The sequence below is a fragment of the Streptomyces sp. NPDC085946 genome, from assembly GCF_044540485.1.
GTDB lineage: Bacteria > Actinomycetota > Actinomycetes > Streptomycetales > Streptomycetaceae > Streptomyces.
Genome location: NZ_JBITSF010000024.1, coordinates 40,684 through 90,960, shown reverse-complemented (window position 1 = coordinate 90,960; position 50,277 = coordinate 40,684). Strand labels below are relative to the sequence as shown.

General features: G+C 76.3%; 41 protein-coding genes and 1 pseudogene. 12 read left to right on the top strand and 30 right to left on the bottom strand.

Annotated elements, in window-relative coordinates; genetic code table 11:
* Together ACIF8T_RS33485 and ACIF8T_RS33480 are read right to left on the bottom strand one after the other, a co-directional pair.
* Positions 1 to 230, bottom strand: a pseudogene (locus tag ACIF8T_RS33485) ((2Fe-2S)-binding protein); the annotation flags it as partial.
* 80 nt (positions 231 to 310) lie between these two features.
* A complete protein-coding gene (locus ACIF8T_RS33480) occupies positions 311 to 763 on the bottom strand; it encodes a DUF4383 domain-containing protein (protein ID WP_400040327.1) in 453 nt (150 codons plus the stop codon).
* Between the two features lie 198 nt (positions 764 to 961).
* On the opposite strand from ACIF8T_RS33480, the gene ACIF8T_RS33475 reads away from it, so the two are divergent.
* Positions 962 to 1,210 carry a hypothetical protein gene (locus tag ACIF8T_RS33475; RefSeq protein ID WP_400040325.1) on the top strand — a complete coding sequence of 83 codons (249 nt, stop codon included), beginning with the start codon at positions 962 to 964 and terminating at the stop codon, positions 1,208 to 1,210.
* Between the two features lie 22 nt (positions 1,211 to 1,232).
* On the opposite strand, the gene ACIF8T_RS33470 is transcribed toward ACIF8T_RS33475, so the two are convergent.
* From ACIF8T_RS33470 to ACIF8T_RS33440, 7 genes are all read right to left on the bottom strand, one after another.
* Positions 1,233 to 1,925: an ABC transporter ATP-binding protein gene (locus ACIF8T_RS33470; protein ID WP_400040324.1), complete on the bottom strand. Its 693-nt coding sequence runs from the start codon at positions 1,923 to 1,925 to the stop codon at positions 1,233 to 1,235.
* Positions 1,918 to 2,883, bottom strand: a complete 966-nt coding sequence (locus ACIF8T_RS33465) for an ABC transporter ATP-binding protein (protein ID WP_400040322.1) — start codon at positions 2,881 to 2,883, stop codon at positions 1,918 to 1,920. Before ACIF8T_RS33465 ends, ACIF8T_RS33470 begins: the two co-directional genes overlap by 8 nt.
* Positions 2,880 to 3,797 carry an ABC transporter permease gene (locus ACIF8T_RS33460; protein ID WP_400040320.1) on the bottom strand — a complete coding sequence of 306 codons (918 nt, stop codon included), beginning with the start codon at positions 3,795 to 3,797 and terminating at the stop codon, positions 2,880 to 2,882. The genes ACIF8T_RS33465 and ACIF8T_RS33460 overlap by 4 nt, the downstream gene beginning before the upstream one ends.
* A complete protein-coding gene (locus ACIF8T_RS33455) occupies positions 3,787 to 4,755 on the bottom strand; it encodes an ABC transporter permease (protein ID WP_400040333.1) in 969 nt (322 codons plus the stop codon). Before ACIF8T_RS33455 ends, ACIF8T_RS33460 begins: the two co-directional genes overlap by 11 nt.
* A 26-nt stretch (positions 4,756 to 4,781) precedes the next feature.
* Complete coding sequence (locus ACIF8T_RS33450) at positions 4,782 to 6,368, bottom strand: ABC transporter substrate-binding protein (RefSeq protein ID WP_400040318.1); 1,587 nt, start codon at positions 6,366 to 6,368, stop codon at positions 4,782 to 4,784.
* 92 nt (positions 6,369 to 6,460) lie between these two features.
* Positions 6,461 to 7,201 carry an alpha/beta fold hydrolase gene (locus ACIF8T_RS33445; RefSeq protein ID WP_400040316.1) on the bottom strand — a complete coding sequence of 247 codons (741 nt, stop codon included), beginning with the start codon at positions 7,199 to 7,201 and terminating at the stop codon, positions 6,461 to 6,463.
* A gap of 17 nt (positions 7,202 to 7,218) precedes the next feature.
* Positions 7,219 to 8,208: an alpha/beta hydrolase gene (locus tag ACIF8T_RS33440; protein WP_400040315.1), complete on the bottom strand. Its 990-nt coding sequence runs from the start codon at positions 8,206 to 8,208 to the stop codon at positions 7,219 to 7,221.
* A gap of 534 nt (positions 8,209 to 8,742) precedes the next feature.
* Here ACIF8T_RS33440 and ACIF8T_RS33435 point away from each other — a divergent pair.
* The gene (locus tag ACIF8T_RS33435) at positions 8,743 to 9,384 is read left to right on the top strand and encodes a hydrolase (protein ID WP_400040314.1); all 642 of its coding nucleotides are present in this window, start codon (positions 8,743 to 8,745) and stop codon (positions 9,382 to 9,384) included.
* A gap of 265 nt (positions 9,385 to 9,649) precedes the next feature.
* Positions 9,650 to 12,124 carry a glycoside hydrolase family 3 protein gene (locus ACIF8T_RS33430; RefSeq protein ID WP_400040312.1) on the top strand — a complete coding sequence of 825 codons (2,475 nt, stop codon included), beginning with the start codon at positions 9,650 to 9,652 and terminating at the stop codon, positions 12,122 to 12,124.
* A gap of 43 nt (positions 12,125 to 12,167) precedes the next feature.
* Here the strand turns inward: ACIF8T_RS33430 and ACIF8T_RS33425 are convergent, their stop codons facing one another.
* Entirely contained in the window at positions 12,168 to 13,028 is an 861-nt protein-coding gene (locus ACIF8T_RS33425) for an AraC family transcriptional regulator (protein ID WP_400040310.1), read from the bottom strand.
* Positions 13,025 to 13,999, bottom strand: coding sequence for a helix-turn-helix domain-containing protein (locus ACIF8T_RS33420; RefSeq protein ID WP_400040309.1), 975 nt, complete (start codon positions 13,997 to 13,999; stop codon positions 13,025 to 13,027). The genes ACIF8T_RS33425 and ACIF8T_RS33420 overlap by 4 nt, the downstream gene beginning before the upstream one ends.
* A 394-nt stretch (positions 14,000 to 14,393) precedes the next feature.
* Between ACIF8T_RS33420 and ACIF8T_RS33415 the strand changes: the two genes are divergently transcribed.
* Positions 14,394 to 17,174, top strand: a complete 2,781-nt coding sequence (locus ACIF8T_RS33415; protein ID WP_400040307.1) for an AAA family ATPase — start codon at positions 14,394 to 14,396, stop codon at positions 17,172 to 17,174.
* A 108-nt stretch (positions 17,175 to 17,282) separates the two neighbouring features.
* Here the strand turns inward: ACIF8T_RS33415 and ACIF8T_RS33410 are convergent, their stop codons facing one another.
* From ACIF8T_RS33410 to ACIF8T_RS33375, 8 genes are all read right to left on the bottom strand, one after another.
* Positions 17,283 to 18,560 (bottom strand): ABC transporter substrate-binding protein, encoded by a 1,278-nt coding sequence (locus ACIF8T_RS33410; RefSeq protein ID WP_400040305.1) that lies wholly within the window; start codon positions 18,558 to 18,560, stop codon positions 17,283 to 17,285.
* On the bottom strand, positions 18,557 to 19,687 hold the full coding sequence (locus ACIF8T_RS33405; RefSeq protein WP_400040303.1) for a branched-chain amino acid ABC transporter permease: 1,131 nt from the start codon (positions 19,685 to 19,687) through the stop codon (positions 18,557 to 18,559). The genes ACIF8T_RS33410 and ACIF8T_RS33405 overlap by 4 nt, the downstream gene beginning before the upstream one ends.
* The gene (locus ACIF8T_RS33400) at positions 19,680 to 20,576 is read right to left on the bottom strand and encodes a branched-chain amino acid ABC transporter permease (protein ID WP_400040301.1); all 897 of its coding nucleotides are present in this window, start codon (positions 20,574 to 20,576) and stop codon (positions 19,680 to 19,682) included. Before ACIF8T_RS33400 ends, ACIF8T_RS33405 begins: the two co-directional genes overlap by 8 nt.
* Positions 20,573 to 21,361, bottom strand: a complete 789-nt coding sequence (locus ACIF8T_RS33395) for an ABC transporter ATP-binding protein (protein ID WP_400040299.1) — start codon at positions 21,359 to 21,361, stop codon at positions 20,573 to 20,575. Before ACIF8T_RS33395 ends, ACIF8T_RS33400 begins: the two co-directional genes overlap by 4 nt.
* On the bottom strand, positions 21,358 to 22,185 hold the full coding sequence (locus ACIF8T_RS33390; protein WP_400040297.1) for an ABC transporter ATP-binding protein: 828 nt from the start codon (positions 22,183 to 22,185) through the stop codon (positions 21,358 to 21,360). Before ACIF8T_RS33390 ends, ACIF8T_RS33395 begins: the two co-directional genes overlap by 4 nt.
* Positions 22,186 to 22,806: 621 nt before the next feature.
* Complete coding sequence (locus ACIF8T_RS33385; protein ID WP_400040295.1) at positions 22,807 to 24,060, bottom strand: PucR family transcriptional regulator; 1,254 nt, start codon at positions 24,058 to 24,060, stop codon at positions 22,807 to 22,809.
* 235 nt (positions 24,061 to 24,295) lie between these two features.
* Positions 24,296 to 27,760 carry a LuxR C-terminal-related transcriptional regulator gene (locus ACIF8T_RS33380; RefSeq protein ID WP_400040294.1) on the bottom strand — a complete coding sequence of 1,155 codons (3,465 nt, stop codon included), beginning with the start codon at positions 27,758 to 27,760 and terminating at the stop codon, positions 24,296 to 24,298.
* A 295-nt stretch (positions 27,761 to 28,055) separates the two neighbouring features.
* Positions 28,056 to 29,009, bottom strand: coding sequence for an alpha/beta hydrolase (locus ACIF8T_RS33375; RefSeq protein WP_400040293.1), 954 nt, complete (start codon positions 29,007 to 29,009; stop codon positions 28,056 to 28,058).
* A 267-nt stretch (positions 29,010 to 29,276) separates the two neighbouring features.
* Here ACIF8T_RS33375 and ACIF8T_RS33370 point away from each other — a divergent pair, with 267 nt between their 5' ends.
* The 3 genes from ACIF8T_RS33370 to ACIF8T_RS33360 all read left to right on the top strand — a co-directional run bounded on the left by ACIF8T_RS33370 (position 29,277) and on the right by ACIF8T_RS33360 (position 30,945).
* Positions 29,277 to 29,567 (top strand): hypothetical protein, encoded by a 291-nt coding sequence (locus ACIF8T_RS33370; RefSeq protein WP_400040291.1) that lies wholly within the window; start codon positions 29,277 to 29,279, stop codon positions 29,565 to 29,567.
* 111 nt (positions 29,568 to 29,678) lie between these two features.
* A complete protein-coding gene (locus tag ACIF8T_RS33365; protein ID WP_400040331.1) occupies positions 29,679 to 30,566 on the top strand; it encodes a polysaccharide pyruvyl transferase family protein in 888 nt (295 codons plus the stop codon).
* Between the two features lie 58 nt (positions 30,567 to 30,624).
* Positions 30,625 to 30,945: a DUF3040 domain-containing protein gene (locus ACIF8T_RS33360; RefSeq protein ID WP_400040290.1), complete on the top strand. Its 321-nt coding sequence runs from the start codon at positions 30,625 to 30,627 to the stop codon at positions 30,943 to 30,945.
* Positions 30,946 to 30,964: 19 nt separating this feature from the next.
* Here ACIF8T_RS33360 and ACIF8T_RS33355 read toward each other — a convergent pair whose 3' ends face one another.
* The 5 genes from ACIF8T_RS33355 to ACIF8T_RS33335 all read right to left on the bottom strand — a co-directional run bounded on the left by ACIF8T_RS33355 (position 30,965) and on the right by ACIF8T_RS33335 (position 35,807).
* On the bottom strand, positions 30,965 to 31,861 hold the full coding sequence (locus ACIF8T_RS33355) for a glycosyltransferase family 2 protein (protein ID WP_400040289.1): 897 nt from the start codon (positions 31,859 to 31,861) through the stop codon (positions 30,965 to 30,967).
* Positions 31,858 to 32,766 carry a glycosyltransferase family 2 protein gene (locus ACIF8T_RS33350; protein WP_400040287.1) on the bottom strand — a complete coding sequence of 303 codons (909 nt, stop codon included), beginning with the start codon at positions 32,764 to 32,766 and terminating at the stop codon, positions 31,858 to 31,860. The genes ACIF8T_RS33355 and ACIF8T_RS33350 overlap by 4 nt, the downstream gene beginning before the upstream one ends.
* A 62-nt stretch (positions 32,767 to 32,828) precedes the next feature.
* Positions 32,829 to 33,818 (bottom strand): glycosyltransferase family 9 protein, encoded by a 990-nt coding sequence (locus tag ACIF8T_RS33345; RefSeq protein WP_400040329.1) that lies wholly within the window; start codon positions 33,816 to 33,818, stop codon positions 32,829 to 32,831.
* Positions 33,819 to 34,176: 358 nt separating this feature from the next.
* Positions 34,177 to 35,166: a glycosyltransferase family 9 protein gene (locus tag ACIF8T_RS33340; RefSeq protein WP_400040286.1), complete on the bottom strand. Its 990-nt coding sequence runs from the start codon at positions 35,164 to 35,166 to the stop codon at positions 34,177 to 34,179.
* Positions 35,163 to 35,807 carry a D-glycero-alpha-D-manno-heptose-1,7-bisphosphate 7-phosphatase gene (locus tag ACIF8T_RS33335; RefSeq protein WP_400040285.1) on the bottom strand — a complete coding sequence of 215 codons (645 nt, stop codon included), beginning with the start codon at positions 35,805 to 35,807 and terminating at the stop codon, positions 35,163 to 35,165. The genes ACIF8T_RS33340 and ACIF8T_RS33335 overlap by 4 nt, the downstream gene beginning before the upstream one ends.
* Positions 35,808 to 36,012: 205 nt before the next feature.
* Between ACIF8T_RS33335 and ACIF8T_RS33330 the strand changes: the two genes are divergently transcribed.
* Complete coding sequence (locus ACIF8T_RS33330) at positions 36,013 to 36,453, top strand: SRPBCC family protein (RefSeq protein ID WP_400040283.1); 441 nt, start codon at positions 36,013 to 36,015, stop codon at positions 36,451 to 36,453.
* A 48-nt stretch (positions 36,454 to 36,501) separates the two neighbouring features.
* Here ACIF8T_RS33330 and ACIF8T_RS33325 read toward each other — a convergent pair whose 3' ends face one another.
* From ACIF8T_RS33325 to ACIF8T_RS33305, 5 genes are all read right to left on the bottom strand, one after another.
* A complete protein-coding gene (locus ACIF8T_RS33325) occupies positions 36,502 to 37,653 on the bottom strand; it encodes an XdhC family protein (protein ID WP_400040281.1) in 1,152 nt (383 codons plus the stop codon).
* A 48-nt stretch (positions 37,654 to 37,701) separates the two neighbouring features.
* Positions 37,702 to 39,159 carry an NCS2 family permease gene (locus ACIF8T_RS33320; RefSeq protein WP_400040279.1) on the bottom strand — a complete coding sequence of 486 codons (1,458 nt, stop codon included), beginning with the start codon at positions 39,157 to 39,159 and terminating at the stop codon, positions 37,702 to 37,704.
* Between the two features lie 259 nt (positions 39,160 to 39,418).
* The gene (locus tag ACIF8T_RS33315) at positions 39,419 to 41,806 is read right to left on the bottom strand and encodes a xanthine dehydrogenase family protein molybdopterin-binding subunit (protein ID WP_400040278.1); all 2,388 of its coding nucleotides are present in this window, start codon (positions 41,804 to 41,806) and stop codon (positions 39,419 to 39,421) included.
* A gap of 2 nt (positions 41,807 to 41,808) precedes the next feature.
* Positions 41,809 to 42,390 carry a (2Fe-2S)-binding protein gene (locus ACIF8T_RS33310; protein ID WP_400040276.1) on the bottom strand — a complete coding sequence of 194 codons (582 nt, stop codon included), beginning with the start codon at positions 42,388 to 42,390 and terminating at the stop codon, positions 41,809 to 41,811.
* The gene (locus ACIF8T_RS33305) at positions 42,390 to 43,280 is read right to left on the bottom strand and encodes an FAD binding domain-containing protein (protein ID WP_400040275.1); all 891 of its coding nucleotides are present in this window, start codon (positions 43,278 to 43,280) and stop codon (positions 42,390 to 42,392) included. Before ACIF8T_RS33305 ends, ACIF8T_RS33310 begins: the two co-directional genes overlap by 1 nt.
* Positions 43,281 to 43,652: 372 nt before the next feature.
* Between ACIF8T_RS33305 and ACIF8T_RS33300 the strand changes: the two genes are divergently transcribed.
* Together ACIF8T_RS33300 and ACIF8T_RS33295 are read left to right on the top strand one after the other, a co-directional pair.
* Entirely contained in the window at positions 43,653 to 45,347 is a 1,695-nt protein-coding gene (locus ACIF8T_RS33300) for a PucR family transcriptional regulator (RefSeq protein ID WP_400040274.1), read from the top strand.
* A gap of 150 nt (positions 45,348 to 45,497) precedes the next feature.
* Complete coding sequence (locus ACIF8T_RS33295; protein ID WP_400040272.1) at positions 45,498 to 46,271, top strand: hypothetical protein; 774 nt, start codon at positions 45,498 to 45,500, stop codon at positions 46,269 to 46,271.
* A 664-nt stretch (positions 46,272 to 46,935) separates the two neighbouring features.
* On the opposite strand, the gene ACIF8T_RS33290 is transcribed toward ACIF8T_RS33295, so the two are convergent.
* On the bottom strand, positions 46,936 to 47,751 hold the full coding sequence (locus tag ACIF8T_RS33290; protein WP_400040270.1) for a GntR family transcriptional regulator: 816 nt from the start codon (positions 47,749 to 47,751) through the stop codon (positions 46,936 to 46,938).
* A 167-nt stretch (positions 47,752 to 47,918) separates the two neighbouring features.
* Between ACIF8T_RS33290 and ACIF8T_RS33285 the strand changes: the two genes are divergently transcribed.
* The gene (locus ACIF8T_RS33285) at positions 47,919 to 48,773 is read left to right on the top strand and encodes a (2Fe-2S)-binding protein (protein ID WP_400040269.1); all 855 of its coding nucleotides are present in this window, start codon (positions 47,919 to 47,921) and stop codon (positions 48,771 to 48,773) included.
* A gap of 313 nt (positions 48,774 to 49,086) precedes the next feature.
* Positions 49,087 to 50,133, top strand: a complete 1,047-nt coding sequence (locus tag ACIF8T_RS33280) for a DUF2637 domain-containing protein (protein WP_400040268.1) — start codon at positions 49,087 to 49,089, stop codon at positions 50,131 to 50,133.
* Positions 50,134 to 50,277 lie beyond the last annotated feature (144 nt).

Below are 50,277 nucleotides of genomic sequence, written 5' to 3'. Positions count from 1 at the left end.
GCCGCCGACATCCAGCTGCCGATCGGCACCTGGACCATCAGCGGATGCACCGGATGCCCCAGCCACCGGCCGTGCAGAAGATCCCTGCCGCGTCGTCCCAGCGGCAGCGACCGCACCCCCTTGCCGAGCGCGCCGATCAGCCGGTCCGCCCGCGGCTCCCGCTCCAGCAGGTCCAGCAGCCACAGGACCCGGTTCTGCCGCAGCCTGCGGCGGTGTGACGTGGCGTTCATGAACCGCCGGGTCCCCACCGGCGCACACGGCAAACGGTGTGCGCGCCGGCGGGTCCGGCGGTCGCGTCACGCGCGGGGCGTCACAGCCCGCGGGCGGCGGGACGGCGGGTGAGCAGCGCGCCGAGCGCGATCATGCCGATGCCGAGCACGAAGTGCAGCCAGTCGTCGGCCGTGTTCAGCGGGACGAAGTTGGCGTCGCTGGTGTGCCCGACGAGCAGGCCGTACAGCCACAGCACCAGGTAGATCGCGCCTCCGACCAGGAGGTACGACCGGGCGCCCGAGGCGGTGCGGGACAGGGCCACGCCCGCGACGCCGAACGCCAGGTGCACGAGGTTGTGCAGGACGGAGATCTGGAAGATGCCGAGGAGTTCGGCCCCGGACTCGTGGGAAGCGAACTTCATCGTGTCGTAGTCGGTGGTGATCCCCGGAATGAAGCCCAGGATCCCCACCAGCAGGAAGACCAGTCCCACCAGCAGGGCCGCCTGCTGGACCGGGGTGCGGGCACTTCTCGTCGCACGGGTATGCGTGGTCATGGCGATGGCCTTCTGACTCGGGGCGCCTCGGGTGAGCACCGGTGCGCGGCGAGTACCCGCGTTGCCGTTCACCCATGTGTACGAGGCGGGCATGTGCGGGACGGGTTCGCAGGACGCGGGCCGCCGGGGGTACCCGCCCGTCCCGGGCGTGGCGATCGGGCCGTGCCGTCGAGAGCGAACCGGAAGGGGCGTGTGCACATGATCACGGCCGAGCACATCAGGGACCTGCTGGAGTCGGACGCCGACGACCCGAGGCTGGTCGTGGTGTCCGGCGCCGCCGCGGTCGTCCCGGCGGCGGAACTGGAGACGGACCGCTACCGGGGGGCGATGGAGGTCGTCTCGCGGCGGGACCTCCTGGCGCGGCTCGGCACCGGGGAGGCGTCCCGCCCCGACCCGGCGGAGATCGCCGCCCGCCTGGACGCGACGGTGACACGGCTCGGCGCCTGAGCGCCCGCGCCGGGCGGGCCGCTCACCCGGCCGCGGTGCCCGGCTCCCCGGCGCGCACCGCGGCCGACAGGGTCTCCCAGTGCACGACGCGGTCGCACCAGCGGTGCAGCAGGGTGCGGTCGTGGCCGACGGCGAGCAGGCTCGCGCCGGTGGCCGCGCGATACTCCTCCACCACCGCGACGAGGGCGGCGGCGGTGGAGGCGTCGAGCATGGCGGTCATCTCGTCGCAGATCAGCAGGCGGGGACGGAGGGCGAGGGCGCGGGCCAGGCAGGCGCGCTGGAGCTGGCCGTCGCTGACCTCGTGGGGGCGGCGCCTCAGCAGGTCCGGGGTCAGGCCGGCCTGCGGGGCCAGTTCGGCGACCCGGCCGGCCGCCTCCGCGCGCCGGCCGCAGGCGCGCAGCGGCTCGGCGATCAGGTCGGCGAGCCTGAGCCGGGGGTCCGCGGACAGCCGGGGCTGCTGGAAGACGACGCCGAAGGCGGTGCGCAGCTCGCGCGGGGCGCGGTGACGCCAGCGCCGTACGGGGGTTCCGTCGAGGAGCAGGGTGCCGGAGTCGGGCCGGTGCAGAAGGGCCGCGACACGGGCCAGGGTGGACTTGCCGCAGCCGCTGGGGCCGAGCAGGCCGACGGCCTCGCCGGGCGGGACGGTCAGGGAGACGTCCCGGACCACCGGGGTGCGCCGGTCGTATCCGGCGGTGACGGCGCGCAGTTCAAGCACGGAGGTCCTCCGGGACGTACGGGTGGTGGCAGGCGGTGCCGCCGGTGACCGGGGGCGGCTTGGCGCAGGCGGCGGTGGCCCGGTCGCACCGGGGCGCGAAGGCGCAGCCGGCGGGGAGGTCGCCGAGTTCGGGCGGCAGGCCGGGGATCGGGGTGAAAGCCCGGTCGGGCAGGGCCTGCAGGAGGCCGCGGCTGTAGGGGTGGCGGGGGCCCGGGGCCCCGAAGAAGGCGGTGGCGTCGGCGAGTTCGACGATGCGGCCCGCGTACATGACGGCCACGCGGTCGGCGATGCGCTCGGCGGCGGCCAGGTCGTGGGTGATCATCAGCAGGGCCCGGCCGGTGCCGTCGATGTGGCGCCGCAGTTCGTCGACGGTGCGGTCCACGAGGTCGCGGTCGAGGCCGGTGGTCGGTTCGTCGGCGAGCAGCAGGGGCGCGTCGCCGACGAGGGCGAGCGCCAGGGCCGCGCGCTGGGCGAGGCCTCCGGAGAGTTCGTGCGGGTGGCGGTCGAGGTGGTCCGCGGGGAAGGCGGCGCGTGCGGCGGCCGCCTCGGCGGCGGCGCGCGGCGCGGCCCGGCCGCGGACCCCGGTCAGGGCGCGGACCGTCTCCTCCAGGTGGGAGCGGATGGTGCGGACGGGGGTGAGGTGCGCCGCCGGGCTCTGCGGGACGAGACCGACCAGGCGGCCGCGGACCTTCCCGGCGAGTGTGCGTTCGTCGGCGGCGAGCAGGTCGAAGCCGCCCAGGCGGGCTTCCCCGGCGGTCTGCGCGTTGGCGGGGAGCAGGCCGAGGAGGGCCGAGGCGAGGACGGACTTGCCGCAGCCGCTCTCGCCGATCAGGGCCAGGCACTCGCCCGCCGCGACGTCGAAGTGCGCGTCCGTGACGGCGGCGATCCGGCGGCCGCCGGGCATCAGGAAACGCGCCGACAGGCCGCGGACCGACAGCACGGGGGCGGGCTCGGTCACAGGGTCAGCTCCGATCGGCGGCGGGGGTTGATCCGTTCCCGCCAGGCCCCGGCGAGACCGGCGACGGCGAGGGTCGGGACGATGAGGAAGAGACCGGGGAAGAGCGTCGGCCACCACTGCCCGGCGAGCAGGGAGCCGCGCGCGCTCTGGACGAGGGTGCCGAGGCTCGCCGTGTGGGTGGGCAGGCCCAGTCCGAGGAAGGACAGGGCCGACTCGTGCCACATGGCGTGCGGCACCATGAGCACGGCGGCGAGCGCGGCCTGGGGCAGCACGCCGGGCAGCAGGTGGCGTACGGCCACCTGCCACCGGGACGCGCCGCCGGAGACCGCGGCGTCGATGTACGGGCGGGAGCGCAGGGACATCACCTCGGCGCGGACGATCCGGGCGGTGGAGAGCCAGTGGGTGAGCGCGACCGAGACCACCACCGGCCAGACGCCCGGGCGGAACATGGCCACGATGAAGATGCCCATCAGCAGGTGCGGCACGGACGAGAAGGTGTCGACGAGCCGCATCACGGCGCGGTCCGCCCAGCCGCCCAGGGCCCCGGCGACGGCGCCGACGGCGGTGCCGATCACGGTCGCGGTCAGGGCGGCCGCCACGCCCACGAGCAGGGAGACGCGCAGCCCGTAGACGCAGCGCAGCAGCAGGTCGCGGCCGACGTCGTCGGTGCCGAACGGGTGGGCCCAGTCCGGGGGTCGCAGCTCGGCCGCGAGGTCGACGGCCTGCTGGTCGAGCCGGACCAGCGGCGGTACCAGCAGGACGGCGAGGACGGTCACGGCGAGCAGGGCCGCCGAGGTGCGCGCCCGCAGGGTGTGGGTGGAGCGGCGGCTGCGGCCGCGGGACCGCCAGGCGGGCGCGGCGGGGGTGGCGCGGGCGGCTCCGGCCGCCGGGGAGGTCGGGGAGTCACATGTCATCGGGCTTCACCCTCGGGTCGAAGAGTCCGTAGAGCAGGTCCGCGAGCAGGTTGCCGACGAGGACGGCGAGGGTGGCGAGGGTGGTCAGGGCGGCGAGCAGGGGGAAGTCGACGGCGGTGGCCGCCTGCACGGTGGCCGCCGCGATGCCGGGCCAGCTGAAGACGCTCTCCACCAGCAGGGCACCGGTGATGAGCTCGGGGACCCGCGAGCCGATCAGGGTGAGGACCGGCAGCAGGCCGGAGCGCAGGGCGTGGCCGAGCAGGACCGTCCGCTCGCTCAGTCCCCGGGCGCGGGCGCCGCGCACCGGGTCCTCGGCGAGGGCGTCGGCGACGCCCTGGCGGACGTACAGGGTGAACCAGGGCAGCTGGGAGACCGCGAGGACGCCGGCGGGCAGTACGAGGTGGCGCGCGACCTGGCCTGCGGTGACCTGCTCGCTGGCGGTGTCCGTCAGTCCGCCGGCGGGCAGGGTGCCGGTCCGCAGGGCGAACAGCCAGATGGCGAGCAGGGCGATCCAGAAGACGGGCGCGGCCTCCACGGTGTAGGCGAGCGAGGTGACGGTCCGGTCGAGCCACGATCCGGGACGGCGGGCGGCGAGCACCCCGAGCAGCGTGCCGGCCAGGACGGCGGCGGTGAACGCGACCGCGCACAGCAGCGACGACCACACCAGTCTTTCGCCGATCACCTGGGTCACCGGTTGGCGCAGGACGCCGGAGTGGCCGAGGTCGCCGGTGAGCGCGGAGGTCAGCCACCGCCACCAGCGCACCGCGAAGGGCTCGTCGGCGCCGAGGTTGGCCCGCAGCCGGTCGAGGGTCTCCTGGTCGGCGCCGAGCGCGGCGGTGCCCGCGTACGCCTTGACGGGGTCGAAGGGGGAGGCGGCGGCGATCGCGAAGACGCCGAAGGTGACGGCGAGGAGGACGGGGACGGCGGACAGGGTCCGCCGTCCGGCCAGCCGGGCCATCGCTCCCCAGGGCAGGGGCGTCGCGGTCACTTCTTCGGCTGCCAGTCCTCGATGTTCCACCAGGGGCCGCTGGCGAAGCCGTGCTCGTGCGGCTCCACCTGCGTGACCGGCCCGTCCCAGCGGTCGGCGAGGACGTACAGGTGGTCGATGTGGGTGAGGAAGGTGTAGCCGGGGTTCTTCACCAGCGCGCGCTGGAGCCGGTCGTAGGCGGCCTCGCGCACGGCCCGGTCCTGGCTGCGGCGGCCGGTCTCCAGCGCCTCGTCGACGACCGGATCGGCGTAGCGGGCCATGTTGTTGAAGCCGTCGCCGGCCAGGGAGGAGTGCAGCATCGTGTAGAGGCCGTAGTCGGGGTCGCCGGTGCTGCCGAAGCCCGCGAGGACCGCGTCGTGCTTCATGCGCGGCTCGATGACCTCCCAGGTGGCGCTCTCGACCGTCACGTCGATGCCGGCCTTCCCGGCGTCGGAGGCGTAGGCGAGGGCGTGGTCCTGGCGGACCTTGTCGCCCGAGGGGTAGAGCAGGGTGAACGCCGCCCGCCGGCCGTTCTTGACGCGGACGCCGTCCTCGCCGGCCTTCCAGCCCGCGGCGTCGAGGATCCGGCGGGCCCGGGCGAGGTCCTGGGGGCGTTCGATGCCCCGCGCGAACCAGGGGTCGTCGGCGGGGACCGGCCCGTACGCGGGGCGGCCCGCCCCGTCGAGGATCCGCTCGACCATGGCCCGCCGGTCCACGGCGGCGTCGAGGGCCCGGCGGACCGCCCGGTCGCCCGTGACCTTGCCGGCCGTGGGGAGCGTGACGGTGCGGACGTCGTAGGACGTCGCCTCGTAGGTGCGCCGGCCGCCGTCCTCGGCGAAGGCGGCGGCCAGGTTGGGCGGGAGGACCGCGCCGTCGAGGTCGCCGGAGCGCAGCCGGGTGGCGCGCACGTCGTCGTCCCCGATGATCGTCATGGTGACCTTCTTCACCTTCGGCGCGCCGCCCCAGTAGTCGGGGTTGGCCTTGAAGGTGAGCTTCTCGCCCTTGCTCCAGCCGGTCAGGACGTAGGGTCCGGTGCCGACCGGCCGGGTGTTGAAGGAACCGGTGTTGGGGTCCTGCCCGCCGGCGGCGTGCTCGGGGACGATCGGCAGCACGGTACGCCCGGCGAGAGGCGCGTACGGGTACTTGAGGGTGAAGACGACCTTGTCGTCGCCCTGCGCCCGTACGTCCTCGACGGCGTCGAGTTCGCTGCGGTAGGCGTTGTTGGTCCTCGGGTCGAGGACGGTCCGGTAGGTGAACACCACGTCCGCCGGGGTCAGCGGCTCGCCGTCGCTGAACCTGACGCCCTCGCGCAGGGTGAAGGTGTACGTGCGGCCCCCGTCGCCGACCCGGGGCAGCGCGGTGGCCAGGGCGGGTCTCAGGCGCAGGTCGGCGTCCCGGGCGAGCAGACCGTCGAAGATCTTGGAGTTGCCGTCCTTGCCGTAGCCCAGCAGCGGGCTGAGCGTGTCGGGCTCCGAGGCGACCCCGATGACGACCGAGTCGGCGGCCGCGCCGCCGCCCCCGGGCCCGCCGGGTGCCGAGCACGCTGCGGCCCCGGTGGCGAGTGCCGCCGCGAGGGCGGCTCCTCGTATCCGTCGCGTCGTCATGAACCTCACACCCTTACTGCGTCCAACAGGTTGTTGCATAGTAATTGCAGCAAGGGTGTGAGGATGACGAGGGTGGGTCCGGGCGGTGGCGGTCAGGCCGCGCGGCCGGCCGGCCGGCCCGTGGCGCGGACGGCCTCGCGGATGAGGTCGGCCACCTCCCGGGGCCGGGACACGGCGACGGCGTGCGAGGCGCCCTCGATCTCGACGACGATCGCGCCGGCCCGCTCGGCGCCGAAGCGCTCGACCTCGGGGTTGATCGCCTCGTCCGCGGCGGCGACCAGCGCCCAGGACGGCTTGGTCCTCCAGGCGGCCGCGGTGGCCCGCTCCTCGAACGCGGCGGCGGCCAGCGGCCGTTGGGACGCGGCGAGGACCTCGGTGACGCCGGCGGGCACGTCGGCGGCGAACACCGCGGGGAAGGCGTCCTCGGCGATGGTGACCTCGACGGCCGGCTCGCCGCCCGGCACCGGGTACGTCCACCGCCTGAGGCTGCCGGCCAGCGGGGAGAGCGGGAAGCGGCCCTGGAGTTCGCCGAGGCTCTCGCCCTCCTCCAGGGCGTAGGCGGCGACGTACACCAGGCCGACGACGTTCTCCGCGGTGCCGGCCACGGTGATGAGGGCGCCGCCGTAGGAGTGGCCGACGAGGACGACGGGGCCGTCGATCCGGGCGGCGACGGAGGCGATGTAGGCCGCGTCGGAGGCGAGGCCGCGCAGCGGGTTGGCCGGGGCGGTCACGGGGACGCCGTGGCGCCGGAGTTCGGCGATGACGCCGGACCAGCTGCCGGCGTCGGCGAACGCGCCGTGCACCAGGACGACGGTGGGCGTGGAGGTGGTCATGTCGGTCTCCCCCCGGGTCAGGCGGTGTGCAGGGCGGTGCGCAGGGTGCCGGCGGCCAGCGTGATGGCGGCCTCGGCCGCGTGGGTGCCGCGCAGGGCGTCGAGCATCACGAAGTCGTGGATGACGCCCTGGAAGCGCACGGCGGTCACGGGGACGCCGGCCGCGCGGAGCTTGTTGGCGTACGCCTCGCCCTCGTCGCGCAGGACGTCGGCCTCGGCCGTGACGACCAGGGCCGGGGGCAGGCCGGCGAGCTGCTCGGTGGTGGCGCGCAGCGGGGACGCGGTGATCTGCGCGCGCTCGGCCTCGTCGGTCGTGTACTGGTCCCAGAACCACTGCATGCCGTCGCGGCGCAGGAAGTAGCCGGTGGCGAACTGGTGGTAGGAGCCGGTGTCGAAGGCGGCGTCGGTGACCGGGTAGAACAGCACCTGCTGCACCAGCGGTATGCCGCCGCGCTCCTTGGCCAGGAGGGTCAGCGCGGCGGTCATGTTGCCGCCGACGGAGTCGCCGGCCACGGCCAGCCGGGTGCCGTCCAGGTCCTGGGACGCGCCCTGCTCCACGATCCACCGGGCGACCGCGTAGTTCTGCTCGACGGCGACCGGGTAGCGGGCCTCGGGCGACAGGTCGTACTCGGGGAAGACGACGGCCGCGCCGGCGCCGACGGCGAGTTCGCGCACCAGCCGGTCGTGGGTGTGGGCGTTGCCGAACACCCAGCCCGCGCCGTGGATGTAGAGGACGACCGGCAGGACTCCCGCGGCGCCCGCCGGCCTCACGATGCGGGTGCGGACGCTGCCCGTCGGACCGCCGGGGACGGTGACCCACTCCTCGTCGACGGCGGGCTTGGCGATGTCGCCGGACTGCACCTCGTCGACGGCCTTGCGCCCCTCCGCCGGGGGCAGTTGGAACAGGAAGGGCGGTCGGGCGGTCGCCTCGGCGAAGGCCGCGGCCGCGGGTTCCAGCACGGGCTGCACGGGCTGCACCGGCTGCACGGGTTCGACGGCATCGGACATGTGCGTGTCTCCTGAAAGGTGGTGGGCGGACCGGTCCTCCCGGCCGTACGACCCGGCCCCGACGGGGTGTTCCGGTGCCGCTGCCCGTCACGCTAGGCCCGCGGGGGGACGCGGATTGCCCAGGAGCGCACCGCCGCTTTCCCGACAGCGCACACGCGCCGGGCGCCGCGGTGCGGATCCGGCCGCGGTGCCCCTCGCGCGCGGACCCGGCGGGCGCCGCCCGCGCGACCGCCGTGCGCCGCGGCGCGGTTGCGTCGGGCGCTGCTGCGCGATTCCACCGTGCGTTCCGCCGGGCGCTGCTGCGCGGTTGCGTCGGGCGCCGCGCCGCGCCGCGGTCCGGCCGGGGCGTGCGCGCCGGCGGATCGGTGCGCTGTGGGACCAGTCGCGGTGCGCTGTGCGCACAGGGGGCGCCCCGGCACTGCCTAGCGTGGCGACCGGGCGTTCGCGCGTGGCGCCCCGCCCCCGGGACCGCGGCCACGCCCGCCGGCCCCTGCCGCGCCGCTCCGCCGCCCCCCTCCGAGAAAGGCTCCCGTCATGGTCGACCTCGCCCGCGTGACCGCCTCGCCCAGCCCCGACCTGCTCACCCCGGACAACTGCGCGGTGCTGTTCGTGGACCACCGGCCGCAGATGTTCCTCGGCACCGGCAGCGGCGACCGCGCGGCGATCCTCAACGCCGCCGTGGGCCTGGCCAAGGCCGCCCGGGTCTTCGGCGTGCCGGTCGTGCTGAGCGCCGTGGCCGCCGCGCCGGCCTCCGGCCCGCTCGTCCCGCAGCTCGCGGAGGTCTTCCCCGGCCACCGGGTCATCGGCCGCACCACGATGAACGCCTGGGAGGACGTCGCCTTCGTCGAGGCGGTGAAGGCCACCGGGCGCGGGAAGCTCGTGATCGCCGGCCTGTGGACCGAGGTCTGCGTGGCCCTGCCCGCCCTGTCCGCCCTCGCCCAGGACTACGAGGTGTACGTCGTCACCGACGCCTGCGGCGGGGTCAGCCCGCAGGCCCACGAGCACGCCGTCCGGCGCATGCTCCGGGCCGGGGCGGTCCCGGTCACCTGGCTGCAGGTGCTGCTGGAGCTCCAGCGGGACTGGGCCCGCTCCGCGACGTACGCGGCGACCGCGGACGTCGTGGAGGAGCACGGCGGCGCCTACGGCCTCGGAACCCCCGGAACCCCCCTCGCCTGAAGCAGGGCATTACTCCTGTGGATGCCTTCCATCCATCGCCTCGATGAAAGGGCCGCACCTTCCGGAATTCAATTGAAATTTCATTTCGCATTTCAATTCGCCGAGTTTGTTTTCGCTGTTCAGAGGGCTTTTTTGATGAGGGGTCACCGAAGGGTTGACCCCTCTTCGAGCAGGCCGTAGCTTCCTCGCTCATTGGATGCATATTCCGCTTTCACGCCGTCGGGACACGGCCGTGAATTCCGCGCCCCTTCCGTCCGGAGCCGCTGTGAACAGACGAACCTTCCTCTCCGCCGCCACCTGCACCGCCCTGGCCGTCGGCATGGCCCCGGTCGTGGGCGGCCGGGCGGCCGCCGCGCCGGCCGCCGCGCAGGAGCGGGCCGACGCCCTGCTCGCCCGTATGACGGCCGCCGAGAAGGAGGCCCTCGTGCGCTGCGACTTCGCCGCCGTCGCCCACCTCGGCATCCCCGCCCTGACCATGGTCGACGCCTCGGCGGGGCTGCGGGGCGAGAAGGGCGTGACCGCCTTCCCCGTGCCCGTCGCCCAGGCGGCGGCCTTCGACGAGGACCTGGCCCGCCGCATCGGCGCCGCCATCGGCGCGGAGGGCCGCGCCAAGGGCTACAACAACCTGCTCGGCCCCACCGTGGACCTGACCCGGACCTGGCACTTCGGCCGGCAGTCCGAGGGCATGGGCGAGGACCCGCTGCTGGCCGGGCGGGTGGGGGCGGCCGTCACCGTCGGCCTGCAGAGCCGCGCCGTGGCGGCCACCGTCAAACACTTCGCCGCCTACACCCAGGAGACCGACCGCTTCTTCACCGACACCGAGGTCTCCGTCCGCGCCCTGCGCGAGATCTACCAGGCGCCCTTCCGCCACGTGGTCGCCGCCGCGCCGGCCACCTCGGTGATGATGGCCTACCCGAAGGTCAACGGCACCTTCGCGACGCAGCACCCGGCCCTGTTCGACGACCTGAAGAAGGGCCTCGGCCTGCGGGGCCACACCGTGCCGGACTTCTGGGCCGGGGACGACCAGGTCGCCGCCGCCCGGGCCGGCATGGACCTCGCCGGACTCGGCCCGGCCGGGGTGAGGATCCCCGCCGGATCGCTCACCGGCGGCGCGATCCCGGGCGCCCGGCTGGACGACGCGGCCCGCCGCGTCCTCGTCACGATGTTCGCGAACGGCCTCTTCGACCACCCCGTGCCCGCCCCGGCCGGGAACGTCAGCACGCGGGAGCACCAGGACCTCGCGCACGAAGCCGCGGTCGCCTCCACCGTCCTGCTCGCCGACTCCGGCACGGCGCTGCCGCTGCCCGCATCCCTGAAGTCGCTGGCGGTCATCGGCCCCGCCAGCACCGACGCCTTCACCGGCGTCGCCGGGTCCTCCTACGTCGACCCCGGCACCTGGACCACGCCCCTCCAGGCCATCCGCGACCGGGCCGGCACCTCCGTGAGGGTCACGCACGCGCAGGGCAGCAAGGGCGACCTGCCGCTGGCCCCGGTCCCGTCGTCGGTGCTGCGCGACGGCTCCGGCGCGGCCGGCCTGAACGCCGCCTACTATGCGGGCGCCGACGCCACCGGCACGCCGGTCGCGACCAGGACCGACCCGGCCGTCGACTTCACGAGCGCGCCGGTGGCGGGCCTGCCCGCCGTCTGGTCGGCGAAGTGGACCGGCACCCTCGTACCGGCCACCACCGGTCTGCACCGCTTCTCCCTGCTGCCCGCCGGCACCGCCACCCTGAAGATCGACGGGGCCACGGTCGTCTCCGGCACCCGGCACAGCCGCCGCTTCTTCCTGGGCCCGTTCGACTACCCGCTCCAGGGCACCGCCCGGCTGACCGCGGGCCGGGCGGTCACCGTCGAGCTGACCTACACCAACGCCACCGCCGACACCGGCTCCTGCGGCCTGACGCTCGGCTGGCAGCCCGAGTCCCTCATCCCGGCCGCCGTGGCGGCCGCCCGCGCGGCGGACGCCGCCGTCGTGTTCGTCAACCGGGTCGCGGGCGAGGGCATGGACCACGGGCAGCTCGGCCTGCCCGGCGACCAGGACCAGCTCGTCTCCGCCGTGGCCGCCGCCAACCCGCGCACCGTCGTCGTCCTCAACACGGACGGCCCGGTCGCCCTGCCGTGGCTGGACGACGTGGCGGCCGTGGTGCAGGCCTGGTACGGCGGGCGCGGCATGGGCACCGCCCTCGCGGCGGTCCTCTTCGGCGACAGCGACCCCTCCGGCCGCCTGCCCGTCACCTTCCCCGCCGACGCGACCCAGGGCCCGGGCACCACCGCCGCGACCTACCCCGGCACGAACGGCACCGTCTCCTACGCCGAGGGCATCGCCGTGGGCTACCGGTACTACGACGCCGAGGGGCAGCGGCCGCGCTTCCCGTTCGGCCACGGCCTGTCGTACACGACCTTCGCCCACGGCTCCCTGGCGGCGGCCTACGACCCGGCCGGGAAGACCGTCACCCTGTCCGTCACCGTCACCAACACCGGCCGCCGGCAGGGCACCGAGGTGGTCCAGGTGTACGCCGCCCTGCCCGGCGCGGCGGCCGCGGAGCCCCGCCGCCTGGTCGCCTTCCGGAAGGTCACGCTCGCCGCGGCCGGCTCGCGGCGGCTGACGTTCACCGTCGGCGCGCGGGACCTGAGCGTGTGGCAGCCGGGCGGCTGGACCCTCGTGCCCGGCTCGTACACGTTCGCCACCGCCCGCTCCTCGCGCGACCTCACCGCCCGGCGGACCGTGACGATCGGCTGACCTCCCCCGGTGTGCGCGACGCCCGTCGGCCGCGGGGCGGGCGTCACGCGGTCCGCCCGCCGGCCGCGGCCGCCCGCCACTGGCTGGGGGACATGCCGTAGGCCTCGCGGAAGCTGCGGCTGAAGTGCGAGGGGCTGGTGAACCCCCAGCGGTGCGCGACGGCGGCGACGGCGGTCCGCCGGCCGGGCCGGGCCAGCTCGCGCCGGCAGGCGTCGAGTCTGCGCTGCCGCACCCACCGGCCGACCGTGGTGCCGTCGTCGTGGAACAGCTGGTGCAGGTGGCGCACGGAGATGTGGTGGGCGCGGGCGATCGTCTCCGGGGACAGGTCCGGGTCCGGCAGGTGCTCCTCGACGAACGCCCGGATCCGGGCCGGCATCCCGCCGTCCGCGGGGCGGCGGGATGCCGGCCCGTCCGCCGGGAGGAGTTCGCCGACGAGGACGGCGAGCAGGTCCACGGCGCCGCGGGCGAGCCGTTCGCCGAGCGCCGACCGGTGGAACTCCGGCTCGGCGGCCAGCGCGGCCAGGAAACCGGACACCAGCGCGCCCAGGCCCTCGCCGCCCGGCACCCGCGTCCCGAGCACGCGCTCCAGTTCCGGTTCCGGGACGCCGAGGAAGCGGCGCGGCACACCGAAGAACACCATCCGGCAGCCGTCGCCGGGGCGCGGGAGGTGGCGCCGGTCCGGGGAGCAGAGGACCAGGTCGCCCGGCGCGGTGCGGGCCGCCGTCCCGGCACGGCCGGGGTCCGGCGGCCCGGGCACGTGCAGGCCCACGTACAGGGCTTCGCCCGGTCCGCCGTCCGGCAGGGCGGCGAGCATCCGGAGGCATCCGAGGTCGACCACCGCGGGCGGGCCCGCCGTGGCCGCGCCGCCGTCTCCCGCCACGCCCGGGGCCGCCGGCGCGGTCACGGCCACTCGCTCGGGGACGTCCCGTGCGCGGCCCGGAACACCCGGCTGTAGTGGGCGGCGCTGGTGAAGCCCCAGCGGTGGGCCACCGCGGCGATGGTCAGGCCCGTGGTCCGGCGGTGGGCCAGGTCCCGCAGGGAGGCCTCCAGGCGGCGGCCCAGGAGCCAGCGGCCGACCGTGGTGCCCTCGGCCTCGAACAGTGTGTGCAGGCGGCGCACCGAGATGTGGTGGGCCGCCGCGACGGCCGCCGGGGTCAGCCCGGGGTCGGCGAGGTGCCGGACGATGTACGCCCGGATCCGCAGCAGCAGCGCCGCGTCGCCGCTCGGCGTGTCCGCGGGGAGGCGGCCGAGCCGTTCGTCGGCCACCGCGGTCAGCAGGTCCGCGGCCCTGCGCGCGAGCAGTTCGCCGGAGGACGGACGGAGCGTGTCCGCGGTGTCCGCGAGCCGGGACAGGAACGTGGCCAGCAGGGCGCCCAGTGCCGTGTCCGGGCGGAGCGGGGTGGCCGTGATCCGCCGCAGGTCCGGCTCGCCGAGCGCCAGGGCGTGCCGGGGCAGGACGAGGGAGGTGGTCCGGAAGGGCTGCGGCAGGAGCAGCCGGACCGGGCGGGCCGTGTCGTAGACGAAGACCTCCCCCGGCCGCACGGCCGCGTCGCGGCCGTCCTGGGCGAGCCGGGCGGCGCCCCTGACGAGCAGCTTCACGACCACGCGCCTGTCCTCGCCCCGGGCGACGAGGCGCCGGGTGCGGCGGGTCCGCAGCGGCTCGCCGTCCACGGTGACGACCTGGAACCGGCCCAGCGGCGCCGTGCGGATCGTGCCGGAGCCCACCTCCTCGGGAACGGTCATGTCCACGGCGCCGAAGGTCCGGGACAGGGCGTCGCGCCAGTAGGCGCGCCGCCGGTGGCCGGGCACGCGGGCGGTGGTGAGCAGTCCGCGTGCCGGGCCGGCCTCAGCGCGTGCCGGTGCGCCCGGTGTCATCGTCTCCGCCTTTCCCAGGGGTCGTGGAGCGGTGGGGCGCCGCGGGCAGGACGCGTGTCCGCGGAGGTGGTCGCGAGCGGCCCCGTACGCGTACGGGGCCGCCGCGAGCCGCGTCGCGGTCCGCCGGGGGCCGTGCGGGGCCCCGGGTCCGTCCGGTCCCCCACCGGTCACGATGCTGCCGGTGGCGGGCACGGCCACGCTTCTGTCATGTGACCGGTCGGCCGCGGCCCAAGGGCTCGGGCCGTGCGCCCGCAGAGCCGGACCGGTGCGCGGCCGCGGGGCCTCCCCGTCCGTCCGCCCACGTGGCTGACCTGGCATGATGCGGACGGGAGCGGCGAGCGGGCGCTCGCGTTCCGCGTCGGCTCGCCGGGGGACGGCCGGACGGAGACGGAACATGGACCTCGGCGGGGAACGGGCGCCCGCGCCCCTGGTGCTGGGCCGGGACCGCGAGGTGTCCCGGATCGCGCGGCTGGTCGACGCGGCGCGGGGCCCCGGCCCGAAGGTGCTCGTCCTGGCCGGTGAGCCGGGGGCGGGCAAGAGCACCCTGGTGGACTGGGCCGCCGCGCGGGCCGGGGCGGACGGCCTGCGGGTGCTCAGGGTGCGCGGCAGCGAGGGCGAGGAGGACCTCGCGTTCGCCGGGGTGCACCAGTTGCTGCGTCCGGTCCTCGCGGGCGCCGAGCGCCTTCCCCCGCCCCAGCGGGACGCCCTGCGCGGCGCGTTCGGCACGGCCGAGGCGGACCCGGCCCGGCCGCCGGACCAGTTGCTCATCCGGCTGGGCGTGCTGACGCTGTTGTCGGAGGCGGCGGCCGGACAGCCCCTGCTGATCGCGGTCGACGACGCCCAGTGGCTGGACGTCGGCTCCCTGGACGTCCTGGCGTTCGTCGCCCGGCGCCTCGACGGCGAACCCGCCGTCCTGCTGCTCGCCGCGCGCGAGGACGCGGTGCCGGCGCGCTTCGACCGCGACTTCCCGCACCTGACCGCCGGGCCCCTGGAACGGGCCGCGGCCGGTCTCCTGCTGGACGCGCAGCCGTGTCCGCCGCGGGGCCGGGCCCGGGCGCAGATCCTGCGGCAGGCGAGCGGGAACCCCCTGGCCCTCATCGAGCTCAGCCGCGCCTTCGCCCGGGAGCCGGACGGCCACGACCCGGGGCCGGCCGACTCCCTGCCCCTCACCGCCCGGCTGGAGCACCTCTTCGCCGCCGGCCTGTCCGCCCTGCCGGAGGAGACCCGGCGCGTCCTGCTGCTGGCGGCGGCCGCCGGCACCGCGCGGCTGTCGGACGTGCTGCCCGCCGCGCCGGACGTGGACGGCGCGCACGTCTGGCGGCCCGCCGAACGGGCCGGGCTGGTGCGGGTCGAGGGCGGCCGGGTGCGGCTGCGCCACCCGCTGGTCCGCTCCGCGGTGTACCGGGCCGCGTCCTTCGCCGAGCGCCGCGCGGCCCACCTGGCGCTCGCCGCCACGCTCGGGCACGAGCCGGACCGGCGCGCCCGGCACCTCGCCGCGGCGGCCCTCGGCCCGGACGCGGAGGTCGCCGGCGCCCTCGCGGACAGCGCGCAGCGCTCCATGCGGCGCGGCGGTCACGCGGCCGCGGCCGCCGCCCTGGAACGCGCCGCCGAGCTCACCGCGGAGCCGGAGCTGCGGGCCCGCCGCCTGCTCGCGGCGGCCGAGTCGGCGATGTACGCGGGGCATCCGCAGTGGGTCGGGGAGATCACGTCCCGGGTCGACCCCCTCACGGACGACCCGCGGCTGCTCGCCGAGGCGTCCCTGCGGGCCGGCTGGGCGCTGGCCGTCACCCTGCGCCACGACGACTCCCTGGGCTTCCTGCTGCGCGTGGCCGAGACGATGGCCCCGCAGGCTCCCGCCCTGGCGCTGGACGCCCTGGGCACGGCCGCGACGCCGGCCTACAACTCCGGCGATCCCTTCTACCGGGCCGAACTGCGGCGGATCGACGCCCTCGTCGCCGCGCCGGACGAGGACGGCCCCGACCGGCTGTGGCTGACGGCGGTCCGCGACCCGTTCACCGCACGCGCCTGGCTGCTGCCCCGGCTCGCCCGCGCGGCCGGCGCCCTGCCGGAGGACTCCCTCGCCGCCTTCGTCGTGCTCGGCGCCACCGCCTGGATCCTCGACGAGACCGACCGGGCCGTACGCCTGTACGGCCGGGCCGTGGACCACCTGCGGCGGGCGGCGACGGCCGGCACCAACGCCACCCTCACGCAGGCCCTCGCCCTCGCCCAGTTCGAGAGCGGGGCGTGGGCCGCGGCCCGGACGACCGCCGAGGACGCCCTGTGGATGGCGACCGAGACGGGCGCGGACAACGTCACCGTGGGCGCCCGGCTGCTGCAGGCCACGCTGTGCGCCGCGCGCGGGGAGCACGCCGCCGCGCGGGCGCGGGCGTCGGACGCCGTCCGCGGCGTCGACCTGCGCGCGTCGCGCAGCCTGTACGTGCGCCACCGCCACGCGCTCGGCATGGCGGCCCTCGCGCGGGGCGACCACCGGGCGGCGTACGAGGAGTTGCGCCGGGCCTTCACCCGGGACTTCGAGCCCGTACCGGTGCACTACCACGCCTCGCCCTACTACCTGGCCGACCTGGCCGCGGCGGCCGTCCGGGCCGGGCAGGAGGCCGACGCCCGTGCGGTGCTGCACGCCGCCGGGCGCACGCTGGGCGACTCCCGTTCGGCCCGCCTGGACGCGGTCGTGCACCGGGCCGCGGCCCTGCTGAGCGACGAGGACGACGTCGCGGAGCGCCACTTCCGCGCGGCGACCGGGCCGGACGGCACGCCGTGGCCCTTCGAGTACGCCCTCGCCCACCTGGACTTCGGCGAGTGGCTGCGGCGTCGGCGGCGGACCGCCGAGGCCCGTCCCCTGCTCGGCACCGCCCTGGGGATCTTCGAACGGCTGGACGCCCGGCCCTGGCTGGAGCGGGCCGCCGCCGAACTCCGCGCGGCCGGGGTGGCCACCGCGCCCGCCCCGGCGCCCTGGGCGGTGGCTGGCCTGACGCCGCAGGAGATGCGGATCGCCCGGCTGGCGGCCCAGGGCCTGACCAACCGGGACATCGGCGCCCGGCTCTACCTGTCGCCCCGCACCGTCGGCTTCCACCTGCACAAGATCTTCCCCAAGCTCGGCATCACCGGCCGCGCCCAGCTGCGCGGCGCCCTGGGGGACGAGGCCGAGCCGCGCTGAGGGGGGTGTGGCGGCGGCCGGGCGGCGGCACGCGCCGCGCGGCGGACGCGGAGCCGGGTCGCCCCGGTCGCGGCCGCCGCGCGGTGCCATGCCGGCGGGGAGCCCCGGTCAGCCGCTGCGGGACGCCAGGTACTCCTCGACGCCCGGCGCCCGGTGGGCGTCCTCGGCGTTCACCACGTTGCCCACGGCCTTGGCGTCGGGGCGCAGCACGTAGGTCTCGACGCTGGCGGGGCGGGAGACGTCGGAGAAGTCCTGCGGGGTGCCGAGGCCGGTGTCGGCGTTCTTCTGGGAGCGGTGCGCCTTGACGACGTCCTCGCGGGCGAGGCTGCCCGCCTCGCAGGCCTTCTTCAGGTCCATGCCGAGGAGCTGGGCGGCGTTGTAGCCGGACAGGACCCCGGAGTCGACCGGCGAGCCCGGGTACTTCTTCTGGTACGACGCCACCATGGTCTTGACGCCCGGCAGGTCGGAGCTGACCGCGGGCGCGGCGCTGACCACGTGCAGCATGGCCGCCAGGGCCGGTGCGGCGGGCGTCTTCATCAGCTGGGGCGCGAAGCCGGGGGCGCTGCTGACGACGGGGACGCGCAGCCCGCGGGAGGCCGCGACACCGACCAGGGAGGCCGTCTGGGCGGGGCCCGCGCTGATCAGGACGGCCTTGACGCCCTCCTTGCGCAGCGCCGAGACCTGCGCGGACAGGTCGGTGTCCGTCGCCTTGATCTTCTGCCCGGCGATCTTGAGCCCGGCCTTCTCCGCCGCCCAGGTGGCGCCCTCCAGCGCGTTGGCGCCGTAGTCGCCCTCGAAGTAGACGTGGCCGATGGTGTCGCCCTTCTTCAGTCCCTTGGTGCGGGTGAGGAAGTCGACCGCGGCGATCATGTCGACGTCGTAGGTGGTGCCGAGGACCTGGATGGGGTCCTTGCCGAGCAGGGAGGCCGCCCAGGCCTGCGGGAAGGTCAGCGTCTTGTCGCGCTCGATGTCGTCGAGGAGGGCCGCGACGACCGGGGAGCCGATCACCTGGGGCAGCGCGACGACGTCCGGGGCGATGTCGGCGTAGGCGGTGACCGCCTTCTGCACGTCGTAGCCGTGGTCCTTGACGACGATCTCCACCTTGCGGTCGCAGATGCCGCCCTTGGCGTTGGTCTCGTCGGCCCACATCTGCTGCGCCTGCACGATGCTCTTGCCGAGCGTGGCGTAGGGGCCGGTCAGGTCGGTGAGGGCGCCGAGTCTGATGGTCTCGGCGTCCACGCCGGGGCCGGTGCGCAGGCCGCCGGCGGAGTCGCCGCCGCCGCCGTCGCCGTCCGCCTTGGAGCTGCATCCGGTGGCCGCGATCAGCAGGGCCAGGGCCCCGGCGAGGACGGCGGTGGTGGTGCGGTGCCTGGGGTGGGTGGTCACGGGGTGTGCTCCTTGGGTCGTACGGGTGCGGCGGGGTGTTCGGGCGCGGGGCCGGGGTCCGGGGCGGGCGCGCCGGGCCCGCGCCGGGCCAGCCGGGCGCGGGCGCGGCGGACCAGCCCGTGCAGGCCGTCGGGGGCGTACAGCAGGACGACGACGATGGCGGCGCCGTAGAGGTAGCGGGCCGCCTCGGTGGGGCCCACCGCGCCGTCGGCGGAGCCGGGGGCGGCGACCAGCGGCAGCTGGTCGGCGTACCGGGTCATCAGCAGCGGGAGCGCGGTGACGAAGACGGCGCCGGCGGTGGCGCCGGCGACCGAGCCGAGGCCGCCGATGACGATCATGGCGAGGTAGTCGACCGACAGGGCGAGGGAGAAGTAGTCGGGGACGACGCGGCGGAAGGAGAGCGCCAGGAGGACGCCGGCCAGGCCCGCGTACATCGACGACACGACGAAGGCCGCCGAGCGGTGCCGGGCGACGTCCACGCCCATCACCGCGGCCGCGGTCTCGCTGTCGCGCAGCGCGGCCAGCGCCCGGCCGGGGCGGCCGCGCAGCAGGCCCCGGGCGGTGAACCAGGTGAGGGCGAACAGCGCCAGGCCCAGGTACCACAGACGTTCCTCGGCGCCGAACGGCACGCCCAGGACCGTCAGTGCGGTGTCGTCGGTGGCGAAGGCGAAACCGCCCACCTCCAGCGGGGGCACGGAGCGGCCGTTGAAGCCGCCGGTGACCGAGTCGGCGGTCAGCAGCACGTGGTGGCCGAGGAAGACCAGGGCGAGCGTGGCGACGCCCAGGTAGATGCCCCGCACCCGGCCGGCGACCGGGCTGAACAGGCCGCCCGCCGCTCCGGCCAGCAGCACCGCGAGGACGGCGGCGAGCGCGGACGGCAGGCCGGGGCCGGGTTCGCCCGCCAGCCAGGCGTAGCCGTAGGCGCCGACGGCGAGGAAGAAGGCGTGGCCGAGGGAGAGCTGTCCCGCGGTGCCGCTGAGCAGGGCCAGGCCGATGGCGCCGATGGCCGCCGCCATGGAGAACAGGCCGATGCGCAGCCAGAAGGCGTCCAGGTAGAAGGGCGGCAGGCACAGGGCCAGGGCGATCAGGACCGCGCCGGCCGGGCGCGGGATGCGGCGCTCAGACACGGGCCGCCCCCTTCCCGCCGAACAGCCCGGTGGGCCGGACCAGCAGCACCAGCACCATCACGGCGTACGGGGCGACGTCGCCGAAGCCCTCGCCGAGCACGTGCAGGTCGGACTGGTAGCCGACGACGAGCGCCTCGGTCAGGCCGATCAGCAGGCTGCCCGCCAGGGCGCCGGGCGGGGAGGCCATGCCGCCGAGGATCGCGGCCGGGAACGCGTTGAGCGCGATCTGGCCGGTGCTGCGCTCCAGGCCGGGCGCGGGGAACGCGGCGAGGAACACCGCGGCCAGCGCGGCCAGCGCCCCCGCCAGGCACCAGGCGACGGCCCGCACCCGGGACAGCCGTACGCCCATCAGCGCGGCGGCCTCCAGGTCCTCGGCCGCCGCCCGCAGGGACAGCCCCCAGGCGGTGAACCGGAACAGGGCGAACACCCCGCCGATCACCACGGCGGACACGGCGATCGCGGCGAGCCGACTGTCGGCGACGGTGACCGGGCCGAGGGTGGTGACGGAGTCGCCCCAGGGGTCGCCGAGGGTCAGCAGGTCGCCGCCGATGCGGCGGGCCAGGTCGGTGAGCAGGACGATGTCGATGCCGATGGTGACGATCGTCTGGACGTGCGCGGCGCGCGGGTCCATGCCGACGGGCTGGAGCAGGAAGCGGTCCAGGGCGCCCGCGACGGCGGCGGTCGTGGCGATCGCCACCGCCAGCGCCCCGAGGAAGCCGAGGTCGTCGTGGAGGACGGCGGTCAGGTAGCCGCCGAGCAGGAGCAGCGAGCCGTGGGCGAAGCTGAGCACGCCGGACGCCTTGAAGATGACGACGAAGCCGAGCGCGACCAGGGCGTACACCGCGCCGAGCGCGAGGCCGTTGAGGACGTTGTCCAGGAAGGCGGTCATGCCGCGTCCTCCTCTCCGGGGGTGCCGAGGTAGGCGCGCAGCACCTCGGGGTCCCGGCGGACCTCGTCCGGGGTGCCGTGGGCGATGACGCGGCCGAAGTCGAGGACGGTGACCTCGTCGGCGAGGCGCATGACGAGTCCCATGTCGTGCTCCACCAGCAGGACGGACAGGCCGAGTTCGGCGCGGATCTCCCGCACGGTCTCGGCGGTGCGGGCGCGTTCGCCGGCGTTCATGCCGGCCACCGGCTCGTCGAGGAGCAGCACGCGCGGTTCCAGGCACAGGGCGCGGGCCAGTTCCACGCGCTTGCGGTCGCCGTACGACAGCAGGGCCACCGGACTGTCGAAGTGCCGGGCGAGACCGGTGAGTTCGGCGATCTCGCGGGCCCGGGCGCGGTGCTCGCGCTGTTCGCGCACGGCCCGCGGCAGGCGCAGCGCGCTCGCGGCGAACCCCGCGCGGGAGTGGGCGTGGCGGCCGAGCATGAGGTTGTCGGCGACCGTGCCCTCGGTGGTGACGATGTTCTGGAAGGTGCGGGCCACGCCGAGCGCGGCGATGCGGTGCGGGGCGAGCCGGGTCAGGTCGGTGTCGCCGAGCCGGACCGTGCCGGAGGCGGGGCGGGTCAGGCCCGACAGGACGTTGAAACTGGTGGACTTGCCGGCCCCGTTGGGGCCGATGAGCGCGTGCACCGAGCCGGGCGCGACCGTGAGGGACACGCCGTCCAGCGCGGTCAGACCGGCGAACCGCACGGTGACGTCGCGCACCTTCAGCTCGGGGGGAGAGACGTTCACGCGGCCCCCTGCTCGCCGGCCGGCCGGCCGTGGGCGGCCGTCCCGCCGGGTGTCCCCTCGTCCGCCGTCTCGCCCAGGTACAGGCGGCGGACCGCGTCGGTGCGGGCGAGCTCGTCGGCGGGCCCGGACAGCCGGATCTCGCCGACCTCCAGGACGTACGCCCGGTCCGCGAGGGACAGCGCCATGCCGGCGTTCTGCTCGACCAGCAGCACGGCGGTGCCCTGGGCGTTGATCTCGCGGACCACCTCGGCGATCCGGTACACCATCTGCGGGGCGAGCCCCAGGGAGGGTTCGTCGAGCAGCAGCAGGCGCGGCGCGGCCATCAGGGCGCGGCCGATCGCGAGCATCTGCTGCTCCCCCCCGGACAGCAGGCCGGCGGCCTGCTGGGTGCGCTCGGCGAGCCGGGGGAAGAGCGTGAAGACGCGCTCGCGGGCCTCCTTCACCAGGGCGGGGCTGCGCCGGCCGAGCCCGAGGCCGCCGCTGCGCAGGTTCTCGTCGACGCTGAGGCCGGCGAAGACGCGCCGGCCCTCGGGGACCTGGACGACTCCGGCGCGGACCGCCGCGACCGGGTCCTGGCCGTCCAGCACCGTGTCGCCGTAGCGGATGCGGCCGGCCGTGATCACGCCGCGGTGCAGGCGCAGCGTGCCCGACACGGCCCGCAGCAGGGTCGTCTTGCCGGCGCCGTTCGCGCCGAGCAGTGTCACGACGCCGCCGTGCGGCACGGTCAGGGACACGGAGCGGAGGGCGGACAGGGCGCGCCCGTACGTCACGTCGACGTTCTCGACGTGCAGTGCGGGCCGGTCGTCCGGTGGTGCTTCGGGCATCGCGGCTCCTCGGGGCCGTGCCAGGTCCGGCACTGGGCTTCGGGGGGAAGGGAGCCTCACGACAGCACGGGGGCCGGGCGGCGGTACAGGTTCCGGGGCGGGCTCGCTGCGGTGTCCCAACGCGGGCGGGTGGGGGTTGTGCGGGCGCCCAGTGGGGATTCCGGGGGGCCGGGGGCTCTCGGCGGGCCGGGGGCCTCGGGGGCGGGGCCCGCGGGGTACGGCGGGCGGGCGGGGCGGGGCGGCTTCGGGTGGGGCGGTGCGGCTTCGGGTGGGGGCCGGGCCTTCGGGCCGAGCGGGGTGGGCGGAGGCCGTGCTCGTGCACTGCACGGGGCGGGCGGGGTCCGCGCCCGGGGGCCGCACGAGGGCGGGCGAGAGGGTGCCCTCCGGGCCGTACGGGCGGGCGGAGGCCCGTGCGTCCGCACCGCACGGGACGGGCGGGGCTCCCGTACGAAGCCGGTGCCCGCCCGGCGGCGGGGCGCGGGGTGCTGGTGTGCCCCGCCGCCGGGTGCAGGGCGCTTGTGCGCGTGCCCAGTGCGCGGCCCGGGGCCTTGTGCCGGCGCAAGGCCCCGGCACAAGGCCCCGGCGAGGGGGGGCGGGCCTGCGCGCACGCGCGGCGCGGGCTCAGCGGGGCAGGAGGCGGCGGGCGCTCAGGGCCAGGCTGACCTCGACCAGGTCGGACGGGCGGGAGAGGGAACGCCCGGTCAGCTGCTCGTAGCGGCGCAGGCGGTTCAGGACGGTGTTGCGGTGGCAGTACAGCCGGCGGCTCGCCCGCTGGGCGGAACCGTCGCAGGCCAGCCAGGTGGCCAGGGTGTCCAGCAGCACCTCCGCGTCGGCCGGCTCCAGGTGGGCCAGCGGGCCGACCAGCCGGTCGGCGAGGGCGGCGCCGAGTTCGGGGCTGGAGACCACCAGCGCCTCGGGCAGGTGATCGGCCAGCCGGACGGTGCCGCCGTCCTCCGGACACAGGCGCAGCGCGGTGTCCGCCAGCCGGCGTGCCTCGCCGACGGCGGCCAGGCCCTCGACGACGCCGCTGACGCCGACGCGCGCGCCGGGCACCGGTTCGACGCCGGGCACCCCGTCGGTGCCGTCCTCGACCAGGACGACGCCGTAGTCCGCGTCCGCGCCCGCGTGCCAGTACGCGCGCGTGCCGGGCTCCGGGACGGCACGGGCGCCGCCGGACGGGTCCGGGCCCGCCACCGCGACGACGACGTACCGGCCGTGCTCCGGCAGGTCCAGCGCCTGCGCGGCCTCCGGCAGGTCGGCGATGCGGCTGGTGCCGTCCAGCAGGGCGGCGGCCAGCAGCCGGACCCGGTTCTCGCGCCGCCAGGCGAGCTGCCGCTCGGCCTGCCGGTAGGCGTCCGCGACCAGGGTGCAGTGCTCGTCGACGAAGTCCCACACGTCGGACGCCACGTGCACCAGCAGCCGCACGTCCTCGGGGGCCGCCCGGCACGTCTCGTCGACCAGGCCCTGCCACACCAGCGAACCGCCGAGCCGGAAGGCGTGCAGCAGCGCGTCCAGCGGCAGGCCCTGCTCGGCGCGGGTCACGCCGATCCGCCACGAGCAGCGGCGCGCCGAGTCCCGGGTGCCCCGGGGGTCGAGCAGGGAGGAGACGCTGTGCCGCAGCGAGCGGTGCGCCTCCTCCCAGATGCCGGCGGGGTCGCTCTCCAGCGCGGCCCGGTAGGCGGGCTCCTGCTCCCGCAGGACGGCGACCAGGCGGTCGGTGAGCTGGGGCAGGTCCGCCAGCAGCACCCGGGCGGCGCGGTGCAGCACGTGCAGGGCGTCGGCGTCGATCAGCGACCGCACGCGCGGGTTGCGGGTCCGCGCGGCGGGCGCCGGTCCGGGGCGGAGCACGGTTCGTGGCCGTACGGCGTGGTGCATCGTGGTTCTCCCCCAGGGTCGGCTTCCCGGCGGCGCCCGCGCGGCGGTCCCCGCACCGGCGCCCGGCCGGCCGCGGAGCGCCGGGCCGGCCGCCACCTGACTCGTCCTGCCCCGAAGGATGGCATACCGTCCGGTCGGTCCCTAGTGCTTTGCACGGGTCTTTTCCCCGGCCCGTGCCCGGACCCGGGCCGGACGCCGGGATCCGGTCACCCCCCTGCGGCGCTCCGGCCCGGCCTCACAGCAGGGCCCCGGTCTTCTCCGCCTGCTCCACCATGCGGGCCAGCTCGACCCGGGAACGGACCCCGAGCACGGCGAAGACGTTGCGCAGGTGGTAGTCGACCGTGCGGGTGCTGACGGACAGGCTGAGGGCCACCTCCCGGTTGGTGGCGCCCTCGGCGACGCACCGGACGATGCGCAGCTGCTGCGGGGTCAGCCGGGACAGCGGGCCCGCCCCGGCCCGGCAGGCCTCCCCGGCCGCCGTCGTGCTCGGCGCGGCGCCGTTGGCGCGCAGTTCCGCGCCCGCCTGCTGGGCCCAGCGGCCCGCGCCGCACAGCTCGAAGTCGAGCAGCGCGGCGCCGAGCCGGGCCCGTGCCTCGCGCAGCCGCCGCCTGCGCCGCAGCCACTTGCCGTAGAGCAGTTCGGTGCGGGCCCGTTCGAAGTCGCCGGCCGCCTCCTCGTGCCGGTCCAGGGCCTCCCGGAAGAGCGCGTCGGCCGCGTCCGGCGGGGCCAGCAGGGCGCGGCAGCGCAGGAGTTGGGCGGGCGCCTGGGGGTCGGCGTCGCAGGCCGCCCAGACGGCGAAGTCCTCGACGACCGGGCGGGCGGAGTCGGGCTGGCCGCTGAGCGCGGCGGCCTCCACGTAGCAGGGCACGGCGAGCATCCACACCGCGAAGTGGCCGCGCCGGGGTCCCGGGCGGACCAGCGGGCCGAGCCGGTCGGCGGCCTCCCGGGGACGGCCGCGGCCCAGGTCGGCGCGGGCCGCCGCCCACTGCGCGAGGGTCGCGGCCTGCGCCAGGCCGTGCCGCCGGGCCGTCTGCAGCGCGGCCGTCACGTGCCCGGTGACGAGGTCGGTGTCCGCCTCGATGGAGGCGGCCAGGGCGAGGACGGCGTGGTGGTGGGCGGCGCTGTTGCGCTGTCCCGTCCGGTACGCGCTGCGCAGCCCCTCCTCGGCGTGGGTGCGGGCCAGCGCGTGCCGTCCCGCGCGCAGTTCGGCGTAGGCCAGGTACTCCAGGGCCCGGGGTTCGAGGGCGGCGGAACCGAGGGTCCGGGCCGCCGCCAGCGCCCGGGCACCGGCCCGGCGCGCGGCGGTCACGTCGCCCAGCAGCAGGGCGGCCGCCGCCGAGCGGAGCAGCTGGTCGGGGTCGTCCGCGGGCCGCCCCCGGTCCACCACGCGCCGCAGCGGCACGGCCGCCAGGTCGAACCGGCCCCGCAGGACGGCCCGCATGCCCTCGCGGTGATCACACAGCAGGGCGTGCGGGGGCCCTTCGGCTTCCGGCGGGGGCTCCCCGGACCCGACGGCCCCAACGGGCTCCTGGGATTCCGGAGATCTCCGGGATTCGGCAGACCTTTGGGATTCTGGAGATCTCTGGAATTCGGGAGACTCCTGGGATGCGGCAGCCTCCTGGGATGCGGCGGACCTTTGGGATTCAGGAGACCCCGGCAGCCCTTCGGCCCCCTCCGGCTCAAGAGCCCGCAGGCACGCCGCCATGTCCCCCGCGGCCCACGCCGCGTCCGCCGCGGCCAGGGACGCCGTGGCGGCCTCCTCCGGGTGCCGGGGCGCGAGCAGCCGGGCGGCGAGCAGGAAGGACTCGCGGGCGTCGTCCACGGGCCCGTCCGCCAGCAGGGCCGTGCCGCGCAGGAGTTCGGCCCGGCCCCGTACCGCCGCCGGTGCCGGACGGCTGCGGGCCGCGTCCAGCAGCCGCAGGGCCTCGGACGCGTCCCCCGCGAGCAGGGCCTGCGCCGCGGCGGCCGTGTAGCGGTGGGCCCGCCGCGCCCCGTCCGGTGTCAGCTCGGCGGCGCGGGTGTGGGCCGTGCAGCGCAGGGCGTGCGGGAGGTCGGCGGCCGGGTCGGCGGCGGCCTCCGCCAGGGCGTCGGCGACGGCCGCGCCGGGAGCCGCCGAGGCCCACGAGCGGTGCAGCAGCGCGAGCAGCCGCGGTCCGCCGGACAGCGCACGGGACAGCGCCTGGTGGGCGGCGTGGCGCCGTTCGGGGGACGCCGCCGCGTACACCGCCCTGCCGAGCAGCGCACTGCGGAACCGGAGCCGCCCGTCGGCCGCCAGCAGCACCTCGGGCAACGGCCCCGCCGCCGGCACGCCCGCCCCGCCACCCGCCGGCCCGGCCTCCGCCAGGACGACGGGGTGCGGGTCCGGACGCCACGGGCCCTGACCGTCCGGCCCCCCGGCCGCCGCCTGGACGGCCACCTGCGGATCCGGACACCGGACGGCCGCACCTCCGCCGAGCCCACCGCCCGGCCCTTCCGCCCCCGCCAGGACGACGGGGTGCGGGTCCGGACGCCGTGGACCCCGGCCGTCCGGCTCCCCGGCCTCCCCCGGGACCGCCACCTGCGGATCCGGACACCATGGACCCTCCCCGTCCGGCTCCCCGGCCTCCCCCGGAACGGCCACCTGCGGATCCGGACGCCGTACGGCTCCACCTCCTCCGAGCAGCCCGCCACCCGGCGCCTCCGCCCCCGCCAGGACCGCCACCTGCGGGTCCGGACGCCATGGCCCCTCACCACCTCCGGCCCCACCACCTCCGGCCCCGCGACCCAACCCCGCCGCCTCCCCCGGCACGACGAAGTACGGGCCGGGACGCCGGGGAACCCCGCAGTTCCCGGGTCCGCCCCCCGCGCGTCCCTCGGCCACCGCCGCCCGCACGAGCTCGGCGTCGGCGTCCGGCTCGCCCGAGGCCCGTACGGCGGCCGCGAGCGTCAGGAGCAGGTCGTGCTGCTCCGGCGGCAGCCCGGTCAGGCATCCCCCGGCCGCGGCGGTCAGCACCTCGGCGTCGGCCAGCGGGCGCGGCAGCGGGCGGCGGCCGCCGAGCTGGGCCGGGGACAGCCGCCGGACCAGGGCCAGCAGCAGGGCCGGGCTGCCCTCCGCCTCCGCCACGAGCTCGTCGCGCACGTCCGGAACGACGGCCCCGTCCGTCGCGTCGTCCACCAGCGCCGCCGCGTCCGCGGGGCTCAGCGGGCCGAGGCGCAGCACGGGCAGCCCGGCGAACTCGGGGTCCACGGGGCGGTGTCCGGCGACGCCGAGCAGGAGTCCGAGGCCCGGCCGGGGCGCCGCGTGCAGGCGGGCCGCCGCGTGGCCGAGGGCGGCCCGCGAGGCGGCGTCCCACAGGTGGGCGTCGTCCACGCACACCAGGACGGGTTCCCGCGCGCCCCTCGCGTCCAGGGCGGCGAGCAGCGCCTCCCCCGCCGGCGCGGCGCCGGGAACCGCGTCCGGTGCGCCCGTCGCACGGAGCAGCGCGCGCAGTCCTCCGTACGGCTGCCCGGAGCGTGCCGGGTCGGCCCGCAGCGCCGTCACCGGGCCGGCGGTGAAGGAGCGGGCGGCGGATTCGAGGAAGGCCGTGCGGCCGCAACCGGGTTCACCGGTCACCACGCGGACGCCGCCGTCGGTGCGCAGCCGGTCCAGCAGCCCGGCGACCGCCTGCCGTCGCGCGCGGTACCGGAGCGGAACGGGTCTCGGAGTCGTCTGTCCGGTCATTCCCGCCACGTTACTTCCGCGTAACGTCAGGCGGAAGGCTGGCGTCCACACCGTCCCGGCGGCACTTCGGCGGCGTCACCTGCCCGTTCGGGAGCTCCGCGCGGCGGCCGGCCTGTGGCGCCGCACAACGCGGCGGACCCGGCGCGCTGCACGCGCACAACACCGGGGGCCGCCCCCGCGACTCCCCTCCCGGGCACAGCGGTCCGGGGCGGGCACACACAAAACCGGTGGCGGCCACGTGGGCCGCCACCGGTGGACGCGCCGTGCGCGCCGGTCGCCAACTCCCGTACGGGAGTCAGGAGGTGTGCGGGCAGTTGCCGCGGTACTCCTCGATCGTCAGGCTCGGCCGCGGCAGCGGGCACAGGAACTGCTCGTAGCGGGTGTCGTTGTCGATGAAGCGCTTCAGCCAGCTGATGCTGTACTTCGCGATCGTCGTGTCCGAGGTGTTGGGCGTGAAGTGGGTGGCGTTGTTCAGCTCCAGGTACGCCTTGTCCAGCGACGACGGCAGGTTCGTGTAGAAGGGCTCGGCGTGGCTGGAGACCGGGGCGATCGTGTCGCCGTCGGCGCCGAAGATCAGGGTGGGCGTCCTGACCTCGGACCAGGTCTTGTCCAGGTTCCACGGCGTCAGCGGGATGGCCGCCTGGAGCGAGGGCCGGTCCTTGGCCGCCTCCAGCGAGCCGCCGCCGCCCATCGAGTGGCCCATCACGCCGAGCCGGGTGGCGTCGACCCGGCCGCGCACCGAGCTGCGCTGGGTGAGGTAGTCCAGCGCGGCCAGGAGCTGGTCGCCCCGGGAGTCCGGCTGGTCGACCGTGGTGTTGGTGTCGATGGTGAACACCACGAAGCCCTGCGAGGCGAGCCGCGGCCCCAGCCAGGCGATCGAGGACTCGTAGGCGGTGAAGCCGGGCGAGATCGCCACGGCGCCGAACGTGCCGTCGGCGGTGCTGGTCGGGTAGTAGATGGTGCCGCCGCCGAAGCCGGTGACGGAGAGCGAGGAGACGCTGGTCTGGGAGACGGCGTACGGGCCGCGCGTGGCCGTGACGCTGCTCTCGGTGGGCGCCGGGCCCCGCTCGTAGGGGTTGTCCGCCGCGTGGGCGCCGGGGCCGGTGAGGGTGGTGAGTCCGACGACAGCGGTGACCGCCGCGGCGAGGCCCGCGAGCCGGCCGGTCCCGCGGCGCGGGGCCCGGGCCGGGGTCGGGAGCGCGGTGCCGCTCCCGGTGCTGGTGCCGGTGCTGCTGTGGGGATGCTGCACGACGAGTCGTCCTCTCGGTCGTCGGCGGACGACCGGGCACGGGCGCACGGGGGTACGACGCGGAACGCGTCCGTGCGCCGGCCGCCGGGCTCCGCCGTTGGGCTGGCAGGTGTCACTGTCGGCGGGGAGGCACCGCCCCGGGACCGGCAATGTCACCGGTCTCGTCACCGCGTCAGGGCCCGCCGTTCCCGCGCCCGTTGACGCGCCGTCACGGCACCGCCCGGATCGTCACCGGTTCTTCACACGCGCCGGACGCATCAGCGGCCGATGCCCGAGCACCCGTACTCACGTCTCCTGGTCGAGGGGTCCGTCATGGTCTGGGTCGCCGTACTGCTGCTGCCGTTCCTGAGCGTCATGCTCCTGGTCGCGGACCGGGTGGAGGAGCGCCTGTTCGAACCCGCCCCCGCGCGGCGCAGGCACGCCGCGGGCAAGCGGCACCTGCGGCTGATCCGGGGCGGCGCCGGACGGGAGCGGACCGCCGCCGCAAGCGCCGCCGAGGGCGCGGTCGCCGCCGCGTCCGGTGACGCCTTGGGCGAGACGCGGGGCCGGGCCGCCTGAGCCCACCCCGCAAACCGGACATATGGCTTGATTGCACCCGCTGTGACGGGGCACTCCGGCACTGTGCAGACACAGCAGACGCATGAGCGCATACGACCGCGGCGAGTGCTGCTGACCGGCTGGTTCAGCTTCCTCGACGGGGAGGCCACCGCCGGCGACGTCCTGGCGCTGCGCCGCGTGGAGGACGTCCTGCGGGGCACGGGCCTGCCGTACGACGTCGCCTGGAGCCCCGGCTTCCTGCCCGAGGCGCTGCACCTGGACGACGTGCGCCCCGGCGACTACACCCACCTGGTGTTCGTGTGCGGCCCGCTGCACGGGCCGCAGGTCGAGGAGCTGCACCGGCGGTTCGCGCACTGCGTGCGGATCGCCGTCGGCACCTCGGTCATCGACCCCGGCAGCCCGGCCGTGACCGGCTTCCACCGGGTGCTGCCGCGCGACGCGCCCGACCGCGAGCCGGTGGAGGACCTGGCGGCCCGCGCCCCGGTGGTGCCGGCCCGACCGGTCGTCGGGGTGATCCTCACCCACGGCCAGCACGAGTACGGCGAGCAGCGGCGGCACGACCGGGTCGCCGAGGAGGTGACGCGCTGGCTGGCCGGGAAGGACTGCGCCCGGCTGGAGCTGGAGACCCGGCTGGACACCCGCGACTGGCACCTGAGCGCGACGCCCGCGCAGCTCCAGTCCGTCCTGGCCCGCCTCGACCTCGTCGTCACCGACCGGCTGCACGGGCTGGTGCTCGCCCTGCGGGTCGGCACGCCGGTGCTGGCCGTCGACCCGGTGGCGGGCGGCGCGAAGGTGACCGCGCAGGCCCGGGCCTGCGGCTGGCCGGCGCTGCTGGCCGCCGAGCGGCTGGACGTGCGGCAGCTGGACCGCTGGTGGGACTGGTGCCTGACCGGCGGCCGGGTCAGCGCCCGGCAGATCCGCGACGCCTTCCAGGAGGGCGCGGTGCCGGACAGCGCGGACCGGCTCGTCGAGGCGCTGGTGCCGCGCGCCGCCGGTTAGCGCGCGAGGGGCCCGGGCACCCGGTGGTCCGTGTCGCGCCGCCCCGGAAGGAGACAGAGTGTCCATCGGCCGGCTCCCCGAGCACGAACAGCGCATCCTGGACGAGATGGAACGGGTGCTGCGCCGTGACCGCCGCCTCGACCGGCGGCTGCGCACCTTCAGCCCGGGCCGCCCTCCCGTGCCCGCGCGGGTGCTGGTCCGCATCGCCTCCTGCACGCCCCGGCCGCGGAGCGTGGCCGCCGCGCTCGCGGTGTCGGTCGCGCTGATGGTGTCCGGGATCGTCACGTCCGAGCCGGCGGTGATCTGGGCGTTCGCCGTGGTGTGGCCGCCGACGCTGTTCCTGGTGTTCCGGCTGCTGTGCCGGTGGTCCGAACACTGAGCGCGCGCCGGCCGCGGGGTCAGCCGATGTAGCGGCGGGCGGTCGAGGTCCGCTGCCCGGGTTCCAGGAGCCGCAGCCTCGACTCGACCTCCGGGGGCAGCACGCGGCGCTCCCGCAGCACCCACGGCAGCGCGGCGGCGGCCTCGGCGAAGGCGCGCAGGGAGGCGGTGTCGCGCGGGACCGTGCGGGCCAGGTCCAGGGTGCGGCGCAGCGCGGGACCGACCGGCCGGCGCAGCCAGGTGAACCACAGCGTGTTGCGGATGCCGTGCGTGCGGCGCAGCCGCGGGTCCCGCGCCGCGGACGGGTGGTGATGGACCGTCAGGTGATCGGCGTACGTCAGCCACCAGCCGTCGGCCGCGAGGTCCACGGCGAGCAGTTCCTCCTCGCCGCCCAGCCACAGCCGGGGGTGGAAGCCGCCGGCGGCCCGGAAGGCGTCGGTGCGCAGCACGGTCGCCGCGGCCAGGAAGGAGCCCAGCGCCGGGCCGGGCAGCCAGTCCGGCCCGGGGATGGGCGAGTCCCGCAGCTCCTTGACGATCGGGTCCTCGGTGCCGCCGGGCTCGACGACGATCCGGGCGGTGACCGTGCCGAGGGCCGGGTGCCGGTCGAGCAGGTCCGCGGCCCCGGACAGCGCGCCGGGCGCCCACCAGGAGTCGTCGTCGCAGAACGCGGTGTAGGGGGTGCGGACCTCGCGCACCGCCAGGTTGCGGCCGACGGCTCCGAGGTTGCGGCCGGGCGTCAGCAGCCGCACCCGGGGGTGCAGGCGGGCGACGGCGGCCGCGGTGCCGTCCGTGGAGCCGTTGTCGGTGACGATCACCGGGGGGTGCTCCGGCAGTTCGGCGAGCCGGTCGAGGGTGCGCAGGAGTTCGTCGCGCCGGTTGTGGGTGATGACGACGACGGTCGTGCGGGGGTCGGTCATGCTGTCGCTCCGTCCAGCAGTCGGGCGGCCCGCTCCACGTGCGGCGGCAGGGCCCTGCGGTCGCGCAGGGCCGCGGGCAGGCGGGCGAGCGTCTCGCGCAGGGCGCGCCGGGCCTGGCCGTCGCGCCGGGCCTCGGCCGCCAGGTCGCGGGTGCGGGCCAGCGCGTACGGCAGGGGGCGGCGCAGCCAGGCGGTGAGCACCGCGTTGCGGCGCTGGACGGCCGGGCGGTCCGCGCGGGGCACGGGCGCCGGGTGGTGGTGGGCGACCACGCCGGGGCAGTGGGTGACGCCCCAGCCGCGGGCGGCCAGGTCGTACGCGAGGAGGGTCTCCTCGCCGCCGAAGAACAGCACCCGGTGGAAGCCGCCCGCGTCCAGGTAGGCGCTGCGGCGGACCACGGAGGCGCAGGCGAGGAACCCCAGCACCTGGGTGCCGGGCAGGTCGCCGGCCGGGCCGAGGGGCGAGGCGGCCAGCACGTCGTTGAGCGGGTCGGGTTCCGCGGCCGGGCCGACCAGGGTGCGGGCGGCGATCAGGCCGAGCCGGGGGTGGGCCTCGAACAGCCGCACCGCCGTGCTCAGCGCGCCGGGCGCCCACCAGGAGTCGTCGTCGCTGAACGCCACGTACGGCGTCCTCAGGGCGCGCGTGCCGTGGGTGCGGGCCAGGGCGCCGCGGTTGAACGGCAGGGCCAGGACGCGGACCCGGGGGAAGTCGCGGCGGACCATCGCCCGGGTGTCGTCGGTGGAGGCGTTGTCCGCGACCAGGATCTCCGGTCGCTCGGGGAGGGCGAGGAGGTGGCGCAGGGCCACGGCGAGGCTCGCGGAGCGGTTGCGGGTGGCGATGACGACGCCGATGGGGCTGCGGCCGGTCTGCGGCACGGCCGTGCCGCGGTCCGTGGGTGGGGTGGTCATGGTGCGGTCCCCTTCACGGGCTTCGGTTCGGGCTCACGGACGGTCCGGGGAGCCGTCGGGGTTCAGGCCTCCGGCAGGCCGTCCAGGGCGGTGAGGACGTCGTCGGGGGTGATCCGCAGCAGCGCCGGGTCCGGGGTGCGGCCGTGCGGGTCGCCCTCCGGGCCGTACCACAGGGCGCGGTGCCGGGGGTGCGCGGGCGGGCCCCAGCGGCTCGGCGCCACCGGGCCGAACAGGGTCACGGAGGGCGTGGCGTGGGCGGCCGCCAGGTGGGCGATGCCCGTGTCGCCGCTGACCACGGCGCGGGCGCCGGCGACCAGCGCGGAGAGCCGCTCGAAGGGCAGGCCGCCGCCGAAGACGTCCGTGTCGGGCAGCCCGGCCCGCTTGGCGAGCCGGGCCACCGGATCGGCCTCCTCCGCTCCCCCGGTCACCACCACCCGCCGGCCGCGCTCGCGCAGCGCGGCGGCGACCGCCGCGTACCGCTCGACGGGCCAGCAGCGGGCGGGCGACCCGGCGCCGGGGTGCACGACGACGGCACCGGGCGCGGGCGAGGCCGCCGCCGGGCGGGGCAGCCGCAGGTCGGCGGGGTCGGCGTCGATGCCGTACGCCCGGAGCAGCCGGCACCAGCGGTCGCGCTCGTGTTCCTCGGCGTACCAGGGCGGACCCTCGACCTCCGGGGTCCCGGGGTGGGCGAAGGCCAGCAGCCGCGCGGGGCGCAGCGCCATGAGCAGCCGGTGGCTGGGCGGTCCGTTGCCGTGCAGGTCGACGGCGACGTCCGGGGGCGGGCCGGTCCAGTCGAGGGTGGCGGGGACCGCCCGGCCGGGCGCGGCGGCGGGCAGCAGCAGGTCCACGGCCCCCGTCGCCGCGGCGACCGGGGCGAGCTCGGCGGGCGCGGCCAGCACGATCTCGTGCCCGGGGAAACCCCGGCGCAGGGCCCGCAGGGCGGGGACACCGGCCAGGAGGTCACCCAGTCCGAGGGCGCGCAGCACGAGGACGCGGGGCGGCCCCTGCGGGCCGGCTCCCGTGATGCGGTCCTCCGCGCCCACCGGCTCCATCGTGCTCCTTCGTCCGGGCATGTCAGCAGCCTGCCCGGTCCGGAGCGGCTCCGCCGCCGCAGAGGGGCCCATCGGGTGCCGCCGGCCCGCGCACGGCTCCGCCGGGCCGGGCGGCGCCGCGTCCCCGGCCACCGGATCGCCGGGCCCCGCGCCGCTCCGGACCCCGCTTCCCGGCTCACCGCGCCCCCTCGTCGAAGACGGCGGGCGCGCCGACGCGGGCCGGGGCGCTCAGCACGCGCACGCGCACGGCCCGGCGGTTCGGTAGACCGTCACCCGCCCGGTTCCCGGACCGCGGCGGAGACCGCGCGCCGGGCGCACGCCGCCGCGGGCCGTCCCCGCCCGGCCGGGGAGCCGGCCCTCACCTCTCCCCGCTCAGCTTCTCCACGGCGGTGACGACCTCGTGGGCGGTGACGGTGTCCAGGCAGGGGTGGCCGGGCACGGGGCAGGTGCGGGCCCGGGTGCCGGCGCAGGGCGCGTCCTGGTCGCCGAGCAGGACGTACGGGACGCCGTACGGCCGCCAGCGTCCGGCCGGGACGACCGGGGCGAACAGGGAGACGACCGGGGTGCCGACGGCGGCGGCGAGGTGGGCGGGGCCGGTGTTGCCGGAGACGACGGCGGTGGCCCCGGCGAGGACGCCGGCGAGTTCCGGCGCGCCGGTGCGGCCGCCGAGGTCGAGGCCGTGCTCCCCGGCGACGTACGCGGTCAGGTCGCGTTCGCCCGGGCCGCCGGTGACCACCGTCCGGTGCCCGGCCGCGGCCAGTTCGCGTACCGCCGCGGCGCACCGCCCGGGGCTCCAGGCCCGGGCGGGGACGCTCGCGCCGGGGTGCAGGACGACGTAGGGGCCGGGTCCGGTCAGGTCGGCGGTGGCGGGCGGGGGCAGGATCCGCAGCCGTCCGTCGTCGACGCGCGGGAAGCCCGCGGCCTCGGCCAGGTCGAGGGCGGCCTCGGCCTCGTGGGCGTGCGGGGCGCGGTGGTGGCGGACGTCGAGCAGGGAGCCGGGGTAGTCCTCGCTGTCGGCGGCGACGCGCCGCACCCCGGCCAGGCGCAGCAGCAGGGCGGCGGGCAGCGGGGACTGGTGGAAGGAGGTGAGGACCAGCGCGGTGTCGGCGTCGATCGCGTCGACCAGGGCCTCGGTCCGCGCGCGGTCGACCGGCGGCGGCCGGAATCCGGCCCAGGGGGCGTCCCAGACGAGGACGTCGTCGACGCCGGGCAGCAGCCGGGCGGCGGGCGCGCCGCGCGGCCCGCACAGCAGCGTGACGGTGTCGGCGCGGGCGGCGACGGCGCGGACCGCGGGACCGGCGAGCAGGACGTCGCCGAAGTCGTCCAGGCGGGCGACGAGCGCCTTCACGGGCGTCTCCCGCGCGCGGGACCGGTCGCGTACGCCTCCAGGACGGGCCGCTCGTCGGCCAGGACGCGGCCCCGCGGCGGCCCGGCGAGCACCGCGCGGACGGCGGTCAGCAGGTCCGGCGCCACGTGCTCGGCGGCGGCGGTCTCCTCGGGGCGGGTGACGTCGTTCGGTACGAGGATGCCGTGGGCGCCGGCCCGGCGGGCGGCCTCGGCGTCGGCGCCGATGTCGCCGATCAGCACGCAGGCGGCGGGGTCGGCGCGGACCCGGCCCGCCGCCCACAGGATCATGCCGGGCCGCGGCTTGCGGCAGGGGCAGCCGTCGTCGGGGCCGTGCGGGCAGACGGCCCACACGTCGAACGGGCCGAGGAGCTCGTCGACCCGCGCGTTGACGCGGCGCACGTCGGCGTCGGTGAGCAGGCCGCGCGCGATGCCGGACTGGTTGGTGACGACGCCGGTGCGGATGCCGCGCTCGCGCAGCAGGGCGAGGGCCTCGCGGGCGCCGTCGACGGGGCGGACGAGGGCGGGGTCGGCGTTGTAGGGGACGTCGTGCACGAGGGTGCCGTCGCGGTCGAACAGGACGGCTTCGACCGGACTCCTCGGGGTACCTTCTGCCGGGTGCCGGCTCCACGGGTGTTCCTGCATGCGGCGGGTGCTCCGTCCCGGACGGCTGACACTGCAGTGCGCCGGGTGCCGCACCGAAGCTGTCTCAAACACTTGAAGCCGACTCGCCCGGGAAGGGAACGTCTGTCCGCCTTTCTTCCCGTCGCCTTCCGTGAGTCCTCTTCAAGAATCCGCGGAAGCACCAACGTCCGCTGCCGGGCCGGCCCGCATTCCCTACGATCGTCCCGTGGTCGACTTCCAGCTGGAACGCACGGTGCCCCTCTCCCTCGACGAGGCCTGGCGCCGGGTCACGCGGTGGCCCCGGCACGGTGACGCCGTCCCGCTGACGCGGGTCTCGGTGGCGACACCCCCGCCGACGCGCGAGGGCACGGTCGTCGTGGCCCGTTCGGGACTGGGGCCGATCGGCTTCGACGACCCGATGGAGATCACGGTGTGGCGGCCGCCGCAGGGCGACGCCCCGGGGCTGTGCCGGCTGGAGAAGCGGGGCCGGGTCGTCACCGGCTGGGCCGAACTGGAGGTCCGCCCCGGCCCCGGCGGCCGTGCGCGGGTGCTGTGGCGCGAGGACGTGCGGGTGAGGGGGCTGCCGGCGGTCTTCGACCCGCTGGTGCGGGCCTCGGGGCGCGCGATGTTCGGACGGGCGGTGAACGCGCTGCTCAGGCAGCCGTGACACCCGCCGCGGACCGCCCCTCGGGCGGCGCCGCCCAGCCGCGGACCGTCAGGACACGCGCAGGCCGGGCACGGGCCCGGCGGGCGTGCCGTCGTGGTGGATCGGCAGGTGCGCGCCGGTCAGCGGGACCCCGCTGCCGCCGCGCCGGTCGGCGACGATCTGCGCGGCGATGGACAGCGCCGTCTCCTCGGGCGTCCGGGCGCCGAGGTCCAGGCCGATCGGGGAACGCAGCCGCGCCAGCTCCGGCTCGGTGACGCCGGCCTCCCGCAGCCGCTCGACGCGGTCCAGGTGGGTGCGGCGGGATCCCATCGCGCCGACGTACGCCACCGGCAGCCGCAGCGCCACCTTCAGCAGCGGCACGTCGAACTTGACGTCGTGCGTCAGCACGCACAGCACCGTGCGGGCGTCCACGGAGGTCCGCTCCAGGTAGGTGTGCGGCCACTCGACGACGATCTCGTCGGCCTCCGGGAAGCGGGCCCGCGTCGCGAACACCGGGCGGGCGTCGCACACCGTGACGTGGTAGCCGAGGAACGCGCCGACGCGGACCAGCGCCGACGCGAAGTCGATCGCGCCGAAGACGATCATCCGGGGCGGCGGGACCGACGACTCCACCAGGACGGTGAGCGGGCTGCCGCACCGCGAGCCCCGCTCGCCGATCTCCAGGGTGCCGGTGCGCCCGGCGTCGAGGAGGGCTCCCGCCTCCGCCGCGACCGTGCGGTCCAGCTCGGGGTGGGCGCCGAAGCCGCCCTGGTACGACCCGTCGGGGCGCACCGCGAGCGCCCGGCCCAGGAGCCCGGCCGGGCCCCGCACGATCCGGGCCACCGCCGTCGCCTCGCCGCGCGCGGCGGCGGCCAGGGCGGCGGCGGCGACCGGGCGGACGGGGTCCTGGGCCCGTATCGGCGTGACGAGGACGTCGATGGTCCCGCCGCAGGTCAGGCCGGTGGTGAAGGCGTCCTCGTCGCTGTAGCCGAAGCGTTCCAGGACGGTCCCGCCGTCCTCCAGCGCCTGCCGGCACAGCTCGTACACCGCGCCCTCCACGCAGCCGCCGGAGACCGAGCCGACCGCCGTGCCCCCGGCGTCCACGGCGAGCGCGGCGCCGGGCTGGCGGGGCGCGCTGCCCCCGACCGCCACCACGGTGGCCACGGCGAAGTCACGGCCCTGCCCGACCCACCGGTCGAGCTCTTCGGCGATGTCCAGCATCTGTCTCGGTCTCCTTGCGGCGGTTGGGTGGAGGGTTTCCACGGGCGGCTAGTGCACGCCCAGCCAGCCCTCGATCGGGTCGAGGGCGAAGAACACCACGAAGATCACCGTCAGCACCCACATGAAGGCGCCGATCTCCCGCGCTCTGCCCTGGCCGGTCCTGACGGCGGCGTAGGAGACGACTCCGGCGGCGACGCCCGCGGTGATGGAGTAGGTGAACGGCATGATCACGACGGTCAGGAAGACCGGGATCGCGGTGGCGCGGTCGGCCCAGTCCACGTGCCGGGCGTTCATCATCATCATGGCGCCGATGACGACCAGGGCCGCGGCGGCGACCTCGCCCGGGACGATCGCGGTCAGCGGGGTGAAGAACAGGCAGGCCGCGAAGAACGCGCCCGTGACCACGGAGGACAGGCCCGTCCGGGCGCCCTCGCCGACGCCGGTCGCCGACTCGACGAACACGGTCTGGCCCGACGCCCCCGAGACACCGCCGATCGCCCCGCCGGCCCCGTCGACGAACAGCGCCCTGGACAGGCCCGGCATCCGGCCCTTGTCGTCGGCGAGCCCGGCCTCGGTGCCGACGCCGATGATGGTGGCCATCGCGTCGAAGAACCCGGCGAGCACCAGGGTGAACACGATCATGCCGACGGTCATCGCGCCGACCTCGCCCCAGCCGCCGAACTCGACCTGGCCGAAGACCGAGAAGTCGGGCAGGGAGACGGCGCTGCCGTGCAGTTCCGGCGCGCCGCCGGCCCACTGCCCGGGGGCGACGACGTCCGCGGCGTTGAGGATCACGGCGAGCACGGTGCCGCCGACGATGCCGATCAGGATCGCGCCGGGGACGCCGCGCGCCTGGAGCATGAAGATCGCCAGGAGGGTGACCGCGAAGAGCAGGACGGGCCAGCCGGCCAGTTCGCCGGCCGGGCCGAGGGTGACGGGGGTCGCCTCGCCCTGGTGCACGAAACCGGCCTTGTAGAAGCCGATGAGGGCGACGAACAGGCCGATGCCCATGGTGATCGCGTGCTTGAGCGCCAGCGGGATCGCGTTCATGATCATCTCGCGCAGGCCGGTGACCACCAGCAGCATGATGACCACGCCGTACACCACGCACATGCCCATGGCCTGCGGCCAGGTCATCCGGGGCGCGACCTGGGAGGCGAGGACTCCGGAGACGGACAGGCCGGCGGCGAGCGCGAGGGGCACCTTGCCGACGAAGCCCATCAGCAGCGTGGTCAGGGCCGCCGCCAGCGCGGTCGCCGTGATGAGGGCCTGCCGGCCGAGGGTGTTCCCGGCGGCGTCCTGGCCGGACAGGATCAGGGGGTTGAGGAGGAGGATGTACGCCATCGCCATGAAGGTGGTGACGCCGCCGCGCACTTCACGCGCGACCGTGGACCCTCTGCGGGATATGTGGAAGTACCGGTCGAGCCAGGACCGTCCGGCGGGTACGCGGGTGCCTTCGCCCGCGTCCTGCGCTGTGGTCCCCGGCTCCAGTGACTGCTGGGTCATGTGGGCCTGCTCCCAAGGTTCATAGGGGCACCCGCGTGACGGCCGGTGCGACGGCCGCTCGCCGCGTGGGGCGCGGCTGCGGGATTTGGGAAGGTGCTGCGGCCGCACGACCCGGGGGACGGCCCGAGACGAACGAACGGGATCTGCTGGTGTCCTGCTGCCTGCCCGGCCGCCGCGAGCGGTGCGGCGGCCGGGGAGGGGGCTCCGGGCGGCGCGACGGAGTGCGTGACGTTCCCTGCGCCGCCCGGAGAGCCGTGTGCTACGCCGTGCCCGTGAGGTGTTCGGGCCGTACCGGCGTGCGGTCGAGCTCCAGCCCGGTCGCGTTCCGGATCGCCGCGAGGACGGCCGGCGTCGACGACAGGGTGGGGGCCTCGCCGATGCCGCGCAGCCCGTACGGGGCGTGGTCGTCGGCGAGTTCGAGCACGTCGACGGGGATGGTCGGCGTGTCGAGGATGGTGGGGATCAGGTAGTCCGTGAAGGAGGGGTTCTTCACCTTCGCGGTCCTCGGGTCGACGACGATCTCCTCCATGACCGCCATGCCCAGGCCCTGGACCGTGCCGCCCTGGATCTGGCCGACGACGGAGAGCGGGTTGAGCGCCTTGCCGACGTCCTGGGCGCAGGCCAGTTCGACGACCTTCACCAGGCCGAGCTCGGTGTCGACCTCGACGACGGCGCGGTGCGCGGCGAAGGAGTACTGGACGTGCCCGTTGCCCTGCCCGGTGCGCAGGTCGAAGGCCTCGGTCGGCCGGTGCCGCCACTCCTCCTCGACCTCCACGGCCTCGTCGCCGAGGACGTCGGCCAGGTCGGCGAGGACCTCGCCGCCGTCGGTGACGACCTTGCCGCCCTCCAGGACGAGTTCGGCCGTGGCCCAGGCCGGGTGGGAGGAGCCGAACCTGCGCCGGCCGATCTCCAGCACCTTCTCGCGCACCAGCTCGCAGGCGTTCTTCACGGCGCCGCCGGTGACGTACGTCTGCCGGGAGGCGGAGGTCGAACCCGCCGAACCGACCCGGGTGTCCGCCGGGTGGATGGTCACCCGGGCGACGCCGAGCTCGGTGCGGGCGATCTGCGCGTGGACGGTGACACCGCCCTGGCCGACCTCCGCCATGGCCGTGTGCACGGTCGCCACCGGTTCCCCGCCGACGACCTCCATGCGGACGCGCGCGGTGGAGTAGTCGTCGAAGCCCTCGGAGAAGCCGACGTTCTTGATGCCGACCGCGTAGCCGACGCCCCGGACGACGCCCTCGCCGTGCGTGGTGTTGGACAGGCCGCCGGGCAGCTGCCGCACGTCGGCGCCCTCGCTGGACTCCCACTGGCGCTCCGGCGGCATCGGCATCGCCTTGACGCGGCGCAGCAGTTCGGCGACCGGGGCCGGGGAGTCGACCGGCTGCCCGGTCGGCATGAGCGTGCCCTGTTCCATGGCGTTGAGCCGCCGGAACTCCACCGGGTCCATGCCGAGCCGCTTCGCCAGCTTGTCCATCTGCGCCTCGTAGGCGAAGCACGCCTGGACCGCGCCGAAGCCGCGCATGGCGCCGCAGGGCGGGTTGTTGGTGTAGAGGGCGACGGCCTCGATGTCGACGTCGTCGACGACGTACGGGCCGATCGACAGGGAGGAGGCGTTGCCGACGACGGCCGGGGAGGCGGAGGCGTAGGCGCCGCCGTCCAGGACGATCCGGCACTTGACGTGCGTGAGCTTGCCGTCCTTGGTGGCGCCGTGCTCGTAGCGGAGCTTCGCGGGGTGGCGGTGGACGTGCCCGAAGAAGGACTCGAAGCGGTTGTAGACGATCTTGACGGGCTTGCCGGTGCGCAGCGCGAGCAGGCAGGCGTGGATCTGCATCGACAGGTCCTCGCGGCCGCCGAACGCGCCGCCGACGCCGGCCAGCGTCATGCGCACCTTGTCCTCGGGCAGGCCGAGCACGGGCGCGATCTGGCGCAGGTCGGAGTGGAGCCACTGGGTGGCGACGTAGAGGTGGACGCCGCCGTCCTCCTCGGGCACGGCGAGCCCGGACTCGGGACCGAGGAAGGCCTGGTCCTGCATGCCGAAGGTGTACTCGCCCTCGACGATCACGTCGGCCCGCTCGCGGGCCTCCGCCACGTCGCCGCGCACGATGGGCTGGCGGTGGACGATGTTGGGGTGCGGGACGTGGCCGATGTGGTGGTCGTCGCGGTGCTCGTGGACGAGGATCGCGTCGGGCGCGAGGGCCGACGCCTCGTCCGTGATCACCGGGAGTTCGCGGTACTCGACCCGGATCTTCGCGGCGGCGCGGCGGGCGGTCTCCGGGTGGTCGGCGGCGACGAGCGCGACCGGCTCGCCGTGGTGGCGCACCTTGCCGTGCGCGAGGACCGGGGTGTCCCGGATCTCCAGGCCGTAGTGCTTCACCTCGGTGGGCAGGTCGTCGTGGGTCAGCACGGCGTACACGCCCGGCGTGGCCAGCGCCTCGCCCGTGTCGATCGAGACGATCTCGGCGTGCGCGACCGGGGAGCGCAGGATCTGGCCCCAGAGCATGTCCTCGTGCCACAGGTCGGACGAGTACGCGAACTCGCCGGTGACCTTGAGGATGCCGTCGGGGCGGAGCGTGGACTCGCCGATGCCGCCCTTGGTCTGCGACCCCTGGGTGATCTTCGTGGGGGTTCCGCTGGGGGAAGCCATGCTCAGACCGCCTCTCCCTGCCGGGCGGCCGCCAGGCGGACCGCGTCCATGATCTTCTCGTAGCCGGTGCAGCGGCACAGGTTGCCCGACAGCGCCTCGCGGATGTCCGCGTCGGTCGGGGTGGGGTTGCGCTCCAGCATCTCGTCGGCGGCGACCAGCAGGCCCGGCGTGCAGAAGCCGCACTGGACGGCGCCGGCGTCGATGAACGCCTGCTGGACCGGGGAGAGCGCGGTGCCCTCGCCGGTGTGCGAGTCGGTGCCCTTGGCCTGCCACCGCCGGGCCTCGTCCAGCGGGGTGCCGCACGCGCCGGAGGCGCAGCCGCCCTCGGCGCGCCGCTCGGCGAAGTCCGCCAGGCCCTCGACGGTGACGACCTCGCGGCCCTCCGCCTGGCCGGCGGCGACCAGGCAGGAGCAGACGGGCACGCCGTCGAGCCGGACCGTGCACGAGCCGCACTCGCCCTGCTCGCAGGCGTTCTTCGAACCCGGCAGGCCCAGGCGCTCCCGGAGCACGTACAGCAGGGACTCGCCCTCCCACACGTCGTCGGCTTCCTGCGGACGTCCGTTGACGATGAGGTTGACGCGCATCACGCAGCTCCCTTCGCGGTGCGGCGGGTGCCGCGGTACGACTCCCAGGTCCAGGTCAGCGTGCGGCGGGCCATGACGCCGACGGCGTGACGGCGGTAGCTCGCGGTGCCCCGGACGTCGTCGATCGGGTTGCAGGCGGCGGAGCACAGGTCCGCGAACTGCTTGGCGACCGACGGGGTGATGATCTCGCCGTTGTCCCAGAAGCCGCCCTCGTCGAGCGCCGCGTTCAGGAACTCCTCGGCGGCCCTGGCCCGCACGGGCGTCGGGGCGGCCGAGCCGATGCCGGTGCGCACGGTGCGGGTCTCGGGGTGCAGCGCGAGACCGAAGGCGCACACGGCGATGACCATGGCGTTGCGCGTGCCCACCTTGGAGAACTGCTGCGGGCCGTCGGCCTTGCGCACGTGCACGGCCCGGATCAGCTCGTCGGGCGCGAGGGCGTTGCGCTTGACGCCCGTGTAGAAGTCGTCGATGGGGATGAGGCGCTTGCCGCGCACCGACTCGGCCTCGACCTCGGCGCCCGCGGCGAGCAGGGCGGGGTGGGCGTCGCCGGCCGGGGAGGCGGTGCCGAGGTTGCCGCCGACGCCGCCGCGGTTGCGGATCTGCGGGGAGGCGACCGTGTGCGAGGCGAGGGCGAGCCCCGGCAGCTCGGTGCGCAGGTGCTCCATGATGCGGGTGTACGGCACGGAGGCGCCCAGCCGCACGCTCTCCTCGCCCACCTCCCACTCGTAGAGGTCGCCGATGCGGTTCAGGTCCATGAGGTACTCGGGCCGGCGGTGGTCGAAGTTGATCTCGACCATCACGTCGGTGCCACCCGCAATCGGCACAGCGGTGGGGTGCTCGGCCTTCGCGGCGAGCGCCTCCTCCCAGCTGGCGGGGCGAAGGAAGTCCATGACCGGCTCTCTTCTTCGTCTCGTGGGGCGTACAGATTGAGCCAATCCGTGTGCGGCGGGCCCGGCTCGTTCATGTGCTGTTCACTCGGTTGGGAGTCAGTACACCGCCGTGTGCTCCAGCAGGGTCAGTCACCGAAACCATGAAGGAGTTGGCTGGCCACGACGGGCATCTTGTAGATTCGTATGAACGGAGGTCATCGGTAACCTCCTCGTTTTCCTGTGGAAACGCGCGACACGGCCGCGTGACCGGGAACACAGCCGGGAACCGCCCGGGCGTCGGCGAGCCCAGCTCACCGGTCCGCCGCACGGGCGCCTCACCCGAGACCCCACGATCCATCGTAGATTTCGAGACAGAGAACGGCGGCGACGAGAATGCGGCTGCGCGCACTGCTGGACACCGATGCGCTGGGCCTCAGGCTCCTCGGCGGTGAGGACGAGCTGGACCGCACCGTCCGGGGTGTGATGACCACGGACCTGCGGGACCCCAGCCGCTACCTCTCGGGCGGCGAACTGGTGCTCACCGGTCTCGCCTGGCGCCGCGACGCCGGCGACTCCGAGCCGTTCGTCCGGATCCTGGCCCAGGCCGGGGTCGCCGCGCTCGCGGCCGGCGAGGCCGAGCTGGGGGACGTGCCCGACGACCTGGTCACGGCCTGCGCCCGGCACCGCCTGCCGCTGTTCGCGGTGCACGAGTCGGTGGCGTTCGCGACCATCACCGAGCACGTCGTGCGGCAGGTGTCCGGGGAACGCGCCGGGGACCTCGCGGCCGTCGTGGACCGGCACCGCCGCATGATGACCTCCGGACCGGCGGGCGGCGGCCCCGACGTGGTGCTGGACCTGCTCGGCTCCGACCTGGACCTGCGGGCGTGGGTGCTGTCCCCCACCGGGCGGCTCGTCGCGGGCCCCAAGGTGGCGGGCCCCGCCCTGCCCGCCGAGGTGTGCGCGCAGCTCGCGGCCGAGCACCTGGCGGCCACCCGCACCGGCCGCCGCGGCCCCCACCGGGTCCTGCTGGGCGCCACGACCTACTCGCTGTTCCCGGTCCGCTCCGGCGGCCGCTCCCCGCAGGCCGCCGCCCGCGACGTGCGCGAGACGGTGCTGTCGGACTGGCTGCTGGCCGTCGAGGCGGACGCCGGCGATTGGGCGGAGGAGCGGCTCGACCTGCTGTACGGCGTCACCCAGCTCATCGCCGTGGAGCGGGACCGCCGGGACGCGGCCCGCACGGTCCGCCGCCGCCTCGCCCAGGAGGTCCTGGAGCTGGTCCAGACGGGCGCGGCCCCGGCTGAGATCGCCGCCCGCCTGCGGGTGGCGGCCCCGGTGCTGCTGCCCGGCCTGGGCGCCGCGCCGCACTGGCAGGTGGTCGTGGCGCGCGTCGACTGGGAGGACACGGCGGGCGGCGCCCCCGGGGAGGTGGCGGGCGGCCCGGTCGCCCAGTCCCTCCTGGAGGAGATCCTCGCCGACCCGCACGCCGCCGGCCCCGAACCGTCCGACCGCATCGCCGTGGCCCACACCGGCGACGAGGCGGTCGCGCTCGTCCCGCTGCCGGCGGTCTCCGCCGAGCACGACGGCTCCGAGTCGGGCGTCCTCGCCGACGCGCTCCTGGAGGCGGTCCGCGGCCCGCTGACGGCCGGGCTGGACGACGACGGGCGGGTCACCCTCGGCGTCAGCGCCGCCGTGCACTCGGCGGAGGGCCTGCGCGGCGCCCTGGAGGAGGCCCGCCACGCCCGCCGCGTGGCGGCGGCCCGCCCCGGCCGGGTCTGCGCGGCCGGCCACCAGGAACTCGCCTCGCACGTCCTGCTGCTGCCCTTCGTCCCGGACGACGTGCGCCGTGCCTTCACCGCCCGCCTGCTGGACCCGCTGCGGGACTACGACCGCCGCCACCGCGCGGAGCTCATCCCCACCCTGGAGGCCTTCCTGGACTGCGACGGCTCCTGGACCCGCTGCGCGGCCCGCCTGCACCTGCACGTCAACACGCTGCGCTACCGGGTGGGCCGGATCGAGCAGTTGACGGGCCGTGACCTGTCCCGGCTGGAGGACAAGCTCGACTTCTTCCTGGCGCTGCGCATGAGCTGAGACGCCGGTGCCGCGCGGGAGCCGGAACGCGCCCCCGCGCCGCCCCACGACTTTGTGAAATCCTTCACCCACCCTCTTGGCCGGGCCCCGCGATCCGTGCTGAGATGCCGCCACCACTCAAAGCTCGATGGCGTGCTCGGGGAGGGCAACGTGGCGCATACCGCCATGTCTGGTAACGGAACGACCGCCGGTGACGATCCCCTCCAGACCGCGGTATGGCGGCTGCGCTCCCGCGCGTGCTGGGCCGACGCGGCCGCCCTGCTGACACCGGCCACCCCGGCGGCCGCGCTGCAGCGCGCCGCCCTGCTGGTGGAGCGGTGCCTGTACACGGAGCAGGGCTGGGAGGAGGCCGAGGACGCGCTGCGCACCGCCGAGGCGCTGGCCCACAGCGACGACGAGCGGGGCGCGGCCGCTTGTGAACGCGGGTACTTGGCGTACGCCGCGACCGTGCTCACCGTCCGGGACCGCGCCGACGAGGCGCGCGCCGCGCTCGGCCGGGCGGCGGCACTGATCGCGCCGGGGACGCCGGGCCGGGCCCTGCTGGACTTCCGGCGCGGCCTGCTCGCCGAGAACCTGGCCCGCTCCCCGCAGGCCGCCCGCGCCGCCTACCGCCGCGCCCACGCGGGCGCCACCGCCCACCCCGACCCGCTGCTGCTGTCGTCCACCTGGCGGCACCTGGCCGGACTCGCCCTGCGCGACGGGGAGGTGGCGGAGGCCCGGCACGGCTTCGCCGAATCCCTGCGCATCCGGGAGGAGTTGGGCTATCTCGTGGGCACGGCACCGGCGCTGGTCTCCCTCGCGGACACCGAGGCGGAGCCGGAGGCGTCCCGGCTCCGCGACGAGGCGCGCCGCCTGTTCCGCCTCCTGGGCGGCGTCCCCACTTGGCTCGCCCGCCAGTTGGCCCCGCCGGCGGCCACGGCCTGATCGCGCCCGGCGGGCGCGCGGCGCCGGTGGTGCGGCGGGCATGCGGCGCCGGTGGTGCGGCGGGCGCGCGGCGCCGGTGGTGCGGCGGGCGCGCGGCGCCGGTGATGCGGCGAGCCGTCGACGGACGCCCGCCCTCAACGAGGCGCCGTCCCCGCCCGGTGACGGCCCCTGACCGGCGGCGGCTGCCGCCCGCGCGCAGGGACGGCCACGGACCGGCGGTAACGGCCGCCCGTGCCCGGGGACGGCCACGAACCAGCAGCGACGGCCACCCGCACCCAGGGACGGCCACGGACCCGCAGCGACGGCCACCCGCACTCAGGGACAACCACGAACCCGCAGCGACGGCCGGGGCCCGCCCGGCGGACGGAGCACGGAACGCCCGGTGCGGCCCCGGCCCGCACCGGGCACGGGCCGCGACAGCCCTCGCCACCCCGGCCGCACGGAGCCGTCCACCGAGCCCCGCAGACGCCCTGCAGACTCCTGCGGTCCCTTCAGGCTCCTGCGGTCCCTTCAGACCCTCGCGGACTCCTGCGGGCACCCCGCCCAGCCGCCGCAGGCGAAGTGCTCCCCCACCAGCACCCGCGGACTCCTGCTGGCCCCCCAGCCCTCGCGGACTCCTGCGGACGCCCCGCACAGCCCCCGCGGACTCCTGCTGGCGCCCCGCTCAGCCGCCGCAGGCGAAGTGCTCCCCCACCAGTGCCCGCACCACGTCCAGGTCACCGGCGATGAGCGCGTCCAGCAGGGCCGTGTGCTGGTGGGCGTCGGCCACCAGGGCCGCACGCCCGCGCGCCGCGGCCGCCCCGCCCCCGACCAGCGGCCACTGCGCGCGCCGGTGGAGGTCCTCGGCGATGCGGACCAGCTGCGCGTTGCCGGACAGCGACAGCACCGCGCGGTGGAAGGCCCGGTCGCACTCGGCGTACGTGGCGTGGCAGCCGGACGACGCGGCGCGCACCGTCGCCTCGGCGAGGGGGCGCAGCTCGGCCCACCGCTCCACCGGGACGGTACGGGCCAGCCGCAGCATCACCGGCACCTCGATCAGCGCCCGCACCTCGGCCAGTTCGGCCAGCTCCCGCGTCCCCCGCTCGACGACCCGGAACCCGCGGTTGGGGACGACCTCGACGGCCCCTTCCAGGGCCAGTTGCTGCATGGCCTCGCGGACGGGCGTCGCGGACACCCCGAACCGCTCCGCGAGCACCGGCGCCGAGTACACCTCGCCGGGCCGCAGCTCACCGGCCACCAGCGCGGTGCGCAACGCGTCGAGGACCTGCCCGCGCACGGAGGAGCGCTGCACGGCGGGCCGCGCGCGCGGAGCGGGCACGGAGGGCCCGCCGTGCGCGTGCTCGCCGTGCGTGTGCTCGCCGCGCGCGGCCCCGGCCTGCGGCGGCACCCGCACCCACCCGTCCCGCCCCGCGGGCACCGCCGTCCCGGCGGGCTCCCCGAGGCCCCTGGAGTCCGCGGAGCCCTGCGCGCCCTGCTTCACGGGTCTTCCTCCGGACGTGTCGGCACATGAGGTAATACAACGGCTTGTCGTTCAGACATCAAGCACGATAAGCGCACCGGACGCCAGTTCACATATCCACGATCTTGGGTAAGGTAAGGCTTACCTTTAAACCAGTCAGTTCGACGAGACGTGGATCGGTGGTCCGCATGCCCGTGCTCCTTTCGGCCGTCACCGCGGCGTACGCCCGCCTGGCCCGGGCCGTTCCGGGGCTGGCCGTCACCGAGCTGGGGGCCGACGGGGAGCTCCCCCGGGGCGGCGACTGGGTCGCGGCCGACCAGCTCGCGGCGGGCGGCGCCGCCCTCGACGCGTTCCTCGCCCGGGACGAGGCGCAGGTGCTGCGCGACTACGGGCAGCGGGCCCGGCCGGACGTCGTCGCGACCTTCGGCCTGCACCGGTACGCCTGGCCCGCCTGCCTGCTGATCACCGTGCCGTGGTTCCTGCACCGCCGCGTGCCGCGCTACCCCGTGACGCACGTCTCGTACGACCGCGCCGCCCCCGGCCTGGCCCTGGGCCGCCTGGCCGTGCGCCCGGCCGGGTTCGCCTGCCTGCCCGGGGACCCGGCCGCCGCGCTGCCCGGCGCCCGGGTGGTCCCCGACGAGGACGCCCTGCGGGCGGAGGTGCGCGCCGCGGTCGCCGAGCACCTGGAGCCGGTCCTCGCCGGCTTCGGCCCGCGCATGCGGCGGCGCGGCCGGGCCCTGTGGGGCATGGCGACCGACGAGCTGGTCGAGGGCCTGTGGTACGTCGCCGGACTGCTCGGCGAGGACGAGGGGCGACGGGCGATGCGCGAGCTGGAACTGCTGCTGCCGGGGGCGACCAGGCCCTACGTCGGCGCGGCGGGCTTCCGGGAGCTGACCGGGCCGTCCGGCGAGCCGGTGCCCACCCGGGACCGGGTGAGCTGCTGCATGTTCTACACCGTGCGCCCCGAGGACGCCTGCGCCACCTGCCCGCGCACCTGCGACACCGCGCGGGAGGCCAGGACCGCGGTCGCCGCGGCCGGCTGAGCTCCCGGCGGGCGGCCCCCGTGCGGCCGCCCGTCGGCCATCCCCTAAGATCACCCGCAAGCATGACTGCCGTACGGTCACGGGCGATTCACAACTCCCTCACGCGTCACGGGAACTTTCCGAGGAACCACCCGTACGGGTAGTCTTGTTCGAACTCAACTCCCGCGCCTCAAGCGGCAGTTCGAGCAGAACGCCGTCCTGGGCATCCCCTTGCACCTCCTTGGCGGCCTCTTGCCCCGAAACCCCCTGAGGTCCGGCGGGATTGGGCCACTATGGCGGGCGTTACGCCCTATCCCACTGCAAGGGACCCCGTATGAAACTGACCGACATATCGCTGAACTGGCTGCTTCCGGGCGCCGTACTGCTCCTGGGCATGCTGACGGCGGTGGCGGTGCTGGCGCGCGGCAAGCGCTCCTCGGTCAAGGACTCAAGCGCCGACGACTCGTGGGAGCGCGCCGAAGAGCGCCGCAGGCGCAAGGAAGCCATATACGGCACCGTCTCCTACGTCCTCCTCTTCTGCTGCGCGGCGGTCGCCGCCGCCCTCTCCTTCCACGGGCTGGTCGGCTTCGGCGAGCAGAACCTCGGCCTGACCGGCGGCTGGCAGTACCTGGTGCCGTTCGGCCTGGACGGTGCCGCGATGTTCTGCTCCGTGCTCGCGGTGCGCGAGGCCAGCCACGGTGACGCGGCGCTCGGCTCCCGCATACTCGTCTGGACGTTCGCCTTCGCCGCGGCCTGGTTCAACTGGGTGCACGCGCCCAGGGGCCTGGGCCACGACGGCGCCCCGCACTTCTTCGCCGGGATGTCCCTGTCCGCGGCGGTCCTGTTCGACCGCGCGCTGAAGCAGACCCGCCGGGCCGCCCTGCGCGAGCAGGGCCTGGTGCCCAGGCCGCTGCCGCAGATCCGCGTCGTGCGCTGGCTGCGGGCCCCCCGCGAGACCTACCGCGCCTGGTCGCTGATGCTCCTGGAGGGCGTCCGCAGCCTCGACGAGGCCGTCGAGGAGGTCCGCGAGGACAAGCGCCAGAAGGAGGAGACCCGGCGCCGGCGCCGCGAGCAGGAGCGCGTGGAGCGCGCCCAGCTGAAGGCCATCAGCCGTGGCCACCGCGGTTTCGCCGGCCGCGGCGCCGGGCGCCAGGTCGAGGTGCAGGCGGTGGAGCGCGGCTCCGGGGAACTGGTCTCCGCGGAGCCTGCCATATCCGGGCCGGAGCAGCTGCCCGTCCGCGCGCGTCACTCCCTGCAGCCCGTGCGCAGCGGGACTGACCCCGTCACCGTGGACCTCACCGCGGAGGACGACACCATGGCCCTGCCGCGCCTGGACTCCCTGGAGCGCAAGCTGAAGGACCTGGAGCAGCAGTTCGGTTAGGGACGGGGGTCCGGGGGGGGGGCGGGGGGGGGGGGGGGGGGGGGGGGGGGGGGGGGGGGCGGCCCCCCCCCCCCCCCCCCCCCCCCCCCGCGGGCCCCCCCCCCCCCCCCCCCCCCCAAACCCCCCCCCCCCACGGGCCCCCCC

Excerpts from the sequence above, each read along its gene's own strand:
- ACIF8T_RS33480 (WP_400040327.1), bottom strand. The coding sequence starts at position 763 with ATGACCACGCATACCCGTGCGACGAGAAGTGCCCGCACCCCGGTCCAG.
- ACIF8T_RS33475 (WP_400040325.1), top strand. The coding sequence starts at position 962 with ATGATCACGGCCGAGCACATCAGGGACCTGCTGGAGTCGGACGCCGAC.
- ACIF8T_RS33460 (WP_400040320.1), bottom strand. The coding sequence starts at position 3,797 with ATGACATGTGACTCCCCGACCTCCCCGGCGGCCGGAGCCGCCCGCGCC.
- ACIF8T_RS33455 (WP_400040333.1), bottom strand. The coding sequence starts at position 4,755 with ATGGCCCGGCTGGCCGGACGGCGGACCCTGTCCGCCGTCCCCGTCCTC.
- ACIF8T_RS33450 (WP_400040318.1), bottom strand. The coding sequence starts at position 6,368 with ATGACGACGCGACGGATACGAGGAGCCGCCCTCGCGGCGGCACTCGCC.
- ACIF8T_RS33445 (WP_400040316.1), bottom strand. The coding sequence starts at position 7,201 with ATGACCACCTCCACGCCCACCGTCGTCCTGGTGCACGGCGCGTTCGCC.
- ACIF8T_RS33440 (WP_400040315.1), bottom strand. The coding sequence starts at position 8,208 with ATGTCCGATGCCGTCGAACCCGTGCAGCCGGTGCAGCCCGTGCAGCCC.
- ACIF8T_RS33435 (WP_400040314.1), top strand. The coding sequence starts at position 8,743 with ATGGTCGACCTCGCCCGCGTGACCGCCTCGCCCAGCCCCGACCTGCTC.
- ACIF8T_RS33420 (WP_400040309.1), bottom strand. The coding sequence starts at position 13,999 with ATGACACCGGGCGCACCGGCACGCGCTGAGGCCGGCCCGGCACGCGGA.
- ACIF8T_RS33415 (WP_400040307.1), top strand. The coding sequence starts at position 14,394 with ATGGACCTCGGCGGGGAACGGGCGCCCGCGCCCCTGGTGCTGGGCCGG.
- ACIF8T_RS33400 (WP_400040301.1), bottom strand. The coding sequence starts at position 20,576 with ATGACCGCCTTCCTGGACAACGTCCTCAACGGCCTCGCGCTCGGCGCG.
- ACIF8T_RS33390 (WP_400040297.1), bottom strand. The coding sequence starts at position 22,185 with ATGCCCGAAGCACCACCGGACGACCGGCCCGCACTGCACGTCGAGAAC.
- ACIF8T_RS33385 (WP_400040295.1), bottom strand. The coding sequence starts at position 24,060 with ATGCACCACGCCGTACGGCCACGAACCGTGCTCCGCCCCGGACCGGCG.
- ACIF8T_RS33380 (WP_400040294.1), bottom strand. The coding sequence starts at position 27,760 with ATGACCGGACAGACGACTCCGAGACCCGTTCCGCTCCGGTACCGCGCG.
- ACIF8T_RS33370 (WP_400040291.1), top strand. The coding sequence starts at position 29,277 with ATGCCCGAGCACCCGTACTCACGTCTCCTGGTCGAGGGGTCCGTCATG.
- ACIF8T_RS33355 (WP_400040289.1), bottom strand. The coding sequence starts at position 31,861 with ATGACCGACCCCCGCACGACCGTCGTCGTCATCACCCACAACCGGCGC.
- ACIF8T_RS33350 (WP_400040287.1), bottom strand. The coding sequence starts at position 32,766 with ATGACCACCCCACCCACGGACCGCGGCACGGCCGTGCCGCAGACCGGC.
- ACIF8T_RS33345 (WP_400040329.1), bottom strand. The coding sequence starts at position 33,818 with ATGGAGCCGGTGGGCGCGGAGGACCGCATCACGGGAGCCGGCCCGCAG.
- ACIF8T_RS33335 (WP_400040285.1), bottom strand. The coding sequence starts at position 35,807 with ATGCAGGAACACCCGTGGAGCCGGCACCCGGCAGAAGGTACCCCGAGG.
- ACIF8T_RS33325 (WP_400040281.1), bottom strand. The coding sequence starts at position 37,653 with ATGCTGGACATCGCCGAAGAGCTCGACCGGTGGGTCGGGCAGGGCCGT.
- ACIF8T_RS33320 (WP_400040279.1), bottom strand. The coding sequence starts at position 39,159 with ATGACCCAGCAGTCACTGGAGCCGGGGACCACAGCGCAGGACGCGGGC.
- ACIF8T_RS33315 (WP_400040278.1), bottom strand. The coding sequence starts at position 41,806 with ATGGCTTCCCCCAGCGGAACCCCCACGAAGATCACCCAGGGGTCGCAG.
- ACIF8T_RS33310 (WP_400040276.1), bottom strand. The coding sequence starts at position 42,390 with ATGCGCGTCAACCTCATCGTCAACGGACGTCCGCAGGAAGCCGACGAC.
- ACIF8T_RS33305 (WP_400040275.1), bottom strand. The coding sequence starts at position 43,280 with ATGGACTTCCTTCGCCCCGCCAGCTGGGAGGAGGCGCTCGCCGCGAAG.
- ACIF8T_RS33300 (WP_400040274.1), top strand. The coding sequence starts at position 43,653 with ATGCGGCTGCGCGCACTGCTGGACACCGATGCGCTGGGCCTCAGGCTC.
- ACIF8T_RS33285 (WP_400040269.1), top strand. The coding sequence starts at position 47,919 with ATGCCCGTGCTCCTTTCGGCCGTCACCGCGGCGTACGCCCGCCTGGCC.
- ACIF8T_RS33280 (WP_400040268.1), top strand. The coding sequence starts at position 49,087 with ATGAAACTGACCGACATATCGCTGAACTGGCTGCTTCCGGGCGCCGTA.